This window comes from Ralstonia sp. 25mfcol4.1, from assembly GCF_900104095.1.
Taxonomy (GTDB): domain Bacteria; phylum Pseudomonadota; class Gammaproteobacteria; order Burkholderiales; family Burkholderiaceae; genus Cupriavidus.
Genome location: NZ_FNJO01000006.1, coordinates 282,387 through 338,932, shown reverse-complemented (window position 1 = coordinate 338,932; position 56,546 = coordinate 282,387). Strand labels below are relative to the sequence as shown.

At 66.9% G+C, this 56,546-nt stretch carries 51 protein-coding genes (2 of these 51 cut by a window edge); 24 read left to right on the top strand and 27 right to left on the bottom strand.

Going from position 1 to position 56,546, the window contains the following annotated elements; genetic code table 11:
* Nucleotides 1-48: the 3' end of a chromate efflux transporter gene (gene chrA, locus BLQ58_RS13675; protein WP_092598721.1), read on the top strand. The gene continues 1,143 nt to the left of window position 1, outside the view; 48 of the gene's 1,191 nt are visible here — the last part of the coding sequence; its start codon lies beyond the left edge, outside the window; its stop codon occupies nt 46-48.
* 32 nt (nt 49-80) lie between these two features.
* Here the strand turns inward: chrA and BLQ58_RS13670 are convergent, their stop codons facing one another.
* The gene (locus BLQ58_RS13670) at nt 81-509 is read right to left on the bottom strand and encodes a VOC family protein (RefSeq protein WP_092598718.1); all 429 of its coding nucleotides are present in this window, start codon (nt 507-509) and stop codon (nt 81-83) included.
* 92 nt (nt 510-601) lie between these two features.
* On the opposite strand from BLQ58_RS13670, the gene BLQ58_RS13665 reads away from it, so the two are divergent.
* Both BLQ58_RS13665 and BLQ58_RS13660 read left to right on the top strand, forming a co-directional pair.
* Nucleotides 602-1,195, top strand: a complete 594-nt coding sequence (locus BLQ58_RS13665; protein WP_092598715.1) for a TetR/AcrR family transcriptional regulator — start codon at nt 602-604, stop codon at nt 1,193-1,195.
* 2 nt (nt 1,196-1,197) lie between these two features.
* Nucleotides 1,198-1,866 (top strand): DUF2459 domain-containing protein, encoded by a 669-nt coding sequence (locus BLQ58_RS13660; protein WP_092598712.1) that lies wholly within the window; start codon nt 1,198-1,200, stop codon nt 1,864-1,866.
* On the opposite strand, the gene BLQ58_RS28805 is transcribed toward BLQ58_RS13660, so the two are convergent.
* Complete coding sequence (locus BLQ58_RS28805; protein WP_139186110.1) at nt 1,863-2,042, bottom strand: hypothetical protein; 180 nt, start codon at nt 2,040-2,042, stop codon at nt 1,863-1,865. The genes BLQ58_RS13660 and BLQ58_RS28805 overlap by 4 nt on opposite strands.
* Before the next feature lie 149 nt (nt 2,043-2,191).
* The gene (katG, locus tag BLQ58_RS13655) at nt 2,192-4,435 is read right to left on the bottom strand and encodes a catalase/peroxidase HPI (protein WP_092598708.1); all 2,244 of its coding nucleotides are present in this window, start codon (nt 4,433-4,435) and stop codon (nt 2,192-2,194) included.
* A gap of 833 nt (nt 4,436-5,268) precedes the next feature.
* Here katG and BLQ58_RS13650 point away from each other — a divergent pair.
* Nucleotides 5,269-5,601: a hypothetical protein gene (locus BLQ58_RS13650; protein WP_092598705.1), complete on the top strand. Its 333-nt coding sequence runs from the start codon at nt 5,269-5,271 to the stop codon at nt 5,599-5,601.
* 159 nt (nt 5,602-5,760) lie between these two features.
* Here BLQ58_RS13650 and BLQ58_RS13645 read toward each other — a convergent pair whose 3' ends face one another.
* Nucleotides 5,761-6,840: a porin gene (locus tag BLQ58_RS13645; protein WP_092598702.1), complete on the bottom strand. Its 1,080-nt coding sequence runs from the start codon at nt 6,838-6,840 to the stop codon at nt 5,761-5,763.
* Between the two features lie 318 nt (nt 6,841-7,158).
* Between BLQ58_RS13645 and BLQ58_RS13640 the strand changes: the two genes are divergently transcribed.
* The gene (locus BLQ58_RS13640; RefSeq protein WP_092598699.1) at nt 7,159-9,615 is read left to right on the top strand and encodes a penicillin-binding protein 1A; all 2,457 of its coding nucleotides are present in this window, start codon (nt 7,159-7,161) and stop codon (nt 9,613-9,615) included.
* Nucleotides 9,616-9,665: 50 nt separating this feature from the next.
* Here BLQ58_RS13640 and BLQ58_RS13635 read toward each other — a convergent pair whose 3' ends face one another.
* Nucleotides 9,666-10,457, bottom strand: a complete 792-nt coding sequence (locus tag BLQ58_RS13635) for an EAL domain-containing protein (RefSeq protein ID WP_254775930.1) — start codon at nt 10,455-10,457, stop codon at nt 9,666-9,668.
* A 228-nt stretch (nt 10,458-10,685) separates the two neighbouring features.
* On the opposite strand from BLQ58_RS13635, the gene BLQ58_RS13630 reads away from it, so the two are divergent.
* Entirely contained in the window at nt 10,686-11,657 is a 972-nt protein-coding gene (locus BLQ58_RS13630) for a bifunctional helix-turn-helix transcriptional regulator/GNAT family N-acetyltransferase (protein ID WP_092598798.1), read from the top strand.
* An 18-nt stretch (nt 11,658-11,675) separates the two neighbouring features.
* On the opposite strand, the gene BLQ58_RS13625 is transcribed toward BLQ58_RS13630, so the two are convergent.
* Together BLQ58_RS13625 and BLQ58_RS13620 are read right to left on the bottom strand one after the other, a co-directional pair.
* Complete coding sequence (locus BLQ58_RS13625; RefSeq protein ID WP_092598696.1) at nt 11,676-12,980, bottom strand: DUF1501 domain-containing protein; 1,305 nt, start codon at nt 12,978-12,980, stop codon at nt 11,676-11,678.
* Nucleotides 12,981-13,015: 35 nt separating this feature from the next.
* Nucleotides 13,016-14,614 (bottom strand): DUF1800 domain-containing protein, encoded by a 1,599-nt coding sequence (locus BLQ58_RS13620; protein ID WP_092598693.1) that lies wholly within the window; start codon nt 14,612-14,614, stop codon nt 13,016-13,018.
* Nucleotides 14,615-14,851: 237 nt separating this feature from the next.
* On the opposite strand from BLQ58_RS13620, the gene BLQ58_RS13615 reads away from it, so the two are divergent.
* The 11 genes from BLQ58_RS13615 (at nt 14,852) to BLQ58_RS13565 (ending at nt 26,511) form a co-directional block, all read left to right on the top strand.
* On the top strand, nt 14,852-15,235 hold the full coding sequence (locus tag BLQ58_RS13615) for a nuclear transport factor 2 family protein (RefSeq protein ID WP_092598690.1): 384 nt from the start codon (nt 14,852-14,854) through the stop codon (nt 15,233-15,235).
* A 200-nt stretch (nt 15,236-15,435) separates the two neighbouring features.
* The gene (locus BLQ58_RS13610) at nt 15,436-16,524 is read left to right on the top strand and encodes a substrate-binding domain-containing protein (protein ID WP_092598687.1); all 1,089 of its coding nucleotides are present in this window, start codon (nt 15,436-15,438) and stop codon (nt 16,522-16,524) included.
* Between the two features lie 55 nt (nt 16,525-16,579).
* Nucleotides 16,580-17,614 (top strand): ABC transporter substrate-binding protein, encoded by a 1,035-nt coding sequence (locus BLQ58_RS13605; protein WP_092598684.1) that lies wholly within the window; start codon nt 16,580-16,582, stop codon nt 17,612-17,614.
* Between the two features lie 22 nt (nt 17,615-17,636).
* A complete protein-coding gene (locus tag BLQ58_RS13600; protein ID WP_092598681.1) occupies nt 17,637-18,455 on the top strand; it encodes an ABC transporter permease in 819 nt (272 codons plus the stop codon).
* A 39-nt stretch (nt 18,456-18,494) separates the two neighbouring features.
* A complete protein-coding gene (locus BLQ58_RS13595) occupies nt 18,495-19,394 on the top strand; it encodes an ABC transporter permease (RefSeq protein WP_092598678.1) in 900 nt (299 codons plus the stop codon).
* On the top strand, nt 19,387-20,445 hold the full coding sequence (locus BLQ58_RS13590; protein ID WP_092598675.1) for an ABC transporter ATP-binding protein: 1,059 nt from the start codon (nt 19,387-19,389) through the stop codon (nt 20,443-20,445). Before BLQ58_RS13595 ends, BLQ58_RS13590 begins: the two co-directional genes overlap by 8 nt.
* On the top strand, nt 20,442-21,296 hold the full coding sequence (locus tag BLQ58_RS13585; protein ID WP_092598671.1) for a phosphodiesterase: 855 nt from the start codon (nt 20,442-20,444) through the stop codon (nt 21,294-21,296). The genes BLQ58_RS13590 and BLQ58_RS13585 overlap by 4 nt, the downstream gene beginning before the upstream one ends.
* A 112-nt stretch (nt 21,297-21,408) precedes the next feature.
* Nucleotides 21,409-22,104, top strand: a complete 696-nt coding sequence (pepE, locus tag BLQ58_RS13580) for a dipeptidase PepE (protein ID WP_092598667.1) — start codon at nt 21,409-21,411, stop codon at nt 22,102-22,104.
* Between the two features lie 271 nt (nt 22,105-22,375).
* A complete protein-coding gene (locus BLQ58_RS13575) occupies nt 22,376-23,032 on the top strand; it encodes a response regulator (protein WP_092598664.1) in 657 nt (218 codons plus the stop codon).
* Between the two features lie 36 nt (nt 23,033-23,068).
* The gene (locus BLQ58_RS13570; RefSeq protein WP_092598661.1) at nt 23,069-24,826 is read left to right on the top strand and encodes an ATP-binding response regulator; all 1,758 of its coding nucleotides are present in this window, start codon (nt 23,069-23,071) and stop codon (nt 24,824-24,826) included.
* Between the two features lie 233 nt (nt 24,827-25,059).
* Nucleotides 25,060-26,511, top strand: coding sequence for an aldehyde dehydrogenase family protein (locus BLQ58_RS13565; protein WP_092598658.1), 1,452 nt, complete (start codon nt 25,060-25,062; stop codon nt 26,509-26,511).
* A gap of 160 nt (nt 26,512-26,671) precedes the next feature.
* Here BLQ58_RS13565 and BLQ58_RS29145 read toward each other — a convergent pair whose 3' ends face one another.
* Nucleotides 26,672-26,839 (bottom strand): hypothetical protein, encoded by a 168-nt coding sequence (locus tag BLQ58_RS29145; RefSeq protein WP_175459902.1) that lies wholly within the window; start codon nt 26,837-26,839, stop codon nt 26,672-26,674.
* A 349-nt stretch (nt 26,840-27,188) separates the two neighbouring features.
* Between BLQ58_RS29145 and BLQ58_RS13560 the strand changes: the two genes are divergently transcribed.
* Nucleotides 27,189-27,671 carry a cupin domain-containing protein gene (locus BLQ58_RS13560; RefSeq protein ID WP_092598655.1) on the top strand — a complete coding sequence of 161 codons (483 nt, stop codon included), beginning with the start codon at nt 27,189-27,191 and terminating at the stop codon, nt 27,669-27,671.
* Between the two features lie 24 nt (nt 27,672-27,695).
* Here BLQ58_RS13560 and BLQ58_RS13555 read toward each other — a convergent pair whose 3' ends face one another.
* The 12 genes from BLQ58_RS13555 to BLQ58_RS13500 all read right to left on the bottom strand — a co-directional run bounded on the left by BLQ58_RS13555 (nt 27,696) and on the right by BLQ58_RS13500 (nt 42,501).
* Nucleotides 27,696-28,967 carry an MFS transporter gene (locus tag BLQ58_RS13555; protein WP_092598652.1) on the bottom strand — a complete coding sequence of 424 codons (1,272 nt, stop codon included), beginning with the start codon at nt 28,965-28,967 and terminating at the stop codon, nt 27,696-27,698.
* A 148-nt stretch (nt 28,968-29,115) separates the two neighbouring features.
* On the bottom strand, nt 29,116-30,315 hold the full coding sequence (locus BLQ58_RS13550) for an acyl-CoA dehydrogenase family protein (protein WP_092598649.1): 1,200 nt from the start codon (nt 30,313-30,315) through the stop codon (nt 29,116-29,118).
* A gap of 19 nt (nt 30,316-30,334) precedes the next feature.
* Entirely contained in the window at nt 30,335-31,450 is a 1,116-nt protein-coding gene (locus BLQ58_RS13545) for an NADH:flavin oxidoreductase/NADH oxidase (protein WP_092598646.1), read from the bottom strand.
* A 131-nt stretch (nt 31,451-31,581) separates the two neighbouring features.
* Nucleotides 31,582-33,096, bottom strand: coding sequence for a DUF1254 domain-containing protein (locus BLQ58_RS13540; protein WP_092598643.1), 1,515 nt, complete (start codon nt 33,094-33,096; stop codon nt 31,582-31,584).
* A 113-nt stretch (nt 33,097-33,209) separates the two neighbouring features.
* Nucleotides 33,210-33,848, bottom strand: a complete 639-nt coding sequence (locus BLQ58_RS13535; RefSeq protein ID WP_092598640.1) for a CDP-alcohol phosphatidyltransferase family protein — start codon at nt 33,846-33,848, stop codon at nt 33,210-33,212.
* Nucleotides 33,849-33,916: 68 nt separating this feature from the next.
* Nucleotides 33,917-34,207 carry an antibiotic biosynthesis monooxygenase family protein gene (locus tag BLQ58_RS13530; protein WP_092598637.1) on the bottom strand — a complete coding sequence of 97 codons (291 nt, stop codon included), beginning with the start codon at nt 34,205-34,207 and terminating at the stop codon, nt 33,917-33,919.
* Nucleotides 34,208-34,322: 115 nt separating this feature from the next.
* Nucleotides 34,323-34,784: a DUF2127 domain-containing protein gene (locus BLQ58_RS13525; protein ID WP_092598795.1), complete on the bottom strand. Its 462-nt coding sequence runs from the start codon at nt 34,782-34,784 to the stop codon at nt 34,323-34,325.
* Nucleotides 34,785-34,825: 41 nt separating this feature from the next.
* Nucleotides 34,826-35,221: a hypothetical protein gene (locus tag BLQ58_RS13520; RefSeq protein ID WP_092598635.1), complete on the bottom strand. Its 396-nt coding sequence runs from the start codon at nt 35,219-35,221 to the stop codon at nt 34,826-34,828.
* Nucleotides 35,222-35,369: 148 nt separating this feature from the next.
* A complete protein-coding gene (locus BLQ58_RS13515) occupies nt 35,370-36,854 on the bottom strand; it encodes an efflux transporter outer membrane subunit (RefSeq protein WP_092598792.1) in 1,485 nt (494 codons plus the stop codon).
* An 11-nt stretch (nt 36,855-36,865) separates the two neighbouring features.
* Complete coding sequence (locus BLQ58_RS13510; protein ID WP_092598633.1) at nt 36,866-40,057, bottom strand: efflux RND transporter permease subunit; 3,192 nt, start codon at nt 40,055-40,057, stop codon at nt 36,866-36,868.
* A gap of 103 nt (nt 40,058-40,160) precedes the next feature.
* Nucleotides 40,161-41,399, bottom strand: coding sequence for an efflux RND transporter periplasmic adaptor subunit (locus BLQ58_RS13505; protein ID WP_092598630.1), 1,239 nt, complete (start codon nt 41,397-41,399; stop codon nt 40,161-40,163).
* Between the two features lie 226 nt (nt 41,400-41,625).
* The gene (locus BLQ58_RS13500) at nt 41,626-42,501 is read right to left on the bottom strand and encodes an alpha/beta hydrolase (protein WP_092598627.1); all 876 of its coding nucleotides are present in this window, start codon (nt 42,499-42,501) and stop codon (nt 41,626-41,628) included.
* Between the two features lie 370 nt (nt 42,502-42,871).
* Here BLQ58_RS13500 and BLQ58_RS13495 point away from each other — a divergent pair, with 370 nt between their 5' ends.
* Nucleotides 42,872-43,798, top strand: coding sequence for a LysR family transcriptional regulator (locus BLQ58_RS13495; protein ID WP_092598624.1), 927 nt, complete (start codon nt 42,872-42,874; stop codon nt 43,796-43,798).
* 45 nt (nt 43,799-43,843) lie between these two features.
* On the opposite strand, the gene BLQ58_RS13490 is transcribed toward BLQ58_RS13495, so the two are convergent.
* Nucleotides 43,844-45,109, bottom strand: coding sequence for a M20/M25/M40 family metallo-hydrolase (locus BLQ58_RS13490; protein ID WP_092598621.1), 1,266 nt, complete (start codon nt 45,107-45,109; stop codon nt 43,844-43,846).
* Between the two features lie 109 nt (nt 45,110-45,218).
* Here BLQ58_RS13490 and BLQ58_RS13485 point away from each other — a divergent pair, with 109 nt between their 5' ends.
* Nucleotides 45,219-46,286 carry a GlxA family transcriptional regulator gene (locus tag BLQ58_RS13485; protein WP_092598789.1) on the top strand — a complete coding sequence of 356 codons (1,068 nt, stop codon included), beginning with the start codon at nt 45,219-45,221 and terminating at the stop codon, nt 46,284-46,286.
* Nucleotides 46,287-46,289: 3 nt separating this feature from the next.
* Here BLQ58_RS13485 and BLQ58_RS13480 read toward each other — a convergent pair whose 3' ends face one another.
* On the bottom strand, nt 46,290-47,021 hold the full coding sequence (locus BLQ58_RS13480) for a BON domain-containing protein (RefSeq protein ID WP_092598618.1): 732 nt from the start codon (nt 47,019-47,021) through the stop codon (nt 46,290-46,292).
* Nucleotides 47,022-47,431: 410 nt separating this feature from the next.
* Between BLQ58_RS13480 and BLQ58_RS13475 the strand changes: the two genes are divergently transcribed.
* On the top strand, nt 47,432-48,097 hold the full coding sequence (locus BLQ58_RS13475; protein ID WP_092598615.1) for an SOS response-associated peptidase: 666 nt from the start codon (nt 47,432-47,434) through the stop codon (nt 48,095-48,097).
* Between the two features lie 15 nt (nt 48,098-48,112).
* On the opposite strand, the gene BLQ58_RS13470 is transcribed toward BLQ58_RS13475, so the two are convergent.
* Nucleotides 48,113-50,233, bottom strand: coding sequence for a TonB-dependent receptor family protein (locus tag BLQ58_RS13470; RefSeq protein WP_092598612.1), 2,121 nt, complete (start codon nt 50,231-50,233; stop codon nt 48,113-48,115).
* A 314-nt stretch (nt 50,234-50,547) separates the two neighbouring features.
* On the opposite strand from BLQ58_RS13470, the gene BLQ58_RS29140 reads away from it, so the two are divergent.
* Nucleotides 50,548-50,718, top strand: coding sequence for a hypothetical protein (locus BLQ58_RS29140; RefSeq protein WP_175459901.1), 171 nt, complete (start codon nt 50,548-50,550; stop codon nt 50,716-50,718).
* A gap of 113 nt (nt 50,719-50,831) precedes the next feature.
* The gene (locus BLQ58_RS13465) at nt 50,832-51,914 is read left to right on the top strand and encodes a calcium:cation antiporter (RefSeq protein ID WP_029050707.1); all 1,083 of its coding nucleotides are present in this window, start codon (nt 50,832-50,834) and stop codon (nt 51,912-51,914) included.
* Nucleotides 51,915-52,014: 100 nt separating this feature from the next.
* On the opposite strand, the gene BLQ58_RS13460 is transcribed toward BLQ58_RS13465, so the two are convergent.
* From BLQ58_RS13460 to BLQ58_RS13450, 3 genes are read right to left on the bottom strand one after another with little or no spacing between them, the layout of a single operon-like run.
* Nucleotides 52,015-53,007 carry a tripartite tricarboxylate transporter substrate binding protein gene (locus BLQ58_RS13460; protein WP_029050708.1) on the bottom strand — a complete coding sequence of 331 codons (993 nt, stop codon included), beginning with the start codon at nt 53,005-53,007 and terminating at the stop codon, nt 52,015-52,017.
* Between the two features lie 29 nt (nt 53,008-53,036).
* Entirely contained in the window at nt 53,037-53,315 is a 279-nt protein-coding gene (catC, locus tag BLQ58_RS13455) for a muconolactone Delta-isomerase (protein ID WP_029050709.1), read from the bottom strand.
* Between the two features lie 50 nt (nt 53,316-53,365).
* Nucleotides 53,366-54,490 (bottom strand): muconate/chloromuconate family cycloisomerase, encoded by a 1,125-nt coding sequence (locus tag BLQ58_RS13450; protein ID WP_029050710.1) that lies wholly within the window; start codon nt 54,488-54,490, stop codon nt 53,366-53,368.
* A 121-nt stretch (nt 54,491-54,611) separates the two neighbouring features.
* On the opposite strand from BLQ58_RS13450, the gene BLQ58_RS13445 reads away from it, so the two are divergent.
* A complete protein-coding gene (locus BLQ58_RS13445) occupies nt 54,612-55,493 on the top strand; it encodes a LysR family transcriptional regulator (protein WP_029050711.1) in 882 nt (293 codons plus the stop codon).
* Nucleotides 55,494-55,508: 15 nt separating this feature from the next.
* Here BLQ58_RS13445 and BLQ58_RS13440 read toward each other — a convergent pair whose 3' ends face one another.
* A protein-coding gene (locus BLQ58_RS13440) for an OpgC domain-containing protein (protein ID WP_254775929.1) crosses the window boundary here: on the bottom strand, nt 55,509-56,546 show its 3' portion. The gene runs 105 nt beyond the window's last position; 1,038 of the gene's 1,143 nt are visible here — the last part of the coding sequence; the start codon falls outside the window, past its right edge; it ends in the stop codon at nt 55,509-55,511.

The window sequence follows — 56,546 nt, the reverse complement described above, 5'->3', positions numbered from 1 at the left end:
GCGTGCGCGCTGGCCGGGTGGGGGCTGCAGGCGGCAGGCATCGCATAAGACCGCGATCGATATCCGCCGCGGTGGCGGGTTCAGCCCGGCAACGCGTCGGCGTCGTACTGGGCGGCAAACTCGGCGGACGGGGCGATCGGGGTGATGATGTCGAGCATCACGCCATTCGGATCGGCGGTGATGAAGTGGCGCTGCCCGAACGCCTCGTCGCGCAGGGGCAGCAGGATGGGCAGCCCGGCGCCCGATAGCCGCGCATGCACCGCATCCACATCGTCGACTTCGAAATTCAGCAGCATGCCGGCGGCAGTCCTGCCGCGCCCCTGTGCCGGAATCGTGTCGTGGCTGGCATCGAGGATGGCCAGGTTCACCTGCGGGTCCTGCACCGATTGCAGATGCACGTACCAGTCGGCGGTGAACACTGGCGCAAAGCCGAAGTGCCTGGCGTAAAACGCCGCCGTCCCGGCCACGTCTTCAGTCATCAACACGGGGTAGTAGCTGGTGGTTCGCATGGGTCGGTGTCTCCATCGTTGGCGCCACGCGGGGCGTGACGTAACATACAGCCTGCATCTTTCCGATCCATTTAAACATACAGGCTGTATGTATGCAAGATAGAAAGGCCCGCTCGAATCAGGAGCGCACACTGGCTACGCGCACGGCGCTACTGGCAGCGGCCCGCGACCTGTTGATCCGCAAGGGCTATGCGGCCACATCGACACCCGAAATCGCGGCGGCCGCCGGCATTACGCGCGGGGCGCTCTATCACCATTTCACCGACAAGCAGGACCTGTTCCGCGCCATCCTCGAAGACGAGGCCCGCGCGGTGGCGGTGGATATCGAAAGCGCCGCGCCGCAGGACCTGCCCGTGCGCGATGCGCTGCTGGCCGGCAGCCTGGCCTATCTGAAGGCGATGACGGTGCCGGGGCGCACGCGGTTGCTTCTGATCGATGGCCCGGCCGTGCTCGGCACCGCTGCCATGTTCGCGCTCGATGCCCGCCACGCCGGCCGCACCTTGCGCGAAGGGCTGCAGGCGGCCCTGGGCCACGGGCTGCCTGCAGCCACCCCGGTCGATGCGCTGGCCGCCCTGCTGTCCGCCGCGTTCGACCGCGCGGCGCTCGAAATCGAGGCCGGCGGCGATCCGGACCAGTTTCGGGCCGCGATGGCCGGGCTGATCGAGCGCACCGTGGCGGCCGCCTGACCATGCCTGGCCGCCTGCGCATCGCCCTGATCGGCGCGGCCGCGACCCTGGCCATGTGCGGCTGCGCCACGGCACCGGCGGCCGTGGCAGCGCCGCCCCTCACGACCATCTCGGTGGTCGAGCGCGACTGGCACACCGACATCTGCATCCGCAGCGTCGATGCCGATGCGCGGCTCCTGCGCGTGACCCGGGGCTACGACGGTTCCAACTATCTCTGCTTCGGCTTTGGCGACCGCCACTACCTGATTACCGGCGAACGCGGTCCGCTGACGCTGCTGTCGGCCCTGCTCCCCGGCGATGGCGCGATCCTGCTGACGATCCTGCGCGATACGCCGGCCGCCGCGTTCGGCGCGGGCAATGTGGTGGATCTGGAACTGGACGAAGCCGGCATCGGGCGCCTGCGCGCATTCCTGAACCGGACGATCCAGGAAAACGACGCCGGCGAGCCGTTGGGGCTGGGCAACGGCCCCTATCCCGGCGGACTCTACTTCGGCGCCACGGCGCGCTACAACGGCTTCTATACCTGCAATACGTGGACGGCCGACGCGTTGCGCGAAGCGGGCATCCCGATGCACGGTCCGGTGCTGTTCGCCGAGGGCGTCATGCGACAGGTGCGGGACGTGGCCGCCGCGCGGCATGGCGCACGGCCCGCGGACAGCCCGGCGCCCTAGCAGGGGCCGGGGCTGCAGACCGTGGTTGCACTGCCGGCGGGCGTGACCACGGTGGACGATTGCGGTGGATTGGGATCGCTGCTGCTGATCGATACGCAGCCGGCAAGGCCGACCGGCACAAGGAGGACGGCGATGCGGGCGATGACCGCGATTCGGGCGATTCGGCTCGGTGTCATGGTGGCTGGCTCCCCCGCGTGCACGGGCACGCGACAGAGCCAGTATAGATAGCCACGTTCGGATTGCGACACCTGCCGCAAGGTGTCCGTGCCGGGCGGGCCGTTGCGACCCGCCCAGTCGGCGCCTCAGGGGACGGGTCACAGCCCGGTCACAGCCCGGTCGCCGCCGCCTTGTCGAAGCGATCCAGGTTCATGACCTTGACCCATGCCTTGGCAAAGTCCTGGACGAACTTGTCCTTGCTGTCGTCGGACCCATAGACTTCCGCGACGGCGCGCAGCTCCGAATTCGAGCCGAAGATCAGGTCCACCGGGGTAGCCTGCCACTTGACCTTGCCGGTCGCACGATCGCGGCCCTCATACACCCCCTGATCGGACGATGACTTCGACCACTTGGTGGACATGTCGAGCAGATTGACGAAGAAGTCGTTGCTCAGCGTGCCGGGCCGATCGGTGAACACACCGTGGCGCGAACCACCGGCATTGGCGTCCAGCGCCCGCATGCCGCCAAGCAGCACGGTCATCTCGGGCACCCTCAGGTTCAGGTAGCTCGCGCGCTCGACCAGCATGTCCGCCGGCGAGCGGGGGCTCTGCTTGCCATAGTAGTTGCGGAAACCGTCGGCCACCGGCTCAAGCACGGCAAAGGACTGGACGCTCGTCTGTTCCGCCGAAGCGTCCATGCGGCCCGGCGTGAACGGCACATCCACCTTGTGGCCGCCCTTGCGGGCCGCTTCTTCCACCGCGGCCGTCCCGCCCAGCACGATCAGGTCCGCCAGCGACACCTTCTTGCCACTGCCCTTCTGCGCCGAATTGAAATCCTTCTGGATGGCCTCCAGACGATCCAGCACCTTGGCCAGCTCGGCAGGGTCGTTGACGCCCCAATCCTTCTGCGGCGCCAGGCGAATGCGCGCACCGTTGGCGCCACCCCGCATATCCGTCACGCGGAAGGTCGCGGCCGACGCCCAGGCGGTGCGGACCAGCTCGGGGATGGTCAGGCCCGACGACAGGATGGTGGTCTTCAGGCTGGCCACGTCCTTGTCGTCCACCAGCTTGTGATCGACCTTGGGGATCGGATCCTGCCAGATCAGGTCTTCCTTGGGCACATCGGGCCCGAGGTAGCGCGACTTCGGCCCCAGGTCGCGATGCATGAGCTTGAACCATGCCCTGGCGAACGCGTCCTCGAATTCCTTCGGATTTTCGAGGAATCGCTTCGAGATCTTGTGGTACTCCGGGTCCATCTTGAGCGCGATGTCCGTGGTGAACATCATCAGCTTGTGCCGCTTCTTCGGATCATGGGCATCCGGCACGAAATTGGCGCTGGCGTTGTTCTTGGGCACCCACTGGATCGCGCCGCCCGGACCTTTGGTCGTTTCCCAGTCGAAGCTGTAGAGCCATGTCAGGAATTCGTGGGTCCAGCGCGTCGGGTTGGTCGACCACGCGCCTTCCAGCCCGCTGTTGACGGTGTCCACGCCATGGCCCGTGCCACATTTGCTGACCCAGCCCAGCCCCTGCTCTTCCAGACCGGCGGCAGCCGGCTCCTTGCCCACGCAGCCCGCCGGCTTGTGCGCGCCGTGCGCCTTGCCGAACGTGTGTCCGCCGGCGATCAGCGCCACCGTATCGACATCGTCCATGCTCATGCGGCCAAAGGTCTCGCGGATCTCCTTGGCGGAGGCCAGCGGGTCGGGCTTGCCTCCGGGCCCTTCGGGATTGACGTAGATGAGCCCCATCTCGGTTGCCGCGTAGGGCTTCTTCAGGGCGCCCTTCGCATCCTGGCGCTGGTGGGCCAGCATTTTCTTTTCCGGGCCCCAGTTCACCATCTCGGCTTCCCAGTCGTCCACGCGCCCGCCGGCATAGCCGAACGTCTTGAAGCCCATCTCTTCCAGCGCCACGTTGCCTGCCAGGACCATGAGGTCGCCCCAGGAAATCTTGCGGCCGTACTTCTGCTTGACTGGCCACAGCAGGCGCCGCGCCTTGTCCAGGCCGACATTGTCGGGCCAGCTGTTGAGCGGCTCGAACCGCTGCTGGGCGCCCGAAGCGCCACCCCGGCCATCGAAGACGCGATAGACGCCCGCGCCATGCCAGGCCATGCGGATAAAGAACGGCCCATAGTTGCCGAAGTCAGCCGGCCACCAGGGCTGGGAGGTCTTCATGACCCCGGCGATGTCCCGCTTGACCGCCTCGATATCCAGCGTCTTGAATGCCTCCGCATAATTGAAGGCCTTGCCCATGGGATCGGATTCCGCCGAATTGAAGCGCAGCGGCTGCAGGTCGAGTTGCTCTGGCCACCAGAAACTGTTCGGCGTCACATCCGTTTTCGCCATCAGCGGATTGGTGTACAGCGCGGCCGATACGGCAACTGCCACTACGGAAAGTTTTAAAGTTTTTCCGATGTTCATGGATCAATAACTCCTTGTAGTTGGTTACAAAAGCCGCTGCCGTAATGCAAGTGAATTGAAATGCAAAATGGGGATGTCTCGGCCTTGCTAGCGGGCTTCCTGCGCGCGTCCGAAAAACACTTATCGGGCGATACAAACCGGACGCGGCCGGCAGCAAGCGTTTTGCACTCTACGTGGACGGTTATCCAGGGAAAATTCAATTGTTTCAATTGGCTTGATTAGCCAACTCAATTGGCATACTGCATCGCCATGCAAATGCATGACCGCCGAATATACCGAGGCGCGATAAACACGCGTATTCCGGGCAAATCGATGTTGCGAGCGAGCCCGGGGGAAATACCGGAGACCATCCCATTCCGAGACGGATGGGTGATCGCATCGATTTAAAATACCGTCAGGATATTGACGATAATCAAATGTCGCCTGCTGCGGGATTGGACTGGCCACGGCCTGCCGGCAGGTTGCCGAAGACAGGGCAAACGTGGCGACGACGCCGGTGGGGAGGCCGGAAAGAAATAGAGCCGTCCTGACGGACGGCTCGGATCCCCGCGTACTTTATTGCAACGCCGCCGTTCCTTCACCGGTGTCTCTGTGGACTGCCATGTGATCCGCCGGAACGGTGCGGCTGCCGGCCCGCGGCGACCCCTCCGGTCGCATATGCGTTCCCAACGTGTTCGGTCGGGCCAGCGAGATGACATTCTGGCGATGAGATATTTCGGAAATAAGAACCTCGTGGGGCGCCGGCCGCACAATTGAAGACGTCCCAGAGGAAAGCGCAACTTCCGGGACAGTCGCCGATCACTAGAATGAATCGACCTCACCGGGGAGCCGACATGAAACATGATCCAGCCGTCGCAACAGAGACCACGGCAGAGGGGCTTGCGGCCCTGATCTACCACATCGCGCATGGCGCCAGCCAAGGCCAGCTGGACCCCGAGTTCGTGCGCAAGCTGTGCAAGCGCGTGGATAAGGAAATCGAGGCCATGGAGGACACCGACAAGCTTGCCGCGCCAGATCGCGAGCGCTTGCACCACGCGGTGCAGACGCTGCGTGCCACGGCCGATGCCGAGGAAGGCGCCCTGCTGACGCGGGCGCTGGAACGGCTGCGTTCGGTCGATGCCCAGGCCGACCGGGCAAACCGCCCCGCCGACGGCGCCGCGACCTGACGTGGACCGGGGCGCGCAAGGCAAGCGCCCCGGACGCAGGACACCGACGCCGGACACTTCCAAAGCAGAACGCCCCTCCTTCCCGCCAAGTCGGGTGAGGGGCGTTTGTTATCCGGCAGGTGCGGGGGGAAAGGCCCCGTCTGCCGGTGTCTCCCTGCCTTAGAAGCGGTGACGGATACCGACCACGGCGCCGGTCTGGTTGGCACCGGGGGTCACCGGAGCCGAGCTGCTCATCGACAGTGCCGACGAATCCTTGTTCTTCGTGTACGCGACGTTGAGGTAGACGTCGGTACGCTTCGAGAACGAGTAGTCGGCCGACAGCACGAACATCCACGGATCATTGCCGCTGTTGTGCGCGTCCTGATAGTAGGCGGCGCCGGTCAGCGACAGGGCCGGCGTCACGCGATACAGGCCACCCAGCCAGTACACGTTGTTGCGCGACGAAGCCGTGGCGGGGGAGGCGATACCGTCGTCACGCATCCAGCGGTAGCCGGCAAACAGCTTGGCCACGCCCAGGTCGTACGAACCGCCCACGGCCAGGCGCTTGACGGCGCGGTCGGCCACGTTGGCGGCATTGCCCTGGTACTGGTCGTAGGCGGTGCCCACCGAGAACGCGCCTGCGGTGTAGGCCAGGCCAGCGCCGAAGTTGCGGCCGATGCGATAGTTGCCCGGCACTTCCGTGCTGCCCGGCACGGTCGAGTCACGGCCCGTGCTGTAGAAGGCGGTACCGGTCAGGCCGCCGAACTTGCCCGTGTACTTGATGGCGTTGTCGGCGCGACCGTTGAAGGCCGAGTCAACCGAGTTCAGCGAGTACTTCGGGCCCACGCCCATCGGGTCGTAGGCACCGAACAGGTCATACAGCGAGTTTTGCTGACGACCCAGGGTGACGGCCCCGAAATTGCCTTGCAGGCCCACGAACGCCTGGCGGCCGAACAGGCGGCTGCCCTGGCCCGACGTGCCGGTGTCGATGTCGAAGCCCGATTCCAGGGTGAAGATGGCCTTCAGGCCGCCACCGAGGTCCTCGGCGCCACGCAGGCCCCAGCGCGAGCCGGACATGTTGCCCGAGCTCACCATCGCCTTGCTGCCCGTGGCTGCCGGCGCGGTGCCCGAGTGGTTGGCGAATTCGATGCCGGCGTCGACGATGCCGTACAGCGTCACGGAGGTGTTGGACTGTGCCGATGCAACGCCGGAGATAGCGCAGGTACCCGCTGCCGCCAGAGCAAATAGTGCTTTCTTCACTGTGAGTTCTCGTATTTGTTAAGACATTGAGATGCTTCCCCGTCACTATTTCAGAACGGGGCTACGAGATACGTACTACCGTTTTCCGAAACGATGACCGATGAGGGCAGGCGAATTGTTTCAATGAAATATGAAACCCATGTGTCTGTGGCGTCTCAACAACGGATTCGGACACCCCACTTCGGGGGGAAGTCTGGCCGATGGGTGCGAAGAATGCGGGTTTTCCCCACCCGCCTTCAGGTAGGATGCACACTTTTCCGTGAAAGGCATTTGACAGGTCCGTGACGGTGCGCACCGGCCCTGCCCCGCCTTGCGTCAATGCGCCTGGATTCATACAAGACCTATATCGCCCCACGGCTGGCCCAGTTCAGGCAGCACCTGCGCCGGCCCAGCCGACGCACCGTCCTGCTGGCCCTGGCCGCGGTTCCGGCGCTGCTGCTGCTCTACCTGCTGCTGCTGATCCCGTTTACGCCCGGCATCAGCGACATCCGCAAGGCCAAGTCGGAGCAGCCGGCCCAGGTGCTGTCGGCCGACGGCAAGGAACTGGCCGTCTACCGATGGGCCAACCGCGACTGGGTCAAGCTGGCCGACATTTCGCCCAACGTCGTCAATGCGCTGATCGCCACCGAGGATCACCGCTTTTACCAGCACTTCGGGCTGGACTGGCGCCGCACCGCATCCGCCGCGCTGCACACGTTCTCGGGCGACCGCCAGGGTGGCTCGACCATCACCCAGCAACTGGCGCGCAACCGTTATCCGGACGAAATCGGCCGGGCGCCCACGCTGACGCGCAAGCTCAAGGAAGCGATCACGGCGCTGAAGATCGAAGCGCTGTACTCCAAGGACGAGATCCTGGAGACGTACCTGAACACGGTGCCGTTCCTGTACAACGCGTTCGGCATCGAGATGGCCGCGCGCACGTATTTCGACAAGTCCGCCCGCCAGCTTGACGTGCTGGAAGCCGCCACGCTGATCGGCATGCTCAAGGGCAACAGCTACTACAACCCGGTGCTGAACCCGCAGCGCGCACTGGAACGCCGCAATATCGTGCTGGCGCAGATGGTCAAGCGCGGCAAGCTAGACGCCGCCCGCTACCAGGTGCTGGCCAGGCGCCCGCTGCGCATCGATTTCGAGCGGCAGATCGAGGAACCGGGCCCGGCCGCCCACTTCGCGCAGCAACTGCGCAAGTGGCTGATCTCGTGGGCCGACAGCAACGACTACAACCTGTACACCGACGGCCTGGTCGTCCATACGACGATCGATGCCCGCCTGCAGGCGATGGCCAACCAGGCGCTGGCACGCCAGGGCAACCAGCTGCAGTCGATTGCCAATGCCGCCTGGGCGCCACGCGCCGGCTGGGCCGAAAGCCGCGGCCTGGTGCAGCAGTTCGTGCGCGAAACGCCCGAGTACCGCGCCGCCGTGGCCGGCGGCCAGACCGACGCCGATGCGCTGAACCACCTGATGCGCGACAGCGCGTTCATGCAGAACCTGCGCCAGAACAAGACCCGCGTGCAGGCCGGCTTCATGGCGCTGGACCCGGCCACCGGCGAGATCCGCGCGTGGGTGGGCAGCCGCGATTTCACCGTGGACGCGTTCGACCACGTCGCCCAGGCCCGCCGCCAGCCCGGCTCCACGTTCAAGCCATTCGTCTATGGCGCCGCATTCGCGCGCGGGCAGAGCCCCGACGAGACCTTCATCGACCAGCCCGTGGAAATCAAGCTCGCCGGCGGCGAGATCTGGCGGCCGACCGACGAAACGGCGGCCACCGGCCGCCCGATGAGCCTGCGCGACGGCCTGGTCTATTCCAGGAACACCATCACGGCGCAACTGGTGCAGAACCTGGGCGCAGACCGCGTGGCGAAGCTGGCCCGCGCCATGGGCGTGCGCGACAGCAAACTGGAGGAAGTGCCATCGCTGGCGCTGGGCACGAGCCCCGTCACGCTCAAGGAGATGGTCAGCGCCTATGGCACGATCGCCAACGGCGGCCAGTACATCGCGCCGTCGATGATTACCAGCATCACGGACCGCGACGGCAAGGAACTGGCCCGCTTCCGCCCCGCGTCGCCCGAGCGCGCGCTATCGGCCACTGCCAACGAAACGCTGCTCGACGTGATGCGCGACGTGGTGGATCGCGGCACCGGCACGGCCATCCGCACGCGCTACGGCATTCGCGCCGACGTGGCCGGCAAGACCGGCACGACCCAGGACAACGCCGACGGCTGGTTCATCCTGATGCATCCGCAACTGGTGGCGGGCGCGTGGGTGGGCTTCAACGACAGCCGCGTGACGCTGCGCAGCGACTACTGGGGCCAGGGCGCGCACAGCGCGCTGCCCATCGTCGGCGACTTCTACCAGCGCGCCCTGCGCGCCCGCATCGTAGATCCGCGCGCGCGGTTTGCCGAAGTCGACGAGAAGACGTGGTATTCGGGGCTGACCGATACGGTACGCGGCTGGTATCAGAAGCTGTTTGCCTCGAACCGGAAGGACGACAGCGCGCCACTGCCGCGCCCGGCACCGCGCCGGCCGGTCTTGCCGGCCACGGACGCGGACGCCATGCCGCCCGCTTCGGCGCCCGCCACGGCCGCATCGGCGGACAGCGGCCTGGCGCTGGATCCCGGTGAAGTGGTGGAGGCCGTGCCCCCGGGCGGCCATGAGATGGAAGCATCGAGCGAACCGTCGGCAGCGCCGCCGGGGCCTGCCCCGGCACCGATCCCGGCACCGACCCCGGCGCCCGCCTCCGCGCCCGTGGCGGCGTCGGCGCCCGCGGCGCCCTGACCTGCCCCCTTCCCCACAACTGGGTGAGGGCAGAAAGCCATCTGCAACCCCTACCTGGCAATCCTCAGCCGGCCGCGATGCATCGCGCGCAGCGATGCGTCGGACAGCGACAGCGGCGGTTCCGGCGTCGGGCGGGCAAGCAGGTAGCCCTGCGCCAGATCGATACCCATGTCGCGGCACACCAGCAGATCGTCCACGCGCTCGATGCCCTCGGCGATCAGCCGCGTGCCAGCCGTGCGGGCCAGCTTGCATAGCCCCTGCAGCGCCTCGCGCTGGAACTGCGACGACGCCACGCCGTCGATGATGACGCGCGCGATCTTCACGTAATCGGGTTGCAGGGCAATCCACTGCCCCAGGCCGGCATGGCCGGTACCGTAGTCGTCCAGCGCGAACTGCGCGCCGCGGCTGCGAATCGAAAACACGGCCTTGGCCAGCGTATCCAGCGGCCCCAGTGGCGCCTGCTCGGTCAGCTCCAGCACAATGCGCTCGGACGGCAGCCCCTGCGCCTGCAGAAAGACCCGCACCTCGTCGCGAGTGTCCTCGATATTGCGCATCGAATCGGCGCTGTAGTTCAGGAACAGCTTGCCGGGCAGGTCGAATTCCATGAACGCCCGGATCGAGATGCGCGCGGCCAGACGTTCGAGTTCCACGTGCTTGCCCACGCGTGCCGCTTCGGCAAACAGCGCGATCGGGCTCTCCATCGGCGTACCCATCGGGCCGCGGATCAGTGCCTCGTATCCGAACACATCGCCCGTGACGAGCGAGCCGATCGGCTGGAAAACCGGCCGCAGCAGTTGTTGTTCGAGGCAATCGGCAATGGATGGCGTCAGGGGTCGCGACAAGGCTTGCACTCAAACTGGCTAGGAATCGTGTTGTACGAATCATTCGGTGGGCAGGTGCCACGCCCACTGTTGAGATAACGGCACTTCCGGGGCCGACTTGAGGCATCGCACGTACTGCTTTGGGAGGGTGAACAGGCCAGCCAGGCTTTGACAAGGTTGCGTATCGCAACTAATATTGCTTGCGTGTCGCAACCAATGCGGCAACTTGACAGCCTGCCGGAGGCCACCATGGACCTGATCGAAGCGCCCGCCCAATCCCGCGACGGGACCATCCTCGAACTTCGCGATTTCTCGCGCCGCCTGGTGCGCGAACTGGGCTTCATGCGTGCCACGCTGGCCGATAGCGACCTGGCGCCTTCGGCCGTGCACGCGGTGCTGGAGATCGGCATGACGCCCGGCATCAATGCCAGGGATTTGGGCCGGATCCTGCGGCTGGATAAATCGAACACCAGCCGGCAGGTGGCGCGGCTGGAATCCGCCGGGTTTCTGCATCGTCGGATCTCCAGCGAGGACGCGCGTGCCACGGAGCTGTTCCTGACGCCGAAGGGCAAAAAGCTGCGGGAGAAGATCGACCAGTTCGCAACCGACCAGGTATCCAATGCGCTGCGCCGGATGCTCCCGTCCGACCAGCAGGCGCTGCTGCGGTCCCTGGCGCTCTATGCCGACGCGCTGGCGCAGGACAACGCCGCCAAGGCCGCCGGGGGCGAGCCCGACAGCCTGCCCATCGTCGAAGGCTACCGGCCCGGCTGCATCGGCGATATCGCGAGCCTGCACGGGCGCTTCTACGCGGAGCACTGGGGATTTGGTGCCTTTTTCGAAAAGCGGGTGGCCACCGAACTGGCCGAGTTTGCCGCCATGCTGCCGGCGCCGGGCAAGGCGCTGTGGCTGTACCACGACGACGGCCGCACGCTGGCGTCCCTGGCCATCGACGGCGACCCGGCTCTGGGTACGGCCCACCTGCGCTGGTTTATCGTCGACGACGCGCTGCGCGGTTCCGGTGTCGGCCGGCAACTGATGGCCAACGCGATGCAGTTCGTGGACGCGCACGCGTTTGAAGAGACCTGGCTCTGGACCTTCAAGGGCCTCGATTCGGCACGCCATCTCTATGAGTCGTTCGGCTTTGTGCTGACCAGCGAAGCGGCCGGCACCCAATGGGGCAGCGAGGTGACCGAGCAACGCTTCAGCCGTCGCAAGCCTTGATCGACGTCGCGCCCTGCCCTACACCAGCCCGATATCGCGTGGCCGGCTGCCCGGAAATACCTGTGCCAGGCGGTTGTCGTCCAGCCCGTACAACCTGCGGAACAGGCCGCCCAGCACCGCCCGGTAGTCGTTGAGCACCGGATAGTCGCGGTTCTGGTTCAGGGTTGGCTGGCCAACGGCGACCTGTTCGCCCACCATGCGCCCGCCCCGCACGTTGCCGCCCGCCACCCAGTAGACCGTGCCGTGCCCATGGTCGGTGCCGCGCGTGCCGTTCTCGCGGAACGTGCGCCCGAATTCGGAGATGGCCACCACGGTGGTGTTGTGCCACGCCGGCCCCATTTCCTCGGAGAACCCGGCAATGCCGCGCCCCAGGTTATCGAGCAGGTTGGCCAGCTGTCCTTGCGCGCCGCCCTGGTTGACGTGCGTGTCCCAGCCGCCCACGTCGATAAAGCCGAGGTTGAATTTATCGCGCATCAGCCCGGCCATGCGGCGCGCTTCCTGCTCGAAACCGCGTGCCGTCAACGCACGCCGGTTGGCCGCCTGCATCTCCTGCATGCGTCCGGACATGGCGTCGCCAGCCGCGCCCGCGCTGGCCGCGCGCATGGCCGCCTCGTGCTTGCGCATCGCCTCGGCCTGTTCGGCCACGGTCTGGCGCAGGTCGAAACCTTCTGCAATCAGCGACTCGAAGCGCGTGCCCTTGTACATCTGCGCCAGGGTCTGCGTCTGGCGCGCATCGAACGGTGTGCGGCCGGTGCCCTTGAGCGACACGTTGGGCACGTTTGCGGCGCCGGACAGCACCATCGGCAGGCCGTCGGTGAAGGCCACCGGCGCCGCCTGCCCGCCCATGGCCTGCGTCAGCCGGTTCAGGAAGCCGCTGCCTTTGGGCGAGCCTTCGCCATGGCCGTCGCCGGCCAGTCCCGCCTCGATGCCATCCTGCGTTTCGAAATGACTGCGCGACATGTCGCTGGTGCCGGCGAACGGCACGAACGCCAGTTGCTGGCGCTGCCACATCGGCAGCATCGTGGCACCCAGCGCGGGATGCAGCGCCCAGCCATCGACGCCCAGCGGCAGCGCGGCTGCCGGGTCTGGCGCGGCGCCCTGCGCCACCGGCGGCCGGATGGCGATATTGGGTCGCGACGCGTAGTAGAAATCGCTGCCGGACGGCACCAGCACGTTGGCCGCGTCATAGCCGCCGCGCAGGAACACCAGCAGGAAGCGCGCATCGGCCTGGGCCGGCAGCGCGAACACGCGCGATGTCAGGGTTGGCAGCGTCAGCGCGAGCCCCGCGCCGCCCATCGTCCTGAGCCAGTGGCGTCGGTTCATGGTTGTCCCCTATCGTTGGATCCCTTGCCGTGGCGCTACCGCTGCATCCATTCCGGCGAACTGAGCAGCACGGCATTCCATTCCTGCTGCGAGCCCGCCTGGGCCAGCGCCTGGCGCGTGGCCGCGCCCAGCGTGCCCTCGATGGTGTCGTAGAACATGCGGTTGTTCGGCATCGGGAATCCGCGTTGCGCGGCGGGCTGCCCGCTTTCGTCCGAGAACAGCCCGGCCGGCCCGCTGCCGATCGTGCGCGCGATCTCGAAACGCTTGACCAGTTGGCCCGAACTGGCCCATGCGCTCTCGGTCAGCGGATAGCCGTCGGGCGCCACGTGGCCATATAGCGGCTCGCCAAGCTGGTTCAGCCAGTTGATCATCGGACGCAGGTTCGATACCGGCCGGCCGTCATAGGCCAGCCGCATCGACGACACCACAAAGACCATCGGGTCCTTGAATTTGCGCGCGCCCTCGGCAGCCGACTGGTCGAACCAGTGCGACAGGAACATCGTGCGCAGCACCGCGCCGATGTCGCCATCGGTGCGCGTGAACGTGGCGGCCATCTGCGCGACCAGCTGCGGCGGCGGATTGTCCGACACGAAGTACGTGGCCAGCCTGGCCGACACGAAGCGCGCCGTGGCCGAGTCGCGCGCCAGGATCGACACGGCCTGCTCCACCTCCGCAAACCCGCGCGGCTCGATGGTCTGGCCCAGCAGCGTCTTGGCGCCGAAGTCGTGACGGTTCGGATTGAACTCGAACAGGCCGTCGCTGCGGTACATGGCCGCGCGCTCGGCCGACAGCCGGGGCGGCTCGCCCCGCGCATTGATGCCAAGTCCGGTCAGCACGCGCGCCAGTTCCTGCACGTCCTGCTGGGTATAGCGCGACCCGCTCGGGCCGCCCGCCACGCCTAGCGTATGCAGCTCCATCAGCTCGCGCGCGTAGTTTTCGTTGATGCGGTTGGCCGCGCTCTGGGCGTTGTCCAGGTATTCGAGCATGGCCGGCGATGTGACCGTAGCCATCAGCAGGTCGCGGAACTTGCCCAGGGCATGCGGGCGGATCGCGCGTGCCTCGAAATCGGCCAGGGCGTAGCGCACCTGCCCTTTCCCCGCGTAGACGTTGAAATGATTCAGCCAGAACCACGTCATCTGCTCGCGCAGTTGCGCCGGCGAATAGAGCGCGCGCAGCAGATGGCGGCGGCCGGTATCGATCACGAGGTCGCGCCCCTGGCGGTTCAGCGCCTCGCGGGCCTGCTGCTTTTCGGTCTCGTCGGTCAGCGCCTGGATGCGCTGCCGTTCGGCGCGCAGCGCCTGGGTCCGTTGCAGCGCGTCGCCCTGGCTGACCGGCAACGCGGCAATGGACTGGGCCAACTGGGGCGGATCGGCCAGCGGCATCTTGATCTGCTCATCGAGATAACGCTGCCGCCCGATGGCTTGCAGGCGCTGTACGCTGGCCTGGTCGGCGCCAAAGCTGACGGTGTTGAGCCAGCGCAGGTCGGCCGCCGACAGCTTGCCATGGTGCGTTGCATCATCGGCCGCCGTCGATGCACAGGCGACCAGCACCGCCGATATCGCCAGCCATGCCAGCCAGACCAGCGCACCGGGTACCCGCCATTGCCGCAACCTGCCGATCCGTAGGTGTTCCATAGGCGCCCGTTCCCTTGTCATGCGCGCACCTCGCGCGCCGGAATGCCGGTTTGACGTCCGACGCGCCGGTTGGTTGACCGCGCCACCCCGGCAGTCTGTTACGAAAATTTTCCCGCGCTGATGCCAGCCACCTTCCGAAGCTATTTTGCATACAATTTACGGATACAATGAACGGCGCCGCCGACCCGTGGCGCCCGCCCGGGCCCGGCCCAACCCAAATCAATACGGAGGACAGACATGACCGCACACGCCGCCACCTCGCAGCACATTCCCGCGCTGGCACCGCTGGAGCAGTATCTGGAGGCCCATCGCACAGGCAAGGCCGAGTACATCTTCCAGGCGTTCCACGCCGACGCCCGCATCATTTCGTTCCGCGACGGCGCGCTGCACTCGTTGACGGTGGACGAGTTCTCGAAGCGCTTCCAGGGCCAGCCGCAGCCCGACGAGGCCGAGCGCCGCCGCCATATCGCCAGCTTCGACGTGGTGGGCAACGCCGCCACGGCGAAGATCGTGCTGGACTACCCCGAGGTGACGTTCACCGACTATATGAACCTGCTGCAGATCGACGGCGTGTGGAAGATCGCCAACAAGACGTTCAGCGCGGCACCGAAGTCGAAGTAAGGCCGCCCGGCCAATCAGATTGCGCTTGCGCTGTCATCGGCCCGTCACAGAGCCCCGTGACAATGCGCGACGATGACAGGCGCGAGAGCCTGCGCTGCCCGTTTTGCGGCGGCGCAGCGCAAATTTTCCTTGACGCCTGCTTTTTCGGCACTTCAATGAAAACGTTTTCATCCTGAAGTGCGCCATCCGATGAGGAACGCATGCCAACATCCCGCCGCGCCGTCCTGCCGCCCCGCCTGGCTTCCGCCGAACCTGGCCAGGGGGTCACGCTGGCCGACGTGGCATTGGCCGCCAAGGTGTCGCTGGCCACTGCGTCGCGCGTCTTCAGCCATCCGCAGCTGGTGCGCGAAGCCACCGCCCAGCGCGTGCACGAGGCCGCGCGCCGGCTGTCGTTCCGCCCCAACCTGCTGGGCGCCAAGCTGCGCGCGCAACGCACCCGCATCGTCGGCGTCATGCTGCCCACGCTGGATAACGCGGTGTTTGCCGAATGCTGGCGCGGAATTGAAGAATCGGCCATGGAGGCAGGCTACTCCCTGATGCTGGTCACCAGCAACTACGATCCGGCCCGCGAACGCGAGCGTATCGAATACCTGTTGCGTCACCGCGTCGACGGCATGGTGCTGACCGTGGCCGACGCCTGCGACAGCACCGTGCTGGACCAGCTCGACCGCGAATCGGTGCCCTACGTGCTGGCTTACAACCAGGTGTCGCGCGACGCCATGCAGCGCGGCCGGCATTCGGTGTCGGTGGACAACCAGACCAGTGCCTGCGAGGGTGTCAACGCGCTGATCGCGGCGGGCCATCGGCGCATCGCGGTGATTTCGGGTGCCTTCACCGCGTCCGACCGCGCGCGCCAACGCTTTGCCGGCTATGCCGATGCCATGCGCGCCCACGGCCTGCCGGTACGCGAGCCGGTCAACCTGCCGTCCCACACGGCCAGCAACGCGCCCCAGATCCAGGCGTTGATGGCGCAGCCCGACGCCCCCACCGCGTTCTTCTGCACCAACGACCTGCTCGCCATCGGCGTGATTTCCGACCTCAAGCGCCTGGGCCTGCGCGTGCCGCGCGATGTCTCGGTGCTGGGCTACGACGGTATCGCCCTTGGCGCGCTCGTGGAGCCGCCGCTGGCCACCGTCGTCCAGCCCAATGCCGACATTGGCACGCGGGCCATCACGCAACTGCTGCACCGGCTCGATGTCGGCTCGGCCGGCGCCGACGGCAACGCCACGCTGCTGCCGCACGCATTACGTATCGAGGGCACCGTCAGCGCGCCCGCAGTTCCTGCCTGATCCGACCGACCACCGACTGACCGACTCACCGACCGACCTAACCAGGGAGCCTTACATGTCGACGCAATCCTTCTGGCGCCGTCCGCTGCGCTGGCTGGCCACCGCCGCCGCTGTCGCCACCACCTGTGCCGCCTTCAGCCAGGGCGCCGCCGCGCAGACCGCCATCTGCTACAACTGCCCGCCCGAATGGGCCGACTGGGCCGCGCAGATCCGCGCGATCAAGGAAAAGACCGGCGTCACCGTGCCGTTCGACAACAAGAACTCGGGCCAGTCGCTGGCACAGCTGGTGGCCGAAAAGGCCGCCCCGGTGGCCGACGTGACCTACCTGGGCGTGACCTTCGGCATCCAGGCCAAGGCCGACGGCGTGACCCAGCCGTACAAGCCGGCCCACTGGAACGACATCCCCGACGGCCTGAAAGATCCGCAAGGCAACTGGTTTGCGATCCATTCCGGCACGCTGGGCTTCATGGTCAACGTCGACGCGCTGCGCGGCAAGCCCGTGCCGCAGTCGTGGGCGGACCTGCTCAAGCCCGAATACAAGGGCCTGGTGGGCTACCTCGATCCGGCCAGCGCCTTTGTCGGCTATGTGGGCGCCGTGGCCGTGAACCAGGCCCTGGGCGGCTCGCTGGACAACTTCGGCCCGGCCTTCAAGTACTTCCGCGACCTGCAGAAGAACCAGCCCATCGTGCCGAAGCAGACCGCCTATGCGCGCGTGCTGTCCGGCGAGATCCCCATCCTGCTCGACTACGACTTCAACGCCTACCGCGCGAAGTACAAGGATCGCGCCAACGTGGCCTTCGTGATTCCGAAGGAAGGCACGCTGGTGGTGCCTTACGTGATGAGCCTGGTCAACAACGCGCCGCACGCTGCCGAAGGCCGCAAGGTGCTGGACTTCGTGCTGTCCGACCAGGGCCAGGCGCTGTGGGCCAACGCCTACCTGCGTCCGGTGCGCAACGTGCCGATGCCGGCCGACGTGCAGTCGCGCTTCCTGCCCGCCGCCGACTACGCCCGCGCCAAGCCGGTGGACTTCAGCAAGATGGCCCAGTCGCAGAAGGCCTTCAGCGACCAGTACCTGAAGGAAGTGCGCTAATCCACCGGCCCGCGCCCGCACCATGACCCAGCGATCTCCCGCCCTCTTCCTGTTCGCGCTGCCCGCGCTGCTCGTGTTCCTGGCGTTCTTCTGCCTGCCGATGGCGCGGCTGATCGAAGTCAGCCTGACCGGCCGCGACGGCGCGGGGGTCTACTGGACCGTGCTGACCAGTGCCCGCTATCTGCACAGCCTGATGGTGACCGTGGTGCTGTCCGCGCTGGTCACGCTGGCCACGCTGGTGATCGCCGGCATCGCCGGTACCTTCCTGCAGCGCCACCCGGTGCCGGGCAAGCCGGTGCTGGTGGCGATGCTGACCTTTCCGCTGGCGTTCCCGGGCGTGGTGATCGGCTTCATGGTCATCATGCTGGGGGGCCGCAACGGCCTGCTGGCCAGCATCGGCGATGTGCTCGCGGGCGAGCGATGGACCTTCGCCTACGGGCTGGCCGGCCTGTTCGTCGGCTATCTCTATTTCTCGATTCCGCGCGTGATCCTGACCGTGATGGCCGCCGTGGAAAAGCTCGACCCGTCGCTGGAGGAAGCGGCGCGCTCGCTGGGCGCCAGCCCGTGGCGCGTGGTGCGCGACGTGATGCTGCCCGCGCTGATGCCGGCCATGCTGTCCAGCGGGGCGATCTGCTTTGCCACCAGCATGGGCGCGTTCGGCACCGCCTTCACACTGGCCACGCAGCTCGACGTGCTGCCGCTGACGATCTACAACGAGTTCACCAACTACGCCAACTTCGGCATGGCCGCCGCGCTGTCGATCCTGCTTGGCGTGGTCACCTGGGCCCTGCTGGCGCTGGCGCGCTGGTATTCCGGCGACGCCGTCGCCGCCACCGCCTGAAACGCCGTCCGGTCAAACGCACATTGCCGAGGACTATCGATGACCGCCCTACCCCGCCGCGCCGGCTACTGGCTGCAACTGACGCTGACCCTGCTGGTCTGCGCCTTCATGACCGTGCCCGTGGTGCTGTCCGTGCTGGCCGGCCTGACCAATAACATCTTCGTTGGCCTGTCGAGCGGCCTCACCACACGCTGGCTCGAGGAAGTCTGGTCGCTCTATCGCAACACCATCTTCCTGTCGCTGGGCATCGCGCTGGCCTGCCTGGCCTGCACGCTGGTGATCGGCGTGCCCGCCGCGTACTACATGGCCCTGCGGCGCAACCGGGTGACGCGCCTGATCGAGGAACTGCTGATGCTGCCCGTGGCGCTGCCCGGGCTGGCCACCGCGCTGGGCCTGATCCTGCTCTACGGCAGCTGGCAAGGCCTGCGCACGAGCTGGGTGTTCATCCTGATCGGCCATGTGGTGTTCACGCTGCCGTTCATGGTGCGGGCGGTGCTGGCCATCCTGTCGGCCATCGATATCCGCACGCTGGAAGACGCCGCGGCGAGCCTGGGCGCCACGCGCCTGCAGCGATTCTTCACGGTGGTGCTGCCGAACTGCCGCCAGGGCATCCTGGCCGGCGCGCTGATGGTGGTGACGCTGTCGGTGGGCGAGTTCAACCTGACCTGGATGCTGCACACCCCCACCACGCAGACACTGCCCGTGGGCCTGGCCGACAGCTACGCGTCGATGCGGCTCCAAATCGGGTCGGCCTACACCATCGTGTTCTTCGTCATGATCATCCCGATGCTGGTGTTCATGCAGGCCGCCAGCGCGCTGGGGGCCCGCGCACGCCGCCATGCACCGGTGGCCGAACCCGCCCAGGACGCGCCCCTGGGCTTGCCACAGACCGTCCCCGCCCCCAACGCCTCCACCGTTCCAGGAAGCCGCCATGCATGAGCCCACCCCCATCCGCCTGCGCCAGTGCGCCAAGACGTTCGCAGACGGCACGCTGGCGCTGCAGCCGCTGGACCTGGATATCGGTGCCGGTGAAACCGTGGTGCTGCTGGGGCCGTCGGGCTGCGGCAAGACCACCACGCTGCGCATCATCGCCGGTCTGGAGCAGCCCGATGCCGGCGGCGAGGTGTGGTTTGGCGACACGCGCGTGACCGACCAGCCCATCGAGCAGCGCGGGGTGGGCATGGTGTTCCAGAACTACGCGCTGTTTCCGAACATGAGCGTGTCCGAGAACATCGCCTATGGTCTGCGCGTACGGCGCGTGGACAGCGCCGCGCGCCGCCGCCGCGTGGACGAGATGCTGGCGATGATGCACCTGGAGCCGTTTGCCGACCGCCGCATCGACCAGCTGTCCGGCGGGCAGCGCCAGCGTGTGGCGCTGGCGCGCGCCATCGCCGTGCAGCCGCGCGTGCTGCTGCTGGACGAGCCGCTGACCGCGCTCGATGCCAAGCTGCGCGATGCGCTGCGCGCCGACATCAACCAGCTGCTGCGCAGCCTGCATATCACGGCCGTGTACGTCACGCACGACCAGGCCGAAGCCATGGCGCTGGGCGACCGCATCATCGTGATGGACAAGGGCCGCATTGCCCAGGCCGGCACGCCGCAGGACATCTACCGCGCCCCGGCCAATGCGTTCGTGGCCGACTTCATCGGCACCATGAACCACCTGCCGGGCACGGCCGAGGCGGGCCGCTGGCGCGTGCCGGGCGGCACGGTGCCGATGGGGCCGCCCGACGATGCGCCGACGACATCGACCGCGCGCCTGATGTTCCGGCCCGAGGACGTGGCGCTGGTGCACGCCGACGATGCCCATGTGGAAGGCACGGTCGTCACCGCGCTGTTCCTGGGCAACCACACCCGCCTGCTGGTGGATGTGGGCGCCACCGCGCCGCTGATCGTCGACACCGCCCGCCGCGATGCCTGGGCCGCCGGCACGCGCGTGGGCCTGCGCATCGATACCCAACACCTGATCACGCTTTGCCAAGCCGTATGACCCTCGCAAACCCGGCGCCCTACCTGCTGGCGCAACTGACCGACCTGCACATCAAGGCCGGTGGCAAGCTGTCCTACCGCATGGTGGACACTGCCGGCGCGCTGCACTCGGCCATCGACACGCTGCTGGCGGCTCCGCAACTGCCCGATATGGTGGTGGTCACCGGCGACCTGGTCGACTTCGGCGATGTCCACGAATACCGCTTCCTGCGCGACATCCTGCAGCGCCTGCCGATGCCGGTGAAGCTGCTGCCCGGCAACCACGATCACCGCACGTCGCTGCGCCGCGTGTTTGCCGATCACGACTACCTGTTCGCCAACGGCGACGGCGAGGCGCCGGTGCACTACGCCATCGATGCCGGCCCGCTGCGGCTGGTGGGCTTCGACTGCACCGTGCCCGGCAAGCCCGGAGGCCGTGCCGAGCCCGACGGGCTGGCGTGGCTCGATGCCGCGCTGTCCGCCGCGCCGCAGCAGCCCACGCTGGTCATGCTGCACCATCCGCCGTTCCATACCGGCATCGGCCACATGGACGTGCAGGGGCTGGACAACGCGGCGGCCCTGGAAGCGGTCATCGCCCGGCATCCGCAGGTGGAACGCGTGATCTGCGGCCATCTGCACCGCCAGATCACGCGCCGCTTTGGCGGCACCGTCGCCATGACCGCGCCGGGCCCGGCGCACCAGGTGGCGCTGGACCTGGACCCGCAGGCGCCGTCGTGCTTCCGCATGGAGCCGCCGGGCTACCTGCTGCACTGGTGGCACCCGCAACACGGCCTGGTCACGCATCTGGCGGCCATTGGCGATCACGGGGCGCGGCACCCGTTCTTCGACGCGGACGGCAAGCTCATCGATTGACGGCAGCGGCGCACGCACCCGTGCGCGTGCCGCTGCCATTGGCGTACCATTGTCGGCTTCTTCCGATTTACGGACCAACGTTCCGCCAGGCGGAACTCTGCGACACCCCGACATGGACCTGCTTCTGCTCAGCAACTCGACCTCGGACGAGGGCTACCTCGTTCACGCTGCCCAAGCCATCGCCGAACTGGCCGATGGCCGTACCGACGCCCTGTTCGTGCCTTACGCGGGCGTGACGCGCGACTGGGACAGCTACGCCGCCCAGGTACGCGAGGCCTTCGCGCCGGTCGGCATCGCGGTGCAGTCGCTGCACGAGCAGGCCGATACCCTGGCCGCGGTCAACGCCGCCACGCTGATCGTGGTGGGTGGCGGCAATACCTTCCGCCTGCTGCAGGTGCTGCGCCAGCAAGGGCTGCTGGCGCCCATGGCTGCCCGCGTGCGGGGGGGCGCCGCGCGCTATATCGGCTGGAGCGCCGGGTCCAACCTGGCCACGCCGACCATCCGCACGACCAACGACATGCCGGTGGTGGACCCGGGCGGCTTCGATGCGCTCGGCCTGGTCCCGTTCCAGATCAACCCTCACTACTACAACCTGCAAATCGAAGGCTTCCGTGGCGAGACACGCGACCAGCGGCTGGCCGAATTCACCGCGCTGTCGCCGGACACCCCGGTGCTGGGCCTGCCCGAAGGCGACTGGGTGCGCGTGTCGGACGATAGCTGCGTGCTGCACGGGCCACATGCCGCGCGCTGGTTCCTCGATGCCACGACCTGGGACGTGGCCGCCGGTCCGCTGTCGATCCCGGTCTGACGCTTGGCTGACGCTGACGGCCGGCCCGGGTCCGGACAAAAAAATACCCGCAGCCGGGAGGAGCGGGTATCAGAAGTGGTATGGACAAGTCGCGGAATTCGTCCATGGGCAAAATGCTGGCACCGCCGCACTACGCTGCCAATAATCTTTCCGGACTAGAGGCCGATATCCATGGCGGGGGCCGCAGCCCCCAATGCTGGCGATGGACAACGCGCGTCGAATCCAGTCCAATCGATCCCCATGTCGCTCCCTGCACTTTGTGCGTGTTTCCATGTCGCGTGCCCGACTCCTGCTGATCGATGACCACACCCTGTTCCGCACGGGGCTGAAGCTGCTGCTGGCAGACAGCCCCAGCGTGGCGTCGATCATCGAGGCCGGATCGGTCATGGAGGCCGTGCAGGCCCACGCCAGCCAGCCCGTGGACATCCTGCTGCTGGACATCCAGATGCCGGGCCTGAACGGCATCGAAGGCATCAAGGTCCTGCGCCGGCACTTTGCCGCGGCGCGTATCGTGATCGTCTCGGGTACGTCGCATATCGACGCCATCCCGGCCGACTCGCGGCGCGAGATCGCCGGCTTCCTGCCGAAGTCCGCCGATGCGGGCGATATCGAACGCGCCATCGCCAGTTGCCTGTCGGGCGGCACGCATTTCCCGGCCGATGGCAGCGCCTATGGCCCCGGCGCGGGCAGACCGGCCGCCGGCCATGCTCCGGCCTACGAACCGAGCCAGCTCACGCCGCGCCAGCTGGAGGTGCTCACGCAACTGAGCCTGGGGCGATCGAACAAGGTCATTGCCTACCACCTGGGGCTGTCCGAAAACACCGTGCGCGTGCACGTGGCGGCCATCCTCGATCACCTTGGCGTGGTCAGCCGCGTGGAGGCCATCCTCGAAGCGCAGCGCCGCGGGCTGGTGCAGACGCATCGCTGACCGCGATTTCAACCCGCCCCCGCCTGCCGCGCGACCATGGCGTTGCCCTTTCTTCCGCACTACGACGAGCCGCGGCTGCTGTCCGCGCAGATGGAGCTGATCGACCAGAGCTTCGGCATGGCCATGCTGGGCTGTGCGCTGGCGGCCGTCATCCTGGGCACCGGGCTGTCGCTGACCGACGGCCACCCCGGCGCGCTGCCGTGGGCGGCGGCGATGGCGGTAGTCTGCGCCGCCGCCCACTTTGGCCGGCTGGCCGTTCCCGACCGGCTGACCGAGGCGCGTTCCGGCCTGTATGCACGCGGCATGACCGCGATGCTGGTGCTGATCGGCAGCCTGTGGGGCCTGGCGGGCTGGCTCTATCTCGATATCCGCTCTCCGGCCGTGGTGATCTGCGTGCTGTCGCTGATCGCCGGCATGAGCGCGGCGGCGCTGGCCGTGTTCTCGGCCTGCCTGCCCGTGGCGGTGGGCTTTTTCATCCCGGCCATCGTGCCGGTGTGGGCGGCATTTATCGTCACGCACGATATCGCCTACCTGCCGATGTTCCTGGCCACCCCGCTGTACCTGTTCGTGCTGATCGTGTTCGCGCGCAACTACTCGCGCATGGCGCGGCATTCGCTGACGCTGCGCTTCGAGAACGTGGAGCTGATCTCGCAGTTGCGCGACCAGACCGCTCGCGCCGGCCAGGCCCAGCGCGAGGCCGAGGAAGCCAACCGGGCCAAGTCGGTGTTCCTGGCGTCGGCCAGCCACGACCTGCGCCAGCCGCTGCATGCGTTGGGGCTGTTCCTGGTGTCGCTGGGCCGCACGCCGCTGGACGCGCGCCAGCGCCAGTTGCTTGACCATATCGAGGCATCGTCCGGTGCGGCGCGCGAAATGCTGAACACGCTGCTCGATTTTTCAAAGCTCGACGCCGGCGTGGTGACGTCGCGGCCACGGCCCTTCGCGCTGCAGCCGCTGCTGCACAAGCTCGAAAACGAGTTCGCCCCGCAAGCCAATGCGCGCGGGCTGGTCTATCGTACGCGAGATACCACGGCCACCGCCTTTGGCGATCCCACGCTGACCGAACTGATCCTGCGCAACCTGATCGCCAACGCCATCCGCTACACGCACACTGGCGGCGTGCTGGTGGCCTGCCGCAAGCGGCGTTTCCATGTGTCGGTCGAAGTCTGGGATACCGGCATCGGTATTCCCGTCACCCAGCATCGGGCGATTTTTCGCGAATTCCACCAGTTGGGCAATCCCGAACGCGACCAGCGCAAGGGGCTGGGCCTGGGGCTGGCCATCGTGGACGGCCTGGCGCGGACGATGCAGACGTCGGTGACACTGGCATCGGTACCGGACCGGGGCTCGGTGTTCCGTCTGCGGCTGCCGCTGGCGTGGACCGCGCCCGAGGAATCGATCCTGCCCGGCGCCGCCACGCGGCTGGACGGGGTGCGCGTGCTGGTGATCGACGACGATCCGGCCATCCGCGAAGCCATGTCGGGCCTGCTGACAGTCTGGAACTGCCCGAACCGCACCGCCGAAACCGAGGAAGAGGCGCTGGCCCTGCTTTCGGGCTTCGCGCCAGAGCTGATCCTGGCCGACTATCGCCTGCGCGGACATCGCACCGGGCTGGACGCCATAGCCACCATCCGCGAGCACACGGGCCGCGACCTGCCCGCCATCGTCATCACCGGCGATACCGCCGCCGACCGCCTGCGCAACGTCCACGCCGGCGGCACCGCCCTGCTGCATAAACCCGTGGTACCGGGCGAACTGCATGCCGCCATCGGCGCCCTGCTGCGCGACGCTGGCTGAAGCGGCGCCCGGGCTGCCCCGGTGCGTCGGCTGCGCTCCCCACCAAATGGAACCGTGTCGAACGATAAGCACATGCCTCATTCATGCATAAATCGTATGAATGAATCATTCCTATTAATTGGACTTAGGTCTGAGGCCCGCCCACACTCCAAACCAAAGCGGGCCTGATCGTTGTGATGCTTCGGCCACCGCGCCCGTCATTCCAGAACCATGACCCAAGCGAGGAGCCTGTTATGACCGCCTCACGTCCCGACTTGCCCCGGCATGACCTGCTGATCGACGGCAAGCGCCTGCCGCCAGGCACAGGCGATTACTCCACCAACATCAATCCGGCCACCGAAGCGCCCATTGCGCTGGTGGCGCAAGGCAGCGCCGCCGACGTGGATACCGCGGTCAAGGCCGCCCGCGCGGCGCTGAAAGGCTGGGCGGGCATGCGCGCGGCGGATCGTGCGCGCATCCTGAACCGTTTTGCCGACCTGCTCGAAGCCCATGCCGAAGAGCTTGTGACTTTGGAAAGCCAGGACGCCGGCAAGCCGCTGGCTTCCGTGCGCCGCCAGGACATGCCGGCCGTGATCGACACCGTGCGCTATTACGCCGGCTGGTGCGACAAGATCCACGGCAGCGTAATCCCGGCCCGCCCCGACGCGCTCACCTATACGGTGCGCGAACCCGTGGGCGTGGTGGCGGCCATCGTGCCGTGGAATTTCCCGCTGATGATCGGCATGTGGAAGATCGCCCCGGCGCTGGCCTGCGGCTGCACGCTGATCGTGAAGCCCGCCGAGATCACGCCCCTGACCGCCCTGCGGGTGGCCGAACTGGCGCTCGAAGCCGGCGTGCCGCCGGGCGTGTTCAACGTGGTGACCGGCAAGGGCAGCGTGGTCGGCGACGCCATGGTGGCGCATCCAGGCATCGACAAGGTGACCTTTACCGGATCGCCCGGTGTGGGGCGCGGCATCATGCAGGGCGCGGCGGCCAACTTCAAGCGCGTGACGCTGGAACTGGGCGGCAAGTCGGCCAATGTGATCTTTGCCGATGCCAACCTGGACGCCGCCACGCGCGCGGCCGCGTCAGGCATCTTCTTCAACGCGGGGCAGGTGTGCTCAGCCGGCTCCCGCATCCTGGCGCAGCGGCAGGTGTATGACGAAGTGGTGGAACGGCTGTCGGCGCGCGCCCGGGCCGTCCGCGTGGGCGATCCGGCCGCGCCGGATACCACCATGGGCCCCGTGGTCTCGGCCGCGCAGATGAAGACCGTGCTCGACTACGTCGACATCGGCAAGCAGGAAGGTGCCAGCGCTGTGACAGGCGGCGTCCGCGTGGGCGAGCGCGGCTTCTTCGTCGAGCCCACCGTGTTTGCCAACGTGGCGCATGAGATGCGGATTTCGCAGGAGGAAATCTTCGGCCCGGTGGCCAGCGTGATCCCGTTCGACGATGAGGAAGACGCCGTGCGCATTGCCAACGGCACCGCGTTCAGCCTGGCTGCGGGCGTGTGGAGCGCGGACATCCAGCGCGTGCACAAGGTGGCCGGCGAACTGCGTGCCGGCACGGTCTGGATCAACACCTACGGGTACACCGACGTGCGCCTGCCGTGGGGCGGCGCGGGAGACTCCGGCCTGGGCCGCGAGCATGGCGACGCAGCCATCGAGAACTTCACGGAACCGAAGGCGATCTGGTTGTCGCTGCGCTAGGCGTCGTCGGGCATGGCCGCCAGGGCGGCCTGCGCAATGCCGAATCCCCGCCATGGCCCGGCGGGGCTTTCAACGCTCGCGACGGCGATCCGCCCATCAGCCCATCAGCCCATCAGCCCATCAGCCCATCAGCCCATCAGCCCATCAGCCCATCAGCCCATCAGCCGATCATGCGCATCGGCAGCAGCGCATACACGAGCGTCAACACGCCCACGATGGCTGGCGACACGTACTTCAGCGCGAGGCTCTGCGACTGCACGCCCAGATAGGCGTACATGCAGACAAGGATCATGGCGCAGGCAAAGACGAGCCCGTCATAGACTTGCATGGTTGGTGTCTCCCAGAGTTCGTTCTTCGACTACTTCTGTGATGACGGGCGTGCTTTCGGGGCGCCCGGGTACTGCCCACTGCAATCTATTTGCGCCGATGGTCGCGCCATCGATGGGGCGCGGCAATCATGGTAATCCCTTCGTTATGGGCGTTTGAACGATGCTGCAGCGCGGGATGCCGGGCGATATCGATACCGCCTTGCGCGGCTGCGGAAGTCAAGGAGGAAAGTCCCGATCCCCGGACCGTGGCGCGGGATGCCGATCCCGGTGAGACAATGCTCCGCGGCATGGCCGGCGAGCCGTGTTGCCGCAGCGCCATGACCGCCAATACAAAAAAGGGAGACAACCATGCATCGACTTGCCGTTCTGGCCGCTGTCCCGGCCGCTTTCGCTGCCACTTTTGCTGCCGGCTTCCTGACGGCTCACGTGGACCTGCCCGTGGCGCACGCGCAGACGCCGCCGTCCGCGCTGACGCCGCTCATCATCAAGAACCTGGCCGCGATGAGCAACGACGACATCGGCCCGCAGGTGCCCAACATGGGCACGCTGCGCACCAAGGGGCTGGTAAACACGCCGAGCGGCACGATTGCCGTGCAGTCGGGCAATGTGCCCAAGCACTATCACACCAGTGCCGACGAGATCCAGTATGTGATCGCGGGCACCGGCACGTTCTGGCTCGGCAATGAACAACACCAGGTGGGGCCCGGCGACCTCATCATCATTCCGAAGGGTGCGGCGCACGCAGGCTCGATCGCGTCGAGCGGCGAGTTCAGGTCCCTGGCCATCAAGCTGCCACCACAGGCCCCGAACGATACCCACCTGCTGCCCTGACAGCGGCTCAGGGCCGGGCCCGGATCAACTGCGGGCCTCGCCCTGCCCTGCGGCGGTGTCTGCCGGTAGCAGCAGCACCACCAGCGCCGTACAGGCGGCGATGCAGGCCATCGCCAGAAAGAGCGAGGCAAAGCTCGACGCCTTGACAACCGGGCCCAGCAGCCACACCGCCAGCGAGCTGATGCCGAACGACACCGCCAGGCGCATGCCGGCGACGCGCGATCGCACGCTGTCGTCGACGTAGCGCACGATCATCGCGTCGGTGAACGGGATGCTGCCGAAGATGCACACCATGGCGCCCAACAGCGCCGCGAACAGCCACCAGCCCTGCGCATGGGCGGCAAGGACCAGCCACGGGATCTGCGCCAGCACCAGGCACAGGTACAGCCGCTTGAGCGGCACCGTGTCGATCAGCTTGCCGACGATCACCTGCGTGAACGACGCCAGCGTGTAGATCACGGCCAGCAGCAGGCCGATCATGACCGGGTCGTCGATCCGCCCGTCGAACCGTTCGGTCAGGAACTGGGTGTTGCCATTGGTGGTGAAGTTGAACAGCAGGCTGCCGGTCACGGCGGCCGCCGTCATCACGACCAGCGCCCGGGCCAGCAGCCGGGGCGGCAAGACCACCTGCGGCGGCTTGCGGCTGCGCCCCGGCGCCGGCCCTTGCGGCGCGCAGAGCCACGCAAAGGCAAATCCGCAGCCGATGGCGATGACGCCGGGCACGGCAAACGCCGCCCGCCAGCCCCAGGCCTGGACCAGAAATCCCGTGAGCAGCGCGGCGCCGGCCACGCCGAGGTTGCCGGCAAGGCCATTGAGCCCGATGGCCGAACCCGGCCGGCTCGCGCGCTGCACGAGCATCGGAATGCCCACCGGGTGATAGATCGATGCAAACAGCCCGATCAGGGCCAGGCCGCCCGCCAGTTGCCAGGGGCCCTGCGCCAGCGCGGTCAGCAGCGCCGCCCCGCCGAGCCCGAAGAAGAACACCAGCATCATCTGGCGGCGACCCCACATGTCGCCCAGGCGGCCCGACGGCACCGAGCCGAGCCCAAACAGGAAGAACGCCCCCACGCCGTAGGGCATCAGGTCTTCCCAGCGGGCGAATCCGAACTCCGACGCGATAGTGCCCACCGCCGTGGCAAAGATCAGCAGGAACAGATGGTCCAGCGCATGGCCGACATTGAGCAGCAGGACCACACGCAGCGGGTGATTTTCGGTGGCCGACTGGGCCGCCTGGGCCGCGTGCGGTGCCTCGGTAGCCGTTTCAGCCGTCCGCGCTGGCGAAAGCTCGGTGTTCATTGGGTGTCTCCCCCGGGTTCATTCCCGGTCTTCTGAACACCGTAGTCTGCCGGATGCCGAAGGCGCCGGCTTTCGCGTTTCCTGCGACGAACCTCGCGAAAGGGACACCTGGCCCCGTCGCCCCCGGCAGCCGCCGGCGCGTCATTGGTCAGCCATGGATGCCCGGCGGCGCCAGCGTGTCGCGCTTGATCTTCTTGGCCAGCGACCACTTGTGCACTTCGGTCGGGCCGTCGTAAATGCGGAATGCCCGAAGCTCACGGAATGCCTGCTCGACGATGGTGTCGCGGGACACACCGTTGCCGCCCAGGATCTGCACGCAGCGGTCCGCCACCCGGAACAGCGCCTCCGACACGGCGACCTTGGCCATCGAGCTTTCGGCGGTGGCCAGCGACCCGGCATCGAGCACGCCCGCGCACCAGTCGATCGCCAGCGCGGCCTGCTGCAGGTCGATCAGGTTGTCGGCCAGCATGAACCCGACGCCCTCGTGGTCGATCAGCAGCTTGCCGAACGCCTTGCGCGTGGTGGCATAGCCGCGTGCAATCTCGTCGGCGCGGGCCACCGTGCCAAACCAGCGCATGCAGTGCGACAGCCGCGCCGGTGACAGCCGCACCTGCGCATACCGGAAACCCTCGTCGACTTCGCCAAGCACCTGGTCAGCCGGCACCCGCAGGTTGTCGATCACCACCTGGGCGTGGCCGCCCGGCATGGAGCTGTCGATCGTATCCAGCACGCGCTCGGTGCGGATCGCCGGATGTGGCAGGTCGACCAGGAACATGGTGGCCTGTGCGCGCTCGCCACCGTCGTCGCTACGCGCCATCACGATGCCCACCCGGGCGCCTTCCGCCCCCGTGATGAACTTCTTGCGGCCGTTGATCACCCAGTCGTTACCGTCCCGCACGGCCCGCGTCTGCAGCATCGACGGGTCCGAGCCGGCGCCGCCGTCTTCGGCCGGCTCGGTCATGAAAAATGCCGAGCGCGCCTCGCCACGCACCAGCGGGTCCAGAAACCGCGCCTTCTGCGCGGGCGTCGCCACCTTGCCGAGCAGGAACATGTTGCCCTCGTCGGGTGCCATGGTGTTGACCGCAACCGGCCCAAGCGGCGACAGGCCCGACCGCTTGAGCACCGCAGCCGTCTCCAGCTGGCTGAGATGCGAGCCGTCGGCAAGAATGTGCGGCGTCATCACGCCGGCAGCCCGCGCCAGGGTGCGCAGCTCTTCCACCAGTTCGGCGGTCGGACCGTGGGCTTCGCAGCGCGCATCCTGCTCGTACGGCGCTACCACATCGCGCACGAATCGTTCGACGCGGTCCGCGATCTCGCGGCTTCTTTCGGTCGGGCAAGCAGTGAACATGTTCGGCTCCGCGCGGCGCTTACCGCTGCCCGAAATGCGCGCTGCGGAACAGGTGCTCCAGCCCGCGCGGCTGCGAGCGCCAGTACTGCTTCGGCGCGTCGACCTGTGCGCCAAGCTTTGCCGCCGCATGCCACGGCCAGCGCGGGTCGTACAGCATGGCGCGCGCAATCGAGATCATGTCGGCCTCGTTATTGGCGATGATCGCTTCTGCCTGCTCCGGCTCGGTAATCAGGCCCACGGCCAGCGTGGGCAGGCCCACTTCGGCCTTCACGCGCTGGGCATAGGGCACCTGATAGCCCGGCCCCAGCTTGATGGCCTGCTGCGGCGACACCCCGCCGGTGCTCACGTGCACGGCCGCGCAGCCGCGGGCCTTGAGCGCGTGCGACAACGCGATCGTGCCGTCGATGTCCCAGCCGTTCGGCACCCAGTCGGTGGCCGACACCCGCATCCACACCGGACGCTCGGCCGGAAACGCCTCGCGCACGGCGTCGAACACTTCCAGCGGAAACCGCATGCGGTTCTCCAGGCTGCCGCCATACTCGTCGGTGCGGTGGTTGGCGATCGGGGACAGGAACTGGTGCAACAGGTAGCCGTGTGCACCGTGTACCTCGATGCCCTCCACGCCGATCCGTGCCGCACGTTTGGCCGCGGCCACGAAATCGTCGCGAATCTTCTGCATGCCGGTGCGGTCGAGCGCCGTGGGCGCCACCTCGTCGGCCGCATGGGGAACGGCCGACGGCGCCACGGTCTGCCAGCCGTTCGGGGCATCGGGACGAATCTGCGCGCCGCCTTCCCACGGGGCCTGGCTCGACGCCTTGCGGCCCGCGTGGCCCAGCTGCACCGCCACGGCAATCGGCGAATAGCGGCGCACCGCATCGAGCACGCGGCCCAGCGCCGCTTCATTGGCGTCGCTGTAGAGGCCGAGGTCGGCCGGCGAGATGCGGCCTTCCGGAGACACCGCCGTGGCCTCCACAATCATCAGGCCCGCACCAGACAGCGCCAGGCTGCCCAGGTGGATCATGTGCCAGTCGGTGGCCGAACCCTCTTCCGCCGAGTACTGGCACATGGGCGCGATGGCGAGGCGGTTGGAGAGCGCAAGATTGCCGATCTGATACGGATCGAAGAGATGAGACATGGGGAGTTTCCTTGGAGTCCACGGGCGCTCCCTGCGCGGGAGCGGGCAACGTCCCGGAGGATTGTAGACGCCGCCCGCAAACCTTGCTGACCCTGCCTCCGTCGTGGAATCTCCCGCCTGGCAGCCTGGGCTTACGAGGCCTCGACGATGTCGTCGAGCTTCCACTGCTTGTCGAACCACGGCTGCAGCGGGCCGTAGAGCCGGAAGATCGTGAACCAGCTCTTGCCCGGAATGGTCTGGATCCAGTTGGCCTGCCTGCCGGCGGGCGGCTGCGGGCCGAAGTAAAGGTCGGCAGAGCCGTCGGCATTCTTCACCAGCGATTTCTCGCTGGACAGGCTCGGGAACTGCTGGTCCGTCTGCAGCATCGAGCGGGTCTGCGTGTCGTACACCACCACCGACCAGAAATCCTTGACCGGCACGTTGGGCGGCACGTGCAGGCGATAGGTCTTGGCCCCATCCAGCGGGTTGCCGGCGGCGTCGAGGTTCGATGCCGCGTACTGCGAGCCGATGCCGGGCATCGCCACGGCCATCGCGGGCGTGTCGATCGTGGCGGCGTAGAAGAACAGCGTGCGCGCGTCGAAGTTGCGGGCGCCATTGTCCAGCCATTCATAGCTGCCGCCGATGAACGGCGTGGTCCAGCGGCGGTCCGGGAAGATCAGCGTGCGCGGGTCGCGATTGCGGAAGTCGATGGCACGGGCCGTTGCGTTGCCCACCGCCACGCTGTCGGTCAGGATCTGCTTCATGCGTGCATCGGGCGCGAACGGCTTGCCCTTCTGCATGCCGATGGCAGCCAAGATGCCAGTCATGTCGGGCCCGTACGCGCCGGCCGGCTCTTCCTGGATGATCTGGTTGACCTCTTCGTAGAAGCTGAAGTCGTTGGCGTGGACGGTATTCATGACCTTGCCCGACAGGTTGATGAACTTCGTCTCCGGCGGCCGTGCCGCATCAGCCAGCCGGTAGACCCTGAGCCCGGCCTTCAGGCTTGCCACGCCGGGACGCGGGTCGCCATGCTGCATGAACGCCCGGCCGAACAGCAGGTTGCCGTACGTGGGGCTCTTGACGATGTAGTAGCCGCTGGCCGGCAGCTGGCCGGTGTAGCCGGGCGGCACGAACAGGTACTTGCCGCCCTTGCCCTTGTCCGGCCCTGCGTTGCCCATGTCCGTGACATAGCGGAACCAGAAATCGTCAACCACGCCGAGGATGTTCGGCGGGGTTTCCACCACCACCGGGCCGTCCTTGAGATCCATCCAGTTCCAGAAATAGATGGTCTCGCTGTTCGGCGTCAGGTAGATCGACTTCGAATCCATCAGCTGCTCGTACACGCCCACGGTGCTGTCCACCGCGCCCACGCTGCGCAAGCCAGTGCGGATGGCGACCATCGACGCACCGGGTACGCCATTCAGGAACGCCTCGACCCCGCGCGCGAAATCGATGTTGTCAAAGACCTTCCGGGCCGTCGCGGCCGTCGGCACGCCGTCGAAAAACTCCAGCCTGCCAATGCGGGTATCGACCGACGCCGGCGTGGTGATCTGGGGCGGGATCGGCGTGGTCATCCTGTAGGAAGACGGCGCCTGGGACGCACACCCGGCAAGCCCGGCGGCAAGCAGCGTCAGGCAGCCCAGCCTGGTGGCAACGGAATTCGGCATGAAGACGGCTCCTCGAGGGTTCGGATACGCGCCGAACATAGCGCAGCCGCCTCCAGGCGTCGATTCAAAGTCTTCGCAGCCGTTTTAAAAGATTTCGACGCAGAATAGCCGGGTCAGAACTTCGGAATCCGCAGCGTCTTGCTGATCATCAGCGAGCCGCTCAGCACAAACAGCAGCGACATCGGGTGGAACGTGCCGGGGCCGATGGCCATCGCGCCGGCTGGCAGGGCGTCGCCGATCAGGCCATGCGAGGCGCACCAGGCCAGAATGCCGGTGAGTACCACGCTGGTGGGAATGGGCGTGCCTTCGAAGTATTTGACCTTGCCCAGGGCCGAGCCTTCGGCCAGGGTCTCGGCCGTGACGTTGAAGCGGGCCAGGCGGCTGACGCCGCAGCAGACGAAGTACATCAGCGCGGCCAGGTCCCAGCCGCCGCGCATGCCGGCCGCAAACGCCAGGGTGGCCGGACCGACGCCGAACGAGATGATGTCCGACAGCGAATCCAGTTCACGGCCCAGCGCCGAATGGGCGTGGCGCCAGCGGGCGATGCGCCCGTCCAGCACATCGAAGATGAACGCGGCCGGCGCCAGCGCCGCCGCGATATAGAAATGCCTGAGCGACGGTTCGGCGACGAAATACATCGCGTAGAACACCGAACCCATGCCGCACGCCGCGTTGGCCAGCGTGAAGAAATCCGCCAGCTGCAGGTCGCGCAGCATCGAAAAATGCCGGGGGCGCTGCTGAGGTGTCGACATGCGGCGGGCTCCTTTGGCGCATCGGCGCCTGCGTCACGTGCGTGGGCGGTCAGTCGCGATCGGGCCGCTCAGAGCACCGTGTTGACGTGATGAACGGCCGGCGGCGCGGCAAAGCAGTCGCTGACCAGCTTGCGCCATTCCTGGAATTCGTCCGACTCGCGGAAATGAACCATATGGTCTTCCACGGTCTCCCAGGCCACCACCAGCGTGTACTGCGACGGCTGTTCGATCGACCGCTGCAGATTCAGGCCGTGGCAGCCCTTCGACCGCAGGAACAGCGGCTTGGCCTTGGCCACGTTGGCTTCGAACTGCGCTTCCATGCCGGGCTTGATCGTGATCTGTGCAATTTCGTGAATCATGATGGGTCTCTAGGGCGGTTGATATCGGTGGCTGTCTGACAGCACCGCGTGGCAGGACGGCCGCACGCCAGGCGCGCGGCATCGCGTCTACCTTAGCAGATTTGCGCCGCCCGGCTTACTTGACCGTGTGGCGTGCCAGGCTTTGCACGAGGTAGACCACCACCAGCGCGTTGGCCGCCGCCAGCCCCACATGGATCCACGTGGGATGCCGCACCGCCTCGTACAGCTCCACCGGAATGTAGATCCCGCCGGACCAGACGCCGAGCCAGTTGCCCCAGGCACGCCCACGCCACAGCCCGTAGGCCTCGGCGAAGCGCATCAGCGCGTACACCGCGGCCGACCCGCCGATGGCCCACAGCCGGCCGTCGCTGGGATTGGACAGCAGTGCCAGGAACACCTTCGGATAGTGGCTGGCGGGATTCAGGTGGAAACGGCCGACAATGGCTTCGGCCAGCGCCTGTGCATCGGCGTGCAGCAACGCCACCAGGCCAAGCCCGGCCAGGATCACCAGGGCGCCCTTGGCGGCTTCGAACAGGGCAATGCTCTTGAGGCCAACTGCGGGGCTGACGTGCGCCATGACGAGTTCGTGAAAATCAGCGAAGTCGCCATTGTGCAACATCAACGTGCGTGGCGCTCCACCATCGGCCCGTTGGCGTCGATGCCGCCGCCCGCCTCAAGCGGCCCGTTGACCGTCAGCGGGCCGTCGACATAGAGATCGCCGTGCACCACCATCGATCCCTGCACGGTCAGCGGCCCATGAAAGACCTTGAGCAGCGACCGCTCCATCGGCGGCGGATACCCGCGCCCAGGCGACGCGAACCACGCAGCGGTGAGCGGGCCGTTGGCGTAGACATGGCCATCCACGCTCAAGGTGCCGTTCACCGTGGCCGGCCCTTTCACCCGTGCGGAACCGCCCACGGCGATGGAACCGGTAACGGACTGGCCGGTGCAGACGACGGGCAGCAAGGTGCCGAGCAGGACAACCGCGACGGCCATCCGGCGAAGGATTCGCATATCGGCCCTCCCTAAAACAGAACTGGCGCGATATTTCCAGTGTAGTGACCTGGAAACATCGCGCCAGCCATGTTTGTGACCGATTGTGTTTACCACCCTCCCCCGCTTGCGGGAGAGGGCGACACCCACAGCGGCAGGCGAAGCTGCCTCAGTTCTTCGCCACGGCCTCCGGCAACGGACCCCAGCCACCGCCCAGGCTGCGCACCAGCGACACCGTCGCCGCGGCGCGCAGGCCGGCCACCGCGTTGGCATCGCGCTGCGACTGCAGCACGGTGCGGTCCGCGTCGATCACCGTCAGGTAATCGACGGCGCCGGCATCGTAGCGGCTGCGCGAGATGCGCTGTGCCCGCCTGGCGCCGGCCAGTGCGCCGTCGAGCGCCGTGGCCTGCTGGCTGAGCCAGCGCACATCGGCCAGGCTGTCTTCGACCTCGCGGAAGGCCACCAGCACGGTCTGCTGGTAACGGGCCACGCTTTCCTCGTGGGCGGCGCGGGCGCCGGCCAGGTTCGAGCTGTTGCGGCCACCATCAAAGATGGTTTGCGCCACCGTCGTGCCCACCAGCGGCCCGAGCATCCATGTCCGCGACGACCACTTGAACAGGTTCGACAGATCCGACGACTCGAAGCCGAACAGCGCCGTCAGCGAGATGCGCGGGAAGAACGCGGCCTTTGCAATGCCGATCCGCGCATTGGCGGCCGCCATCTGGCGCTCCGCCGCAGCGATGTCGGGACGGCGCTCCAGCAGTTCCGACGGCAGCCCCGCCGGCACCGCCACCGGCGCCGTGTCGAACGGCCTGGCGGCCAGCCCGAACTGCGAAGGGGCCACGCCGGTCAGCACCGCCAGCGCGTGTTCCTGGTTGGCGCGGCGACGCTCGATGCTGGCCAGGTCGGCACGCGCCGTGCCCAGTTCCGATTCGGCGCGGGCCGGGTCCAGGTCGGTCGTCTCGCCTGCCTCGTAGCGCTTGCGCAGCAGCGACAGCGAATCCTCGCGCAACTTGATCGTCGCGTTCAGCAGCTCACGGTCGCTATCAAGCGTACGAAGGGCGAAGTATGCCTGCGCCACATCGGCTTGCAGCGCGAGCTGCACCGAGCGGTACAGGTCCTCGGCGCCCTTCTCTTCGGCGCGGGCAGCATTCACGCTGCTGGCCACGCGACCGAACAGGTCGAGCTCGTAGTTGGCGAACAGCCGCGCCTTGTACACGGTCTGCGGCGATACGCGCGTGCCGTCCGGCAGGCCCTGCGACGCGGCCGACGGCTGCGTACGCGTCGGGTCGAAACCCGCGCTCAGCTGCGGATACAGGTCCGCCTCGGTGGCGCCGGTGAAGGCCCGCGCCTGCTTCAGGCGGGCCGCGGCTGCGGCCAGGTCCTGGTTATGGGCGTTGGCGGCGTCGATCAGGCGGTCCAGCTCGGCGTCGCCGAACACGCGCCACCAGTCGCCGCGTTGCTGGCCTTCGGCCGGCGTGGCGGTCTTCCACTGCGCGCCCTCGGTAGCGGCCGCATCGGCTTCCTTGAAGGTGGCGGCGGTGGGCGTCTCGGGCACCTTGTAGGTCGGTGCCAGCGAGCAGCCGGCCAGCACCAGCGCGGCGGCCAGGGCGCCAAGCCTGGGCAGGTACTGCTTCATCACGATGTTGTTCATGTCTTTCACCATCACTCTGCGGACGGCACGGCGTGCGATGCCGGCACATCCGTCGCAACCGCTTCACGACGCTGCTTGCGGGTGGCCAGCAGACGCAGTGCCACGTAGAACACCGGCGTCAGGAACAGGCCGAAGAACGTCACGCCCAGCATCCCTGCGAACACCGCCACGCCCATGGCATGGCGCATTTCCGCGCCGGCACCGGTGGAGACCACCAGCGGCACCACGCCCATGATGAACGCGAACGACGTCATCAGGATCGGGCGCAAACGCAGGCGGCTGGCTTCGATCGCGGCCTGCACCACGGTGCGGCCCTGGTGTTCCAGTTCACGGGCGAACTCCACGATCAGGATCGCGTTTTTCGCGGACAGCCCCACCAGCACGATGAAACCGATCTGCGTGAAGATGTTGTTGTCGCCACGCGTCAGCCAGACACCGGTCATGGCGGCCAGCAGGCTCATCGGCACGATCAGGATCACCGCCAGCGGCAGCGTCAGGCTTTCGTACTGGGCAGCCAGCACCAGGAACACCAGCAGCACGCACAGCGGGAAGATCCACACCCCCGCGTTGCCGGCCAGGATGTCCTGGTACGTCAGCTCGGTCCACTCGAAGCCGATGCCCTTGGGCAGCGTTTCGGCGGCAATGCGCTCGGCAGCAGCCTGGGCCTGGCCCGACGAGAAGCCTGGCGCCGGACCGCCGTTCATATCGGCGGCGGTAAAGCCGTTGTAGCGCGTGACGCTATCCGGACCGAAGCCCTGCTTGACCTTCACCAGCGACGACAGCGGCACCATTTCGCCGGAACTGCTGCGCGCCTTCAGTTGCAGGATGTCCTCGGCATGCTGGCGGAACTGCGCATCGGCCTGCACCTTGACCTGATACGTACGACCGAACTTGTTGAAGTCGTTCACGTACGACGAGCCAAGATAGGTCTGCAGCGTCTCGAACACGTCCGTCACCGGCACGCCCAGCTGCTTGGCCTTGGTGCGGTCAAGCTGCACGTCCAGCTGGGGCACGTTCACCTGGTAGTTGCTGAAGATGCCAGCCAGCTCCGGGGTGGCGCGCGCCTTGGTCATGAACGCGTTGGTGGCGCTGAACAGTTCGTCGTAACCCAGCGCGGCACGGTCCTCGATCATCATCTTGAACCCGCCGATCGTGCCCAGGCCCTGTACCGGCGGCGGCGGGAACACGGCGATGAACGCGTCCTGGATCGACCCGTACTGCTTGTTCAGGTCGGCTGCAATCGCATTGCCAGACAGCTCCTTGCTCTTGCGCTGGTCGAACGGATCCAGCGTGACGAACACGATGCCGGCGCTCGGGCTGTTGGTGAAGCCGTTGATCGACAGGCCCGGGAAGGCCACGGCCGATTCCACGCCCGGATGCTTGAGCGCGATATCCGACATGCGGCGGATCACGTCCTCGGTACGGTCCAGCGTGGCGCCGTCAGGCAGCTTGGCGAAGCTCACCAGATACTGCTTGTCCTGCGCCGGCACAAAGCCCTTCGGCACCATCTGGAACACGCCCCAGGTGGCCACCAGCATCACGGCATAGACGCCGAACACCGAACCCTTGCGGCGGATCACGCCCTTCACGCCACGGCCATAGCTGTCCGAGCTGCGGCCGAAGAAGCGGTTGAAGCGGGCGAAGAAGCCGCCGAAGACACGGTCCATGCCACGCGTCAGCCAGTCCTTGGGCGCGTCGTGGCCCTTGAGCAGCAGCGCGGACAGGGCCGGCGACAGCGTCAGCGAGTTGAACGCCGAGATGATCGTCGAGATCGAGATCGTCAGCGCGAACTGCTTGTAGAACTGGCCGGTCAGGCCGGTCATGAACGCCAGCGGCACGAACACGGCGATCAGCGTCAGGGCGATGGCGATGATCGGGCCCGACACTTCGCGCATGGCCTTGTAGGTGGCCTCCTTCGGCGACAGCCCTTCCTCGATGTTCCGCTCGACGTTTTCCACCACCACGATCGCATCGTCCACCACGATACCGATCGCCAGCACCAGGCCGAACAGGCTCAGCGCGTTGATCGAGAAGCCGAACGCATGCATCAGGCCGAACGTACCGACGATCGACACCGGCACCGCCAGCAGCGGGATGATCGAAGCGCGCCACGTCTGCAGGAACAGGATCACCACCAGCACCACCAGCGCGATGGCCTCGAACAGCGTGTGGACCACGGCCTCGATCGAGTGGCGCACGAACTGCGTCGGGTCATAGACGATGCTGTAGTCCACGCCTTCCGGCATGTTGGCCTTCAGCTCGGCCATGGTCTTGCGCACGTCGTTCGAGATCTGGATCGCGTTGGAGCCCGGCGACTGGAAGATCGGCAGCGCCACGGCGGACTTGTTGTCCAGCAGCGAGCGCAGCGCGTATTCCGACGCGCCCAGTTCGATGCGGGCGATGTCCTTCAGGTACGTCACCACGCCGTCGGGCGAGGTCCTGACGATGATGTCGCCAAACTCCTCCACGGTCTGCAGACGGCCCTGGGCGTTCACCGACAGCTGCAGGTCGGTGCCCGGCAGCGACGGCGACTGGCCGATCACGCCGGCCGCCACCTGCACGTTCTGCTCGCGGATGGCGCGCACCACGTCGGACGCGGCCAGGCCGCGCTCGGCGATCTTCTCCGGGTTCACCCAGACGCGCATCGAGTAGTCGCCCGAGCCGAACATCTGCACCTGGCCCACGCCCTGGATCCGCGCCAGGCGGTCCTTCACGTTGATCAGCGCATAGTTGCGCAGGTACGTCATGTCGTAGCGGTCGTTCGGCGATACCAGGTGGACCACCATGGTCAGGTCAGGCGAGCTCTTGACCGTGGTGATGCCCAGCCGGCGCACGTCCTCCGGCAGGCGCGGTTCGGCCTGCGAGACACGGTTCTGCACCAGCTGCTGGGCCTTGTCCGGGTCGGTGCCCAGCTTGAAGGTCACCGTCAGCGTCAGGTTGCCGTCGCTGTTGGCCTGCGAGTTCATGTAGAGCATGTCCTCGACGCCGTTGATCTGTTCCTCCAGCGGCGTGGCCACGGTCTCGGCGATCACCTTCGGGTTGGCGCCCGGGAACTGCGCGCGCACCACCACCGAGGGCGGTACCACTTCCGGGTACTCCGAGATCGGTAACTTGAACATCGAGATGGCGCCGATCAGGAAGATCAGCACCGACAGCACGCCCGCGAAAATCGGGCGATCGATAAAGAATTTCGAGAGATTCATCTTGGTCTCGGCGAAAGCAGTCCCCCTGGCCGTCCGCTCGTCGAGCGGACGCCATGTACTACTGCAGGGAGAATTTCAGTTCGGTGTGGCTTCGGGCGGGCGCTCAGCTCACCTTGGCCTTGTCGGCCTTGCCCTCGTCCGCGGCCTGCTTGCGGTCGGGGGTGGTGCCGCGCGGCTCAAGCTCGCTGCGATAGGCCATGGCCACGGCCTTCGGTGCCACGGTGTCGCCAGGGCGCACGCGCATCAGGCCGTTCACGACGATGTTCTCGCCCGGTTGCAGCCCCTTGCGGATCACGCGCAGCCCTTCGTACGTCGGTCCAAGCTCGACTTCGCGATACACGAGCTTGTTGGCCTTGTCGACCACGAGCACGAACTTCTTGCCCTGGTCGGTGCCGATGGCGCGATCGTTGACCAGCACCGCCGGGTGCGGCGAACCGCCACCGAGCTTGACCTTCGCGTACAGACCCGGCAGCAGGCGGCCATCCTCGTTGTCGAACACGGCGCGCACGCGGATGGTGCCGCTACGCGTATCGAGCCGGTTGTCGATCGAATGGATCTTGCCCTTGTGCGGGTTGCCGTCCTCGTTGGCCAGGCCCAGGAACACCGGCAGGTCGTTCTTGCCGCCGCTGGCGCCCGGCGCCGTATAGCGCAGGTAGCTCTGCTCGTCGACATCGAAGCTGGCGTACACCGGCGAGACCGACACGACCGAAGTCAGCGGCGGCGACGCGGCGCCCGCGGCCACCAGGTTGCCCACGGTGATTTCCGCACGCGACACCTTGCCCGAGACCGGTGCAACGATGCGCGTGTAGCTGAGGTTCAGCTTCGCCACTTCCAGCGCCGCCTGTGCGCCGCGCACGTCCGCCGACATCTCGCTGGCGGCGTTGATGCGCTCGTCGAACTCGCGGCGGGAGATCGCATTGTCGTCCAGCAGGCGTTGCGCACGGGCCTTCTCGGTCTGTGCATGCGACGCGCGTACCTGCGCAGCGGCCAGCGCCGCTTCGGCGCGAGCCACTTCGGCGGCGTACGGGCGCGGATCGATCGTGAACAGGGGGTCGCCCTTCTTCACGATGGAGCCTTCGCGGAAATGCACCGTTTCGATGGTGCCGGAAACGCGCGGACGGATTTCCACGCGGTCCACGGCCTCGATGCGGCCCGAGAACTCATCCCATTCGGTGATGGTCTGGCCCACCGCGGCCGACACTTCCACGGCCGGCGCCGGGGGCGGCGTATTGGCCTGTGCTTCCCCGCCGTGCCAGGGTTGCAGTACCGAGGTTGCCACGCCCGCCCCAAGAATTGCCACGATGGCAAAGGCGATCAGCGTGCGTCGAGACTTGTCATTCATCTTTCTTCACTCCGTGTTTCGTCGGGTTTCTTCAACTGGAAAAGCAAAAATTCAGGCCGAACGCTGCCCGCCAGCCCAAAGGGCCGGAAAAACGGGAACAACAAGGGGGCCTCCGTCCCGATCGGACAGAAGCAAGCCACTACAGGGGTGCCAGCCTCAAAGGGCGCTGGCGGGGGAATCCGGCACCGTTACAGCATTCACGGCGCCGGCCGGCGTTCGGACCGGATTACGAGGCGTCGTCGGCCTTGGCGAAACTTTCGCGCAGGAACCGCGCACCTTCTTTGACCCATGCCTGACACATCTCATGGGACTGTTCCACCCCGTCGCCACAGGCGCCGGGCATGATCAGGGCCCTGGCCGGGATGCCGGCCTTGGACAATTTTGCGGCGAAGGCCTCGCCTTCCGCGCGCAGGGCGTCTTTTTCCGCCACCTGCACCAGCGTCGGCGGCAGTCCCGCCAGCCGCGAAGCCAGCGCCGGGGCCGCATACGGGTGCACGCTGGCGGCGGGCGTCGGCAGGTAGTCGCGATAGTTGCACGCCAGCTTGCGCAGCATTTCCATCGGCACCTGCCCGCCGGACGACGCGTGCTGCAGGCACGGATCGGTCACCGGCCGGATCAGCCACTGACCCGCCGGCTGCGGCAGGCCACGGTCACGCAGCATCTGCGCCGTGGCGATGGCCAGGTTGCCGCCGGCTTCCTCGCCTACCAGCGCGAAGCGCAGCTTGTCGAGCTTGAGCTTGCGGGCCTGCTTGAGCACCCACGACACCGTATTCACGGCGTCCTCGGGCGCTGCCGGGAACGGATTCTGGGGCGCCAGCGAGTAATCGGGCGTCACCACCACGGCCGGGACCGACTCCGCCAGATCCCGCACCAGTTCCTTCGCGGCTTCGACCCCGCCGTCGACAAAGCCGCCGGCATGCAGGTACAGCATCCACGGCAACAATGGCGCACCGGCGCTCACTGGCCAATAACCTGCGGGGTAACACACGCAGACCTTCATTTCGCGCTCGCCGCTGGCCACCACGTGCTGGATCACGATTGCCTCGCCCTGTTCTGCGGCCGGTTGTACGGCGGAACTACGGGGAGTCGTGGTCTTGGTCATGGTTGGCACGGCGGCCGGCAAAGGCCGTCGATTACTGTATTGCGATGCAGCGAATTATGGTGATTGACAACGGTGGGATAAAGCGAGCTATTGCCAATGCACTGTTTCTGCGTTGGAATAATCATCGAAGTGAACCCACACGGCTTGAAATGGATACCTGAAATGTGATTCACTCCGGTCCTTCGGCATCTGCGCACTTGGGGAAACAGCGCAAACGCCGGCGCCCCACCCTCCACCCGTCCCCGCTCCGGCCGCCACTGGCGGACCGCCGGCAGCAAATCCAGGCCGCGCACTTGACATGCAGCGGACCCGATCCCGCCAGACATCCTTCGGAACGTAGCCCGGTCTTACTCCTTTCGAAAGCAACATCATGGATCGTCTTGTCTCAATGCAGGCATTCACTCGGGTGGTGGATGTCGGCAGCTTTGCGCGCGCGGCGGAGTCGCTGGACCTGCCCAAGGCCACCCTCACCCGCCTGATACAAAACCTGGAAACCCACCTTGGCGTCAAGCTGCTGCACCGGACCACGCGCCGGATCAGCGTAACCACCGACGGTGCCGCCTACTACGAACGCTGCGTGCGCATCCTGGCGGATGTGGAGGAAGCGGAACAGTCGCTGACACGCCACAACAACTCGCCGCGTGGCACGCTGGCCGTGGATACCACCAGCGGACTCGCGCAGCTTGTGTTGATGCCTCAACTGCACGACTTCTTCAACGCCTATCCCGAACTGAAGCTGGAACTGACCATCAACGGAAAGCCCATCGACCTGCTCAAGGAAGGCGTGGATGTCGTGCTGCGCGTGGGTGCGCTCGACGAGGCCATGGTGGCCCGGCGCATCGGACAGGTGAAGCTGGCGTTCTATGCGTCGCCGATCTACCTGCGGCGTTTTGGCACACCGCACGACCTGACCGAACTGTCGCAGCACAAGGCCATCAACTTCCTGTCGAACCGTACCGGACGCGAAACGCCGTGGACGCTGATCCGTGGCGGCGAGAGCACCGAAGTGCTGCTGCCCTCGGTGATCTCGACCAACGATGCCGACGTGTACCTGGGCTGCGCAGTGGAAGGCCATGGCATTGCACGCATCTCGCGCGCCATGGCCGAGCCGTACATCCACAGCGGCCGGCTCGTCGAGGTCATGACCGACTGGCAGACCGACGAACTGCCGATTTCTGCGATGTATCCGCAGAACCGGCATCTGTCGGCCAAGGTACGCGTGTTCGTGAACTGGGCCGCGGAGATCTTCTCGCGGCATCCGCACTTCGGCGCGGCGCCGCAGCAGCTGGCGGCCTGATGTCCTGACCCTCTCCCGCCCGCGGGAGAGGGTATTCCCCCTGCCTCAGTTCTTTCCGATCTCCTGCAGCATCCGCGTCATCAGGTACAGGCGCGGCACGATCGAATCCAGTTCCACGTACTCGTCGCGCGCGTGATAGCCGAAGCCCGACAGGCCGAAGCTTTCCAGCACCACCGCCTTGCCCGAGCGTCCGGCAAAGCCTGCATCGGTGCCGCCTCCGGTGCCCGGCATCAGGATCAGCGACCGGCCGTCCATCTCCGCATAGATCTGCTGGGCCCGCGCGGCCAGTTCCTTCGAGCGCGCATCGGCCACGAAGGCGGGGCGCCCTTCTTCCATCGCAATCGTGGTCTTCGTGTCCGGAATGAGATGGCCCGCGTCGACCTTCTGCTGCAACGCCGTCTGCAGCTTCTGCGCGGCGCCGCTGGCGGTCACGCGCACATCGCCCACGGCGCTGGCCATCTCCGGAATCTGGTTGAGCGGGCCGGTGGTCCTGGCCTGCGTCCAGTTCATCTGCGCGCCTGGTATCGTCTTGGCCAGGTCGCGCGTTTCCTGCATCTGGTAGGCCAGCTCCAGCAGCGCGTTGCGGCCCAGTTCGGGCGCCGCGCCGGCATGCGATGACCGGCCCTTGACCTGCATCGTCGCCGTGGCGGTGCCGGCGGCGGCCAGCAGCAGCGATTCCGACTTCGCCACGGACTTCGCCACGTTGGGCTCGCACGACAGCACCACATCGTGCTGCGCGGCCAGCGTGGCAATGGTCTCGCCCGAGCCCAGGGAGCCGATTTCCTCGTCCGGGTTCAGCAGCACCGTGATCTGCGCGTAGTCCTTCCAGCCTTGCGCCTTGAGGATTTCCAGCGAATGCAGGATCACGGCCAGCCCCCCCTTGTCGTCGGCGATGCCGGGACCATAGAGCCGGTTGCCGTCCTCGCGGATCGGCTGCGACGCCAGGATGCCCGCCGGATACACCGTGTCCATATGGCCGATCAGCATGATGCGGCGCTTGCCCGTGCCGGTCAGGGTGGCCTTGACCATCGGCGCGGCGCTGGTTGTCATCGGCAGCCGCTCCACCTTCGCGCCCAGCGCCTGCAGCCGCTGCGACGTGTAGTCGGCCATGCGCGTCAGCCCCTGCATGTTGGCGCTGCCGGATTCGATCGTCACCATGTCCTTGAGCGACTGCACCACGGCCGGCTGCGCGGCGCGCGCGGCATCGAGCAGTGACTGGTCGGGGCCGGCGGCCAGCGCGGCACTGCAGGCCGTAGCGGCGGCCAGTGCGATGGCCGTGGCGCGGGCAAGGCGGCGAAGGGAAAGCGGCATGCGTGTCTCCTGATCTCGGTTTTCGTTTGGAGCTCCAATGTATCGCTTGCGCTATCCCGGAGGGAGGTTCAATATCGCCAATCCCGATGCCAATCCCGCCATTCGCCCCATGCCCCTGCCGGCCGCGCCCTTGCACGTCAAGCTGCTCTGGTTGCCCGATGCCATGCCTGGCACGCTGTTCGGCGCGCTCGATGTCTTGCGTACCGCCGCGGGCGTGGCGCAGTTGCAGCGGCCGGGCGCGCCGGCACGGCTGACGTGGGAGATCATCGGCGCCAACGGGCGCGCCCTGCCCGATCCCCTGCCCGGCCTGTCCACCTCGCGCCGGGGTACACCGCGGCAGGCCCAGGTACTGATCGTGGTGCCAGGACTGATGGCGGCCAGCGCGCCCCATCTGGGCGAACTGGCCGCTGCCGATACCGCCACGCAACGCCTGCTGGCACGGCATATGGAAGCTGGCGGCTGGGTGGCATCGATCTACACCGGGATGGCCTATCCACTGATGCTGGGGCTGCTCGACGGTGCGCGTTGCGGCGCGCCGTGGATGTTCCAGAGCTGGTTCGCGCAACGCTTTCCGGCGTGCGATCTGTCATCGGATGAACCGATGGGACTGCACGGACAGGTCTTTCATTGCGTGGCGCCCGCCCTGCAGACCGAATTCATGCTGCGCGTGCTGGGTCATCTGCAAGACCCCGACCTGGCGCAGGCGGTGGCCCGCCTGTTGCTCTACCAGCCCGAACGGCAGCAGTGGGTGCCGGAGCTGGTTTCGCAGCGCTGGCTTGGCAAGACCGCCGACAGCCCGGTCTATCGCGCCATCGGCTGGCTGCAGGCGCATGTCGGCGAGCCTTACCGGCTGGCGGCCGTAGCGCGCGCGGCCGCCGTCAGCGAACGGACGCTGCTACGCCATTTCCGCCAGGTGACCGGACGCACGCCATTGGATTACCTGCACCGGCTGCGCGTGGAGCGTGCCCGCATGCTGCTGGAGGTGACGCTGCATGGCACGCAGGCAATTGCCGAGGCCTGCGGCTACAGCGATGCCGCCGCCTTCCGGCGCCTGTTCCAGCGAACCATGCAGATGTCGATGTCGGAATACCGCTCGCGCTTTGCGTTGCGCACGCGGCGCCGCTATTGGCGCGTGGAAGCCCAGGCGGCGCAAGTCGATGCCGGCATCGTTGACTAGCTGTCAGCTACTCAGGGCGATATGGTTGATGACGTCCTCCACGCCTTGCACGTACCACGCATCGCGCTCCACCTGCTTGCGCGCGCCGTCGCTTGACGCGTAGCCGTCCAGCGTCACGACCCGCCCCTCGGTACGCACGCGGATGCGCGCGGCATCCACGAACGGGTCGGTTTCCAGCACCAGTTGCAGCGCCTCGCTCAGTTCCTCGTCGCTGTCGGCCTCGGCCGGCGCCACCACGATGTCGTTGATCACGTTGCGGCAGCCGCGTGACCACCACGCCAGCACGCCGGCCAGGCGCATGTGCGACAGGCTGATCACCTGGCCGCTCAGGATGACCGCGCCGTCGTGGACCGCCACCTCCATCCAGCCGCTGCGCTCGCCCACGGCTTCGCGCACAGGCTCGACCTGCCCCTTCACCTTCGCGCAGATCTTGCAGTTACGGAAGTCGATCGCGTTAAGCAGCCGATCGCAAACGGCCGCGCGCAGGTCGCCATCGCCCACCATCGGGCCGGCATGGGCAATGCGCAGGTGATCGATCACTGTGGAAACGCCGTCCAGTCGGCGCAACCGGGCCGTGGCGCGCGTCTTGTCCATGACGTCGGCCACTTCGCCCTCCAGAATCAGGGCCCCGTCGGAAAGTCGCAGGTGAATGGTGGGATGGATCTGGTGGCCCTGATATGGCACATGCGCCAACGCGGCTCGCGCCTGCGTCAGCACCGCTTCGCTACTCAGCATGATGTGTGTCTCCCCATTTGACGTGGAGATGGGTGGGAAGCGCGCCCCTGCCTGCAAGCACGCGTGGCGCGGTGCGGCCGTTTCTGCCCACGTGGTGCCGCGCCACACAGGCATTATAGGAAGCGGCCCGGCAAAGTCGCCGTCCCTCGGGCCACGCCCGCGCCGATGTTTCAAACGTCCGTTGCGCCTGCAAGCGGCATTGGCGTCACATACGGTGTGTGCCGGCGTCAAGGCGGATTGGACCCCGGCCCGTCGGCCACTCGGAAGTGCGCAGCCCGATACCGGCCAGTCTGCGGCGCTTTGTCCCGGCACGACGTTCGGCGACACGCACGCGCGGCCGATGATCGCGTATTGACGGCCCGTGCCGCCGTGCCGACCATAGGCGGCAGAACCGTGCTCCCGGAGCCCCCATGTGCGTCAACTACGCCCCCGTACAGAAACGCATCCTGCGCGAGATCTTTGGCGTGGAGCCGCCGCCGGGCCTGTATCCCCAGGAGACATGGCCCGACTATGCCGCGCCCATCGTGCGCCAGAAAACCGGCGAAGCGGCCTGGGAAAGCGTGCTGGCATCGTTCAGCATGGTGCCGAAGGCGACCATCCCGCCCGGCACGCGCTACTACCCCACCGCCAATGCGCGCGTGGAGACCATCGGGCAGCTGTCGTCCTTTGCCAGGTTCTGGAAGTCCTGCCAGCTGGCGCTGGTGCCTGCGACGGCGTTCTACGAGCCGAACTACGAAAGCGGCAAGGCGGTGCGCTGGAAGATCGGCCTGCCGGGGGGCGAGCCGTTTGCGATTGCGGGGCTGTGGCGGGCGTGGCCCGGTGGCGCCGTATCGTTCACGATGCCGACGGTCAACGCCGACCATCATCCGCTGATGCAGCGGTTTCACAAACCCGGGGACGAGAAGCGCGGCGTGGTGATCCTGCCGCGCGAAGACTGGGACGAATGGCTGCAATGCCGCGATCCCGAGGTGGCCAGGACGCTGCTGCGCCTGCTGCCCGCCGGGGAACTGGTGGCGGAGCCGGCCCCGTTGCCCCCGCGCGGGACGACAAAGGGGCCGCCGCCTCCTTCAGACTAGCCGGTCCGGCTACGCTCAGAACGCGGCGCGGGCCTGAATGTAGACCATGCGCGGCGCGCCCACCAGGCGGCCGGCATTGCTGTCGGTGGTACGCGTGTAGAACCGCTTGTCGAACAGGTTGTTGATGCCGACGGTAATGTCGGTGTTCTTGCGCTGCGGCAGCTTGAACATCGCCTGGATATTCCACGTACGGAAGCCCGGGATCAGGCCGTTGCTGCCATCCGCGCTTTCGGCCACCGTGTTGGCCAGATCCGCGTACTGCTTGCTCTGGTGCGTGGTGGAGACGTTGAACGTCCAGCTGCGCCAGTCGTAGCGTGCGCCGATCGTGTCGGTGGTACGCGAGTAGAACGGCACGTCCAGGCCCGCCGTGGTGCCCGACTTCTGGATGGCGCGCGTATACGTGTAGTTGGCGTACAGGTTCAGGCCGCCCAGCATGCTGCCGCGGTCGAACGTGTAGTCGATGGCTGCTTCCACGCCATCGTGGTCGGTCGCGCCGATGTTCTGGAACGTGGCGGGGAACAGTCCCGGCACCTGCAGGATCTGGTTGTCGAACTTGATCTTGAACGCGGTCAGCTCACCCTTGATGTGGCTGTCCGTCCAGCGCGTACCCACTTCGAACGTCTTGGCCACTTCAGGCTGCAGCGGATTGTTCGGCGTCTGCGAATTGAGCTGGGTGTTCTGTACCGGGCCGAACGACGTGCTGTAGTCAGCAAACACCGTCCAGGCGCTGTTCACCAGATACGACACGTTGACCGACGGCAGCGCCTTGTTGTTCAGGCTGTCCCACTGCGTCGCGGTGTTGCGCTGCTGGCGGGTCGTGTCGATATGCTCGAAGCGCACGCCCGGCACGATGCGCCAGTTGCCGTACGCGATGCGGTCGTCGATGTAGACGGCATGGGCATCGGTGGCATTGTCGAACGTGGTGGTCGGGCCGTTCACGCCGGTCTGGCGATTCGTGCTGAACTGGTTGTCGTCACCGCGTTCGCGGATGTAGCGGTAACCGACCGTCACGTCATGCGTGGTCGGGCCCACGCCGAAACGCTGCGTGAAGCGCGGCTCGATGCCGAACGTCGTGTAGTTGCGCGGCTGGTGCGCGATCACGGTGGCGCTCTGCTGCAGCGTGCTCTGGCGGTAGCTTTCGTTGAAGAACGTGCGGATCTCGAATTCCTGGTTCGCGGAGATCGTGTTCACGTAGCCCAGGTCGAAACCGTAGCGGTTGCCGCTCCAGTAGTCGTCGGGGCGCGTGTTCTGGAACGGATTGGCGTTGTACTGCGCCACGCTCAGCCCGCCCGGCGTCTTCGACTTGACGTCGTAGTACGACAGCTTGCCGTAGACCTGCGACGTCGGCGTGATGTCGTAGGCGAACTTCACGGCCAGGTCGTTGACGTTGTCGTCGCTGCCCTGGCGCCATTCACGGCCCGTCATGCCCGAGTACAGCAGCGCGATGCCCAGGCCGCTGTCGAGCGTGGTGCCCACGAACGCGTTGTACTGGGTATTCTTGCCGCCACCTTCGGTGTAGATGTTCTCGCGCACCGACGCCTCGCCGCTGAACACGCCCGGGATCGGCTTGGTATTGAAATTGATGATGCCGCCCACGTTCTGCGGGCCGTAGCGCACCGCGCCGCCGCTGCGCACCACGTCGATCGACTCGATGTTGCCCAGGCTGACCGGGGCAAACGACAGCTGCGGCTGGCCGTACGGCGCCACGGCCATCGGGATGCCGTCGAGCAGCACCGTGGAGCGCGGCGTGTAGCGGCCGGTCAGGCCCCGCACGCCGATATTGAGCGACACGGCGCTGCCGGCCGTGCCGGAGTTGTCGGTCGCCTGCACGCCGGGGATGCGGCGCATGACGTCGCCAATGCTCTGCGCACCGCTCTGTTCGATCTGCTGCTCGCTAACCACCGTGCGCGCACCGGGGAAGGTCTTTACGCTGTTCTGCAGCCCGGTGCCGAGCCAGTTTCCGGAAACCTGAACCGTTTCGAGCATCTTTTCCGTCTCACCGCCCTGCACCGGTCCGGCGGCGTCCTGCGCTGCCGCCCATTGCGGCGCCAGGCACAGCATCGAGACAGCCAGCGCCGTGGCGCACGGGGCAAAGTGGGGCGCGGCAAGTGGCAGTCCGCGACGGCTCGAATTCATGGTCTTCCCTTGTGACAAGAAACTGACAAAGCCCACGAATGTAAGTGATAACGGTTCTCGTTTGTAGCCCCACTCCCAAAAGACACGCTTAATGTATGTCGATTGCGACAATGTGTTGCCCATACACGACATTTTGTCGAAAGTCGACAAAGTTGAGCACGCAAGAGACCGACGCCACACCACTGATCCCGGACCGACGCGCCCCGCATTTGGGTGATTCCAGCGCCCCACCGATTGAGGGTGGGCGCCTTACCGGTCCGCACCCATACTGACCGGCCACCGGCCAGAAGAGCCGGATCAACCTGGGTCAGAACATGAATGCAGTCTCGTTTGTCGGATACGCGCTCGCGTTTCTGGCGGTGATCATCATCGCCGCCCGCTGGATCTACCGAAATCACCCGGCACTGCGGGACACCGATCCGCTGCCCCCCGGACGCCGCAACGATGGCGCAGGTGCGCCGCGCGGCGGACCGTCGCGCGACTGATCCGCGCACGCGTCGGGAACTGCCGCGCGCCGTCGTTGCCTGAACCTCTTGCGCCCGCGCCACGCGGCGTGCACGCTCGCGCCTGTGAGCCACAAGAACAAAGGGAACAAGACATGGCAACTGCCAACAAACTGCCGGCCTGGACCATCTGGTCCCCGCTGGCCGCCTGGGCCGCCTTCGGCCTGGGACTTGCAATGACGGGGCAGCCTTGGCTGATCGCACTGATGTCGATCGCATTGGCCGGTGCGGTGTTTTCCGCGGTCCATCATGCCGAGGTGGTGGCGCACAAGGTTGGCGAACCGTTCGGCACGCTGGTGCTGGCCATTGCGGTGACCGTGATCGAGGTGGCGCTGATCGTATCGGTCATGCTGTCATCCGGGCCGGAAAAAGCCGGCCTGGCGCGCGACACGGTGTTCGCGGCGGTCATGATCATCTGCAACGGCATTGTCGGCATCTGCCTGTTCGTGGGCGCGCTGCACCATCGCGAGCAGGCCTTCCAGGCGCCGGGCGCCAATGCGGCCATGGCCATCCTGGTCACCCTGCTCGGGCTGACGATGGTGCTGCCGAACTTCACCAGCACCACGCCGGGACCGGTCCTGTCATCGTCCCAGCTGGCGTTCTCCGGCGTGATGTCGCTGCTGCTGTACGGCTGCTTCGTCTTCGTGCAGACCGTGCGGCATCGCGACTACTTCCTGGTGGACGGCAGCAACGACGAAAACGTGCATGCGCCGCCGCCGCCCACGCGCGTGGCGGTGGCCAGCGGCGTGCTGCTGGTGGTCTGCCTGGTGGCCGTGGTGGCATTGGCCAAGCTGCTGTCGCCGTCGGTGGAAAAAGCCGTTGCGAACGCCGGGTTGCCGGCGGCGGTGGTGGGGGTGGTGATCGCGGCACTGGTGCTGCTGCCCGAGGGGCTTGCCGCGCTGCGCGCCGCCCGGTCGGACCGCATCCAGACCAGCCTGAACCTGGCGCTGGGGTCGGCCCTGGCGAGTATCGGCCTGACCATTCCGACGGTGGCCATCGTCTTCATCACCATCGGGCAGCCGCTGGAACTTGGCCTGAGCGCCAAGGAAATGGTGCTGCTGTTCCTGACGATGATCGTGGCGTCGCTGACGCTCGGCATGGGCCGCACGACCATCCTCCAGGGCGTGGTCCACATGGTGATCTTCGCGGCGTACCTGTTCCTGACGATCGTGCCCTAGCGGCAGGGCCCAACTCCCCTCGCCGGTTTGTACCGTCAATGGGCGAGGAGAGAAACAAGCAGGCCAGTTCTGCTGGCCGCGTTCGGTCGCCGCCGCCCGCTCAGTCGGCGTGGATGCCCCGTTCGCGGATCAGTGCGCCCCACTTGACCGTTTCCTTGGCCAGGTGGTCCTTCAGCTGCGCCGGCGTGCTGCCGATCGGCTCCGCGCCGATGCCGGCCAGACGCTGCTGCACGGACGGCTTCTTCAGCGATTCCAGCATGGCGCGGTTCAACGTGTCGATCACCGCCTGCGGGGTCTTCGCCGGCACGAACGCGGCAAACCACGGCGACAACTCGTAGCCGGGCACGCCCGCCTCCGCCACCGTCGGCACATTGGGCAGCGCGGACGACCGCTTGCTGGTGGTCACCGCAATCGCGGTCAGCTTGCCGCTGTCGATATGGGGCTTGGCCGACGTGATGCTGTCGAACATGTAGTCCACCTGTCCGCCCAGCAGGTCGGTCATGGCCGGGCCCGATCCCTTGTACGGGATATGCAGCAGGTCCACATGCGCCATCGACGTGAACAGCTCGCCGGCCAGGTGGATCGACGTGCCGTTGCCGGCCGACGCATAGGTGTACTTGCCCGGCTTGGCCTTGGCGCTGGCGATGACCTCGGCCACCGTCTTCTGCGGATTCTTCGCCTTGCTGGTGACCAGCACGTTGGGCACCACGGCCAGCAGCGACACGGGCGCGAAGTCCTTGATCGGGTCGTAGCTGAGCTTGCCGTACAGCGCCGGATTCACGGCCATGCCGTTCGCCACGATGATCAGCGTGTAGCCGTCGGCCGGCGAGCGCGCCACCATCTCGGCGCCGATATTGCCGCCGGCGCCGGGGCGGTTCTCGACCACGATGGCCTGGCCCAGCGACTTCGACATGTCTTCGCCCAGCGTGCGCGCGATGTTGTCCATCGCCCCGCCCGCGGGGAACGGCACCACCCAGCGGATCGGATGGTCGGGATAGGCGGCGTGCGCCGGGGCGGCTGCGGCAAACAGCAGCGATGCGGAAATGGCGAAAGCGGCCGGCATGCGGGCCGACCGTTGCAGCAAGGACTTCATGTCTCCGTTCCTTCTTTTGTGGTTGCCGATCAGCGGATCGACGACGGGTGCTTCGCCAGCGGCGTGACGTGGATCTTCATGTACGGGAACAGCGGCAGGCTGGCCAGCAGCGTGTGCAGTTCGTCGTTCGATTCCACATCGAACACGCTGTAGTTGGCGTACTCGCCCACCACGCGATACAGCGCCTGCCACTTGCCCTGGCGCTGCAGGTCCTGCGCGTAGGCTTTTTCGCGGGCCTTGATCTCGTCGGCCGTAGCGGCCGGCAGGTCGTGCGGGATCTGCACGTCCATCCTGACAAGGAACAACATGGGATGTGTCTCCGGATTGATGGCTTGATCGGAATGCTTGCGTGGCCGGCTCAGCCGGCCTTGCGGCGATAGTGGCGCAGCTTGTCTTCGTCGATGGCCAGGCCCAGCCCCGGACCCTTCGGCAGGTGCAGCGCGAAGTCCTTGAACACCGGGCGCTCCACCACGATGTCGTCCTTCACCAGCAGCGGGCCGAACAGCTCGGTACCCCACGCCAGTTGCGGCAGCGTGCAGAAGCCGTGCGCGGCGGCGATGGTGCCCACGGCGCCTTCCAGCATGGTGCCGCCATAGAGCGCGATGCCGGCCGCGTCGCCCACGGCGGCCGTGCGCAGCATGCCAAAGATGCCGCCCGACTTGGCGATCTTCAGCGCGAACACGTCGGCGGCGCCCAGGCGGGCCAGTTCCATCGCGTCCTCGGGGCCGGTGACCGCTTCGTCGGCCATGATCGGCACCACGAAACGCGCCGCCAGCCGCGCCAGCGCGGTGCGATGCTCGCGCGGCGTGGGCTGCTCGACCAGATCGATGCCGGCGGCCTCCAGCATGGCGATGCCGGTCGCCGCATCGGCTTCGTTCCAGGCCTGGTTGACGTCCACGGTCACGCGGGCACGGTCGCCCAGCGCGCGCTTGATGGCCGATACGTGCGCCACGTCGTCGCGCACGCTGCGGCGGCCGATCTTGAGCTTGAATGTGTTGTGCCGGCGCGCTTCCAGCAAACGCTCGGCTTCCTCGATGTCGCGGCCGGTGTCGCCGCTGGCCAGGGTCCAGAGCACCGGCAGCGTGTCGCGCACGGCGCCGCCCAGCAACGTGACCAGCGGCACGCCCAGGCGCTTGCCCTGGGCGTCGAGCAGGGCCGACTCCAGCGCCGACTTGGCGAACCGGTTGCCGCGCGCCACCCTGTTCAGGCGCGCCATGGCGCCGTGCACGTTGGTGGCGTCCTCCCCAGCCAGCGCAGGGCCCAGGTAGGTGTCGATCGTCAGCTTGATGCCCTCGGGGCTTTCATCGCCATACGACAGCCCGCCGATGGTGGTGGCCTCGCCGATGCCCTCCACGCCGTCGCTGCAGCGCAGGCGCACGATGACCAGCGTCTGCTGCTGCATCGTGGCCATGGCCAGCTGGTGGGCCCGGATGGTCGGCAGGTCGACCAGAATTGCCTCGATGGAAGAAATTGTCGCAGTCATACCTTTTCCATACTCGAATACGCGTTGAACCGAGTATGGGCCTTGACGGTACCGGCGTCCAAGACCGAAGATGTCTCGATCCATACCTGCAGGGTATGCTTCGCCTTTCACCCCATCCGCCATGGAACTCCGCCACCTTCGTTATTTCCAGACCGTCGCCCAGGAACTGAATGTGACGCGTGCGGCAGAAAAGCTGCATATGGCCCAGCCGCCGCTCTCGCGGCAGATTCGTCAGTTCGAGGAAGAAGTGGGCGTGGCGCTGTTCGACCGCGTGGGCCGTGGCCTGAAGCTCACCGAGGCTGGCCGCTTCCTGCTTGAGCAGTCGCTGCAACTGACGCAGCGGCTGGAAGAAACGCTGGAGGGCACGCGCCGCATTGGCCGCAACGAAAAACGCTGGTTCGGCATCGGTTTTGTGCCGTCGGTGCTTTATGGCGTGCTGCCGGAGCTGATCCGCGAATTGCGCGGCGATGACAGCGAGGTGGAGGTCGGCCTGACGGAGATGATTACGGTCCAGCAGCTTGAGGCGCTCAAGTCCGGCCGTATCGACCTGGCGTTCGGCCGGCTCACCTTCAACGACACGGCCATCGTCCAGCAGGTGGTGATGGCCGAGACACTGGTTGCCGCCATGCCGGTCACCGCCCCGCCTCCGGCCGCGCCGTTCGATGCGGCCAATCTGGCGCGCCAGCCGCTGATCCTCTATCCCGCCCGACCACGCCCCAGCTACGCCGATCACGTGTTATCGCTGTTCCGCGCACAGGGTCTGCAACCGCGTGTGGTGCAGGAGGCCAACGAACTGCAGACCGCGCTGGGCCTGGTGGCGGCGGGCCTGGGCATCACGCTGGTGCCGGCGTCGGTGCAGCGGCTGCATCGCGACGACGTGCGCTACGTGCCCATCGACGCCCCCGGCTTCCTCTCGCCCGTGATCATGAGCTACCGGGCCGGCGATACCTCGCCGCATCTGGCGCGCGCCATTGCCTGGGTTCGGAGCCAGGCCCGGCCATAGTCAGCGAAATGGGGCCTAGGCCGACACCATCTCCGACCTGGCCGCTACCTTCCGGGCTTCCTTGCGTCGGCCATACCAGCCGCCCACCAGCAGCAGCACCGCCACCGCGATGATGTCGCCCGTCAGGGCCACGGGCCGCGTCGGACGCCCACCCGCCAGGCCATAGGTCAGACCTTCGATGCCAACCGACACCACGGCACCCAGCACGAAGCAGAACAGGCTGTGGCGGCCGATCTGCACGACGGGACCCATGAAGCGGGCCAGCCGCTCGACCCAGCCGGCGCGCACGGCCAGGTACACCAGCCACGCCAGACCGAGGAAGCTGACCACGCGCAGCGCGGCCAGGCTCTGCTTGGGCAGCGGGAACGCCATCGTCGGGACCCACGCCGGCAGCCACGACTCATACAGGTGCGGACGCATCCACAGGTAGGCGGCCGCCATGCAAAGCAGCGCCACCACCACGGCGCCAGCCGTAAAGGCCCGGCGCACGATGGTCTGCTGCGGCAGGATGAAATCGGGACGCAGCCGCGCCAGCAGACCCATGGCGAACATCAGTTGCCAGGCAAACGGGTTGAAGCTCCAGCCGCGCGGCTCGCTGCTGGGCAGCAGCGGCAGCAGCGTGGGCGACATGATCCAGAGCGCCACACTGCCGCAGATAAACGCCAGCGGCTGTGCGCGGGCCCAGCGGATGGCCAGCGGCGCAATGCCGATGAACACGGCGTACATGGGCAATACATCGGACACGAACGGCTGGCGCGCCAGCGCGAAGACCTGCAGCAGCGTGGCCAGCGGCTGGGCCATGAAATCGAGCGCCTCGGTGGCGCGCACGGCCGGCGCGGGAATCTTGCACATCGCCAGCAGGAAGCCGAACAGCAGCATCAGCACGCCCGTCAGCACGAACGCCTTGTAGATCTCCCAGCTGCGGCGGCGCAGGCGCTTGCGCGCCGCGCTGGCGCCATCGCGCGCTTCCATGGCCAGATAGGCCGCGCCGGCCGAGCAGCCGGCCAGGAAGACGAACACCTCGGCGGCGTCGAAAAGCTGGAAATTCCGGAT

Bases quoted from the DNA above. Each gene is read 5' to 3' on its own strand.
- BLQ58_RS13670 (WP_092598718.1), bottom strand. From the start codon at position 509: ATGCGAACCACCAGCTACTACCCCGTGTTGATGACTGAAGACGTGGCC.
- BLQ58_RS13665 (WP_092598715.1), top strand. From the start codon at position 602: ATGCAAGATAGAAAGGCCCGCTCGAATCAGGAGCGCACACTGGCTACG.
- BLQ58_RS13660 (WP_092598712.1), top strand. From the start codon at position 1,198: ATGCCTGGCCGCCTGCGCATCGCCCTGATCGGCGCGGCCGCGACCCTG.
- BLQ58_RS28805 (WP_139186110.1), bottom strand. From the start codon at position 2,042: ATGACACCGAGCCGAATCGCCCGAATCGCGGTCATCGCCCGCATCGCC.
- katG (WP_092598708.1), bottom strand. From the start codon at position 4,435: ATGAACATCGGAAAAACTTTAAAACTTTCCGTAGTGGCAGTTGCCGTA.
- BLQ58_RS13650 (WP_092598705.1), top strand. From the start codon at position 5,269: ATGAAACATGATCCAGCCGTCGCAACAGAGACCACGGCAGAGGGGCTT.
- BLQ58_RS13640 (WP_092598699.1), top strand. From the start codon at position 7,159: ATGCGCCTGGATTCATACAAGACCTATATCGCCCCACGGCTGGCCCAG.
- BLQ58_RS13630 (WP_092598798.1), top strand. From the start codon at position 10,686: ATGGACCTGATCGAAGCGCCCGCCCAATCCCGCGACGGGACCATCCTC.
- BLQ58_RS13625 (WP_092598696.1), bottom strand. From the start codon at position 12,980: ATGAACCGACGCCACTGGCTCAGGACGATGGGCGGCGCGGGGCTCGCG.
- BLQ58_RS13620 (WP_092598693.1), bottom strand. From the start codon at position 14,614: ATGGAACACCTACGGATCGGCAGGTTGCGGCAATGGCGGGTACCCGGT.
- BLQ58_RS13615 (WP_092598690.1), top strand. From the start codon at position 14,852: ATGACCGCACACGCCGCCACCTCGCAGCACATTCCCGCGCTGGCACCG.
- BLQ58_RS13610 (WP_092598687.1), top strand. From the start codon at position 15,436: ATGCCAACATCCCGCCGCGCCGTCCTGCCGCCCCGCCTGGCTTCCGCC.
- BLQ58_RS13605 (WP_092598684.1), top strand. From the start codon at position 16,580: ATGTCGACGCAATCCTTCTGGCGCCGTCCGCTGCGCTGGCTGGCCACC.
- BLQ58_RS13600 (WP_092598681.1), top strand. From the start codon at position 17,637: ATGACCCAGCGATCTCCCGCCCTCTTCCTGTTCGCGCTGCCCGCGCTG.
- BLQ58_RS13595 (WP_092598678.1), top strand. From the start codon at position 18,495: ATGACCGCCCTACCCCGCCGCGCCGGCTACTGGCTGCAACTGACGCTG.
- BLQ58_RS13590 (WP_092598675.1), top strand. From the start codon at position 19,387: ATGCATGAGCCCACCCCCATCCGCCTGCGCCAGTGCGCCAAGACGTTC.
- BLQ58_RS13585 (WP_092598671.1), top strand. From the start codon at position 20,442: ATGACCCTCGCAAACCCGGCGCCCTACCTGCTGGCGCAACTGACCGAC.
- pepE (WP_092598667.1), top strand. From the start codon at position 21,409: ATGGACCTGCTTCTGCTCAGCAACTCGACCTCGGACGAGGGCTACCTC.
- BLQ58_RS13575 (WP_092598664.1), top strand. From the start codon at position 22,376: ATGTCGCGTGCCCGACTCCTGCTGATCGATGACCACACCCTGTTCCGC.
- BLQ58_RS13570 (WP_092598661.1), top strand. From the start codon at position 23,069: ATGGCGTTGCCCTTTCTTCCGCACTACGACGAGCCGCGGCTGCTGTCC.
- BLQ58_RS13565 (WP_092598658.1), top strand. From the start codon at position 25,060: ATGACCGCCTCACGTCCCGACTTGCCCCGGCATGACCTGCTGATCGAC.
- BLQ58_RS29145 (WP_175459902.1), bottom strand. From the start codon at position 26,839: ATGCAAGTCTATGACGGGCTCGTCTTTGCCTGCGCCATGATCCTTGTC.
- BLQ58_RS13560 (WP_092598655.1), top strand. From the start codon at position 27,189: ATGCATCGACTTGCCGTTCTGGCCGCTGTCCCGGCCGCTTTCGCTGCC.
- BLQ58_RS13555 (WP_092598652.1), bottom strand. From the start codon at position 28,967: ATGAACACCGAGCTTTCGCCAGCGCGGACGGCTGAAACGGCTACCGAG.
- BLQ58_RS13550 (WP_092598649.1), bottom strand. From the start codon at position 30,315: ATGTTCACTGCTTGCCCGACCGAAAGAAGCCGCGAGATCGCGGACCGC.
- BLQ58_RS13545 (WP_092598646.1), bottom strand. From the start codon at position 31,450: ATGTCTCATCTCTTCGATCCGTATCAGATCGGCAATCTTGCGCTCTCC.
- BLQ58_RS13540 (WP_092598643.1), bottom strand. From the start codon at position 33,096: ATGCCGAATTCCGTTGCCACCAGGCTGGGCTGCCTGACGCTGCTTGCC.
- BLQ58_RS13535 (WP_092598640.1), bottom strand. From the start codon at position 33,848: ATGTCGACACCTCAGCAGCGCCCCCGGCATTTTTCGATGCTGCGCGAC.
- BLQ58_RS13530 (WP_092598637.1), bottom strand. From the start codon at position 34,207: ATGATTCACGAAATTGCACAGATCACGATCAAGCCCGGCATGGAAGCG.
- BLQ58_RS13525 (WP_092598795.1), bottom strand. From the start codon at position 34,784: ATGGCGCACGTCAGCCCCGCAGTTGGCCTCAAGAGCATTGCCCTGTTC.
- BLQ58_RS13520 (WP_092598635.1), bottom strand. From the start codon at position 35,221: ATGCGAATCCTTCGCCGGATGGCCGTCGCGGTTGTCCTGCTCGGCACC.
- BLQ58_RS13515 (WP_092598792.1), bottom strand. From the start codon at position 36,854: ATGAACAACATCGTGATGAAGCAGTACCTGCCCAGGCTTGGCGCCCTG.
- BLQ58_RS13510 (WP_092598633.1), bottom strand. From the start codon at position 40,057: ATGAATCTCTCGAAATTCTTTATCGATCGCCCGATTTTCGCGGGCGTG.
- BLQ58_RS13505 (WP_092598630.1), bottom strand. From the start codon at position 41,399: ATGAATGACAAGTCTCGACGCACGCTGATCGCCTTTGCCATCGTGGCA.
- BLQ58_RS13500 (WP_092598627.1), bottom strand. From the start codon at position 42,501: ATGACCAAGACCACGACTCCCCGTAGTTCCGCCGTACAACCGGCCGCA.
- BLQ58_RS13495 (WP_092598624.1), top strand. From the start codon at position 42,872: ATGGATCGTCTTGTCTCAATGCAGGCATTCACTCGGGTGGTGGATGTC.
- BLQ58_RS13490 (WP_092598621.1), bottom strand. From the start codon at position 45,109: ATGCCGCTTTCCCTTCGCCGCCTTGCCCGCGCCACGGCCATCGCACTG.
- BLQ58_RS13485 (WP_092598789.1), top strand. From the start codon at position 45,219: ATGCCCCTGCCGGCCGCGCCCTTGCACGTCAAGCTGCTCTGGTTGCCC.
- BLQ58_RS13480 (WP_092598618.1), bottom strand. From the start codon at position 47,021: ATGCTGAGTAGCGAAGCGGTGCTGACGCAGGCGCGAGCCGCGTTGGCG.
- BLQ58_RS13475 (WP_092598615.1), top strand. From the start codon at position 47,432: ATGTGCGTCAACTACGCCCCCGTACAGAAACGCATCCTGCGCGAGATC.
- BLQ58_RS13470 (WP_092598612.1), bottom strand. From the start codon at position 50,233: ATGAATTCGAGCCGTCGCGGACTGCCACTTGCCGCGCCCCACTTTGCC.
- BLQ58_RS29140 (WP_175459901.1), top strand. From the start codon at position 50,548: ATGAATGCAGTCTCGTTTGTCGGATACGCGCTCGCGTTTCTGGCGGTG.
- BLQ58_RS13465 (WP_029050707.1), top strand. From the start codon at position 50,832: ATGGCAACTGCCAACAAACTGCCGGCCTGGACCATCTGGTCCCCGCTG.
- BLQ58_RS13460 (WP_029050708.1), bottom strand. From the start codon at position 53,007: ATGAAGTCCTTGCTGCAACGGTCGGCCCGCATGCCGGCCGCTTTCGCC.
- catC (WP_029050709.1), bottom strand. From the start codon at position 53,315: ATGTTGTTCCTTGTCAGGATGGACGTGCAGATCCCGCACGACCTGCCG.
- BLQ58_RS13450 (WP_029050710.1), bottom strand. From the start codon at position 54,490: ATGACTGCGACAATTTCTTCCATCGAGGCAATTCTGGTCGACCTGCCG.
- BLQ58_RS13445 (WP_029050711.1), top strand. From the start codon at position 54,612: ATGGAACTCCGCCACCTTCGTTATTTCCAGACCGTCGCCCAGGAACTG.